Genomic DNA, 42,706 nt, shown 5'->3' on the forward strand with positions numbered 1-42,706 from the left:
GGCGTTGGACTTGTCGGCGTTGGACTTGTCGGCGTTGGACTTGTCGGCGTTGGACTTGTCGGCGTTGGACTTGTCGGCGTTGGACTTGTCGGAGTCGGAGTTGTCGGAGTCGGAGTTGTCGGAGTCGGAGTTGTCGGAGTCGGAGTTGGTGCTACATCGTTATCTAAAATTGTCAAATTCGCCGTACTTTGCGCTCCCACACTCGCACCGTTTGTGGGATTATTCAGACTAAGCGCAACAATCTCACTTTCCTCTACTAAGGTGTCATCGTTAATTGGAATCGTAAAAGTTTTGCTTGTTGCCCCGATCGCAAAGTTTAAGATTCCTGATGTTGCCGTGTAGTCACTGCCTGCATTAGCAGTCCCGTCGGAAGTGCTGTAGCTGATATCAGCCGCCACATTAGTATTGCTTGTCCGAGTCACGGTAATTGTCGCAAAACCCCCGCTTTCACCGATCTCGTAATTGGCAGCACTAAAATTAAAACTGCCTGGGTTGGGAATATTGACATTAAAGCTTCCCAAGTTGCTGGCTGCGACAAAGTTATTATTGATATCGCTAACTTGGCCCGATTCGATTGCGATCGCATAATCCCCATTGTCATCTAAATCCCAACTGCCATCGGGCGCGGTAATTTCATAGGTTGCGGTACGAAGAGTGCCGTTGCCAGTTGGGGTAAAGCTTACCAGTGTCGCTAATTGGTTAAATCCGTTGGGCCCAGTCACCCGGATGTCTGAATTATCCAAACTGCTGCTGTTGACAGCAAAGTTGTCGCTGTAGTCTACCGTAAAAGTTTTTGTAGTGCCGCCTGCGACGAGAATGTTGCCAGCGGCTAGATTGGAAGCAGCAGGCAGGATCGTATCGACGGTAATTGTTGCTGTCTCGCTGGCTGTACTGAAAGCTGCTAACCCCCCCATACTGCTGGGAGCAGAAATATCACCCGTCCCGCCGTTCGTGAAGGTAGTAGTGGTGCCAGAATTTGTTGTCGTTCCATCCCATGCCTGATAAGTGATATTGGCAGTGCCGTTGTAGCCAGCATTGGGAACAAAGCGGATGCTGGCATTGCCTGCTAGCAGTCTCGCTGCTGCTGTTGACGGGGTGCCGAATGCCGTCCAAGTCGCACCGCTATCAGTTGAATATTCCCAACTGCCGTTAGTCTTGTCTGTCGCCGTGACAGCAATTCCTTGAGTGTCGGCGGTGTCGGGATCTGTAACTGCATCTGCAATTAAAGCAGAAACTAAAGTGCCGGTGTTGCTGGCAGGAGGTACATCTACCTTAATGGGTGTTAGTATCGGCGTTAGGCTGTTGTTGAGTACAGGTGCGTTGTTGGCTGCAAACGCTGCGACTGCGGTGGGGAGCAAAAAGAAGGAGCCAAAATTGTTGTCGCTGACAAGAATAAGCGATCGCTTCCCAGTTGTTTGAGAAGGTCCAAATGTCATCCCTTCAAAATTGTTTAGCGGAAAGCCAGAAGTTTTTGGGAAATCAGCAATCAGAGTTTTTGATACCGGTGTAATGCCAGCAACACCAGAAGCAGTCAAGCCAATATTGCTTTGAATGTCAGTCGCACCCGTTAAAGAAATTTGATAAAGCTTCACATCGCCTTGCAGTGTAGCTGGGCTGAAAAAACGTTCGAGAACCAGCAGCGTATTATCATCAACTGCCAGCATTTCTGAAATGCCGTTGCGCGGATCGGTGTTGTAAAGAAATTCTCCGTCTGCGGTGTTTGTGGTTAAGTTATATCTTAAAATTCGCGATCGCGTGCCAATGGTAGCCGTTGTACCTGAAGCAGGGCCGTCTTGTTCGAGAGCATTTTCTGTTGCTGTAAACAGAAAACTTTGACTGGGAGTAATCGTCAGACTTTCAAAACCTTGATTGTTGCGGATGCCGCTGGCAGGATTTGCTGATACCTCGTATTTGGGAGAAGGAATAGCCAGTGCTAGGTTTTGAACTCCGGTTGCAATGTCGAATTTATTGATAAAAGGCTGGGTATTTGTCGAGAAATTTCCTTCAGAAGAGACGAAAACATTGCCACCGATGAAGCCAATGCCCTCTGTATCCGATGTATCTGGTGCAAAGGGAGGCGGACTGCCAATCTGTGTCACGCCTGCAAAAACCACTCCTCCTGTTGCCAAGCTACCCGAACTCACATTCGGTATAGTGACGGTGTAAAAGCGAGACGGATCGGGACTGCCACCAGTATTGCGGCCGTCGGAGATAGCGTAGTAAGTGTTGTTTCCCGCGTAGGTAAGGCCAGACAGTCCACCTACCTTGGTTCCTTCAAAATTTGTAGTGGCCGAAATTTGTTCTTCTCCCAAAAATTGCAGACCGAACACATATTCATAAGCGGCCATTGTGGCTGGCCCGATCGCCAACCCAGATGACACGGCTCCTGTTGTATAATCTAATTCCCAATCTCCGCCCATAGCCGAACTGCCGATCGGCGATCTAGAAGCAGCAATTTTTGCCTGGGTTAGCTGACTCAGTTGCTGCACAAAGTTAGCGCCCTTTTCCCCCGCCGCTACCTCGCACCCGTACAGCAAAATCTCTCCACTGTCTGCCAGCGATCGCCACCAACGCTGCAATTGGTTAGCATAAGTTTTTAAATTTGTCAAGTTTAGATCGATCGCGCCTAGCAGTAAACTCGCGGGGCGGCCGTGGGAGATAATATGAATGCTTTTAATATTGCTGCGACTTGCTAGTGCTGCCGTGATTTGTTCTACTCCATCCCGCGCCGCATCGAGGGTAATAACTTCTGTCCCCGCTGCGATGCCATTGTGGAGAGTTTGGCTGTCGGGAAGGGCAGAGTCGAGAAAGGCGATCGAACTAAAAACTGAACTGATAAAATTTGGCATAATACACCTTTGGTTAGATGACGGTAGGAAAATTAAGGCCTGTCTAGCTTAGCAAATTCAAAAATTAAATGTCATGAGTAAAATTAACAATCAAGACGAATACTAATTTCCCGTGAGCCTGCAACAGAAGCCTCTTGATAGGGGCGGGTTTAGCCAATAATTCCTTTAAAAAACCGACAATTCCAGTACACAACTCGCTTTTTTAGGGTTCGATCGCTAAAAGCTCTTCTGCTACCAATCCTTTCTGAATAGCAAGCACTGCTGCTTGAGTGCGATCGCGCACTTCTAACTTTTGCAAAATCGCGTGCACATGAACCCGCACAGTCCCCGGAGCAATGTACAATATTTGTGCAATTTCCTGATTGCTTTTCCCCCCCGCAACTAAAGCCAAGATTTCCTGTTCTCGCTTCGTCAGCGGATTTTCCAAAACTTCCCATTTTGACCCAACTTTCACAGGTTCAGGATTAGCAAAAACTGCCCGAATTTCCGCAGTTGCCGCCTTATCCCACCACGAAGCACCCGCTGCTATCGATCGAATTGCCAAAACCAAAGTTTCCGCCGCAATTCCCTTAAGGCAATAGCCCTGAGCTCCCGCTGCAATTAATCTTTCAATTAAGGATTTTTGAGAATGAGATGTTAAAATTAAAACCGGAATTGCTGGATGTCGATCTTTAATTTGGCGGCACGCTTCAATACCGCCAATTCCCGGCAAACCGACATCGAGAACTACCACATCTGGTAAGTATTCCTGAGTCAATTCTACTGCTGTTTCGCCATCTTCTGCCTCGGCAATTACTTGCAAGCAACTTTCTTGCTGCAACCTGGTTTGCAGCCCCAACCGAAACAGTTCGTCGTCTTCAACTAGGAGAATTCGTAATGGATAAGCTGGTTTCATTTCTGTGGGATAGCAGGGAGTCGGAATCCAAATAAAGCACCGTGTGGCAACTTATTTTCTGCCCAAATTATACCGCCGTGGGCGTCAATAATTTGGCGAGACAAGTATAACCCCAATCCCGATCCTTTGGCTTGCCGATCGCTGTGCCCTTGATAAAAACGCTCGAACAAGTGGGGCAGTTCATCGGCGGTAATTCCTAACCCGCTATCGATAACTTTCACCACCTGAAAACTCGAATAAGATTCCATGATTATTTCTACCTTGCCACCGCGAGGAGAATGGTTGATGCCGTTTGTTAGCAAATTAACAAAAACGCGCTGGAGTTGCACCGCATCGCCATTTACCCACAAAGAACGACGGAAATCTGACTCTCCGTAACTCATACTAATGTAAACCCGGCGCGCCGCCGACAAATGGATGAGTGTTGCGATTACTTCTTCTGCCAAAGCTACTAAATTTACCGGCGCAAGTTGCAGTTTTAAACCTTCGGCATCATTGCGGTAAACATCCAGCAGCGTTTCTACTAATTGTAGTGACATTTTGTGTGATCGCGCCATTGTTTCGAGAACTTTTTGCTGACTGGCGGTGACATTCCCAAATTTTGCTGACTGAAAAGCTTTAATTGTTTCTATAGCCCCCAGCATCGGCGTTTTCAAGTCGTGACTCAAAGTAGAGACAAAATCTTCTCGGATGCTTGCTAGCTGCTGCTGCGACTGCAACTCAGCTTTAGCGATCGCGATCGTCTCTTGGTACTGCTGGTTGCGATCGCTCAAATATCCCGTCACCCCTAAAGCCATGACTGCGATCGATCTATTTGCTACAGTTGCTAGGGCGATCGTTTCTCCAGGAGGAAAAAACAAATTTAACAGCGTCAAAGCTGCCGATACCAGTGTAATTTGCAACTTACCCAACCGACTCAAGCGCGAATTTGCCAGTAAAATCGGCCCTGTGTACAAATACCCAAACAGATACTCCGACGGTGTAGTAAATTCCAGCACTACAACGATCGCCAATAAAATTGCGATCGACCACCTGCCCCGCAAATACTTCTCTTGAATTGCCTGGTTGTCTGTGATTTTCAATAAGCTGTTTAACATCCTTTATCCATCCATTTTATATTTTATATTTACACTTTACTCTCTGCCTTATCCCTGCGGTTTTTATTCGCCAAAATTTTGTCTACTATGACGCAAAAACAAGCGTTTAGATAACATCTATATCTGCAAGCATAGATAGTGCAAAATATTTAAACATTTGTCTATCAGTGAAAATATATAGCAGCTAAGCATATAAGCATAACGGGTAAACGGCAACTTATACCTGCGGGCTGATTATCAAAAATCCTAACGGCAAGTATATTGATTGTTAAAAGCAGATTGCACTTTTAAGAAAGTATTGGCTCAGTTATGCTTGAAGGATTAATTCAAATCGTATTAACGCTAATCATTGTAGTAGCGATCGCCCCTATTTTTGGTAATTACATGGCGCGGGTGTACATGGGAGAAGCAACCATTCTCGACCCCGCTATTAAACCCCTAGAACAAATTATCTATAAAGCCAGCAATATCCGGTATGTAGATTCGATGACAGGTTGGCAATATGCGCGATCTTTACTCTACAGCAATGCAGCAATGGGCATATTTGTTTTCCTAATTTTCATGCTTCAAGGAGTGCTGCCTTTAAATGCCACCGGCTTAAGTACCCCAACCTGGGATACTGCGCTGCACACAACTATTTCATTCCTCACAAATACCGACCAACAGCATTACTCCAGCGAGACAACATTCAGTTATCTATCCCAGTTAACTCTGGGTTTTTTAATGTTTACCTCAGCCGCCACGGGTTTAGCAGTAGGCATTGCCTTTATTCGGGGCTTAACAGGTCGTCCATTGGGCAACTTTTACATCGATTTAATTCAATCAATTACCAGGATTCTGCTACCGATTTCTTTAATAATTGCCTTACTTTTGCTAATGTCTGGAGTGCCGGAAACCCTAGCAGGGCCGGCAGTTGCCCGTACCTTAGAAGGCGGCACGCAAGTAATAGCTCGCGGGCCAGTAGCTCACTTTGAAAGCATCAAACAACTGGGAGAAAATGGCGGCGGATTTTTTGCCATGAACTCGGCTCACCCCTTTGAAAATCCCAATCCTTTTACCAACCTGCTGGAAACACTAGCAATGGTTTCTATACCAGCAGCTATGATTCACACTTACGGTCGATTTGCCAATAACAAAAAGCAGGGATGGCTGATTTTTTGGATGGTGTTTGCCATCTATGTAATTTTGATTGGCATTGCAGCATTTGGCGAGTACAGCGGCAACCCTCAAATTAATAATTTACTGGGCGCGCAGCAGCCAAATTTAGAAGGCAAAGAAGTTAGGTTTGGTTGGGCAGAGACTGCACTGTGGGCGGTGACTACGACAGGCACAATGTGCGGCGCTGTCAACGGGATGCACGATTCTTTAATGCCTCCCGCTGGTTTTGCTACTCTGTTTAATTTGTTTCTGCAAATCGTTTGGGGCGGACAGGGAACGGGAACGGCTTACTTGTTTATTTACTCAATTTTGAGCGTGTTTCTCACGGGATTGATGGTGGGGAGAACGCCGGAATTTTTGGGACGCAAAATTGAGAAACGGGAAATTGTTTTAGCCAGCGTTGTTTTATTAATCCACCCGATCGCAGTTTTAATCCCCGGTGCAATTACCCTCGCATTTACCGACAGTTTGAGCGGCATCAGCAACCCCGGATTTCACGGCATTTCCCAGGTAATGTACGAATACGCTTCAGCGGCAGCTAACAACGGTTCCGGCTTAGAAGGATTGACCGACTCTCAACCCGCCCCGACAGGACTTTGGTGGAATTTAAGCACCTGTTTTAGCCTCCTGTTAGGGCGCTACATTCCAATTATTGCCCTGCTGCTTTTAGCTGACAGCATGACAAACAAACAACTGGTTCCCGAAACAACAGGCACTCTCAGAACCGATTCAGTTTTGTTCACTAGCGTAACCGCAGGAGTAATCTTAATTCTAGGCGCACTGACATTTTTCCCAGTTTTGGCATTAGGGCCAATTGCCGAAGGATATGAAATTAGCAGCGGCAAGTTTGAACCAGCATCAATAGCTGTACCCACAACACCAACTCCTCCCCCTCAGTAGCGAAAATCCTCAACCTCACTCTTCTCTTTCTCTGTGTTCTCTGTGTTCTCTGCGGTTCATTAAAATCCCCAATCGACATGACCTCATCCCCTACTCCCGATTCCCCAAAAAAACCTCCCAGAGGCTCTCGCGAGTCTCGCAAGCACACGCCGAAAGCAAATACTAAAGGCCTTTATCAAAGAGCTTTTAAAGAAGCTTTTGTCAAGCTAAACCCGCGGGTGATGCTAAAAAATCCGGTGATGTTTGTGGTGTGGATAGGCACAATTGTGACTGCACTTTTAACGATCGACCCCACGCTGTTCGGCCCGGTTTTAGGCAAAAATCAGGTAGTTTTTAACGGCTTAGTGACGTTAATTTTGTTCTTCACTTTGGTATTTGCTAATTTTGCCGAAGCGGTGGCCGAAGGGCGCGGCAAAGCCCAAGCAGATGCGCTGCGATCGACCAAAGCAGACACGACAGCCCGCAAACTCCTACCAGACGGTTCAATTCAAGAAGTTAGTTCGACATCCCTGAGACGCGGCGACCAAATTAAAGTGATCGCGGGCGATGTCATTCCTTCCGACGGCGAAGTGATTGCAGGCGTCGCCTCGGTAGATGAATCTGCGATCACTGGCGAATCCGCGCCGGTGCTCAAGGAACCGGGTTCGGACATCGCCAGTTCCGTCACCGGCGGTACGCGCATCCTTTCCGACGAATTGACGCTGCGGGTGATGGCTGACCCAGGTAAGGGGTTTTTGGACAGGATGATCGCGCTGGTGGAGGGGGCCGAAAGGTCGAAAACGCCCAACGAGATCGCGCTGACGGTTCTGCTGGCGGTGCTGACTCTGGTGTTTTTGATAGTGGTATCGACGATTCCGCCGATCGCAAGTTATGTGAAAACTCCCGTGGGCGTGGTGACGCTGATTTCGCTGCTGGTGGCGCTGATCCCGACGACGATCGGCGGTTTGCTGAGCGCGATCGGCATTGCGGGCATGGATCGCGTCGCTCAGTTTAACGTGATAGCGACCTCTGGACGCGCCGTGGAGGCTTGCGGCGACGTGAATACGCTGATTTTGGACAAAACGGGGACGATCACGCTGGGGAACCGTTTAGCTGAGGAGTTCATTCCGGTAAACGGTCACTCGCTGGAGGAGGTTGCGAGTGTAGCCCTTGCTGCTAGCCTGTTTGACGATACTCCAGAGGGAAAGTCGATCGTCCGTTTGGCTCAGAATTTGGGCGCACAGGTAAATTTCGATCGCACCAACGCCACGGGGCTTGATTTTTCCGCAAAAACGCGGATGTCTGGCACGGATTTGCCCGATGGGACGGAGGTTCGCAAGGGTGCGGTGGATGCGGTGAAGGGTTTTGTGCGATCGCGCGGTGGCAATTTTGGGCCGGATCTCGATGCAGCTTACGAGCGAGTTTCGCGCTTGGGAGGCACGCCCTTAGCTGTTTGTCAAGGCAGCGACACCTATGGCATTATCTATTTGAAAGATGTCATCAAACCGGGAATTCGCGATCGGTTTGACCAACTGCGAAAAATGGGCATCCGCACAATAATGCTCACCGGAGATAACCGAATTACAGCATCAGTAATTGCCGATGAAGCAGGCGTTGACGACTTCATTGCCGAAGCAACTCCCGAGGACAAAATCGATGTAATTCGCCAGCAACAAGCAGAAGGCAAATTAGTAGCAATGACGGGAGACGGAACCAACGACGCACCCGCACTAGCCCAGGCAAACGTAGGACTCGCGATGAATTCTGGAACCCAAGCCGCGAAAGAAGCCGCTAACATGGTGGACTTAGATTCCGACCCCACCAAACTAATTGACTTAGTTACAATTGGCAAACAATTGCTGATTACTCGCGGCGCGCTGACTACGTTTTCGCTAGCGAACGACATTGCCAAATATTTTGCAATTATTCCGGCAATATTTGCCCCTGTTGGCGCTTTAAACGTCATGGGTTTAGCCAGCGGTCAATCGGCAGTTTTGTCGGCATTAATTTACAATGCTCTGATTATTCCCGCTTTGATTCCACTAGCATTAACAGGTGTCAAGTTTCGACCTTTGAGCGCCAATAAACTGTTGCAGCGGAACATTTTAATCTACGGATTGGGAGGAGCCGTCGCACCGTTTATTGCTATCAAAATTATTGATATTTTGATAGCCGCCGTTGGGCTAGCATAAGAGAAGTTCGGCAACGGATCGGTCGAGGAATGTAACGGATGATTCTCGTTCCCCGGCTCTGCCGAGGAACGCAGATCCAGAGGCTCTGCCTCGATTTTTTCCAAAAAATCATCCAATAGAAAGACAGATATTTATTCCCAAAATAAGGAGAATTCATGAAACGGAATGATTTGCTGAATGATATTTTTCCCAGAGATTTCCAACAAATTATTGAGTTAGCACAAATGCTTTGGCAGCGCCACCCAATCCCGGTACAGCTATTTCTAGTAATGTGTTTCAATGCTATAATTGCCCCCGCTGTATACGCGGCGGCGGGCGAAGATTTGACCCGAAAAGCTGTCTGGGGTTTAAGTCTCCTGGGTTTGGTGATTATCGCCCTTTCTATTTACTTGTTTGTAGTCATCTTTCAGCCGGAAAGATTTTAGTCAATAATTAACCCTTAGCAAATAACCGAGCGAGGTAATTTATGAGAGAAATAATTAGAGCCATTCGCCTTACCCTGGTTTTGTGGGGAATTACAGCCATTATTTACCCTTTAATCTTGCTAGCAATCGGTCAAATTGCTTTTAATTCCCAGGCAAACGGCAGCTTATTAATTACTAAGCAGGGAGTTGTAGTCGGTTCCTCGTTAATTGGTCAACCTTTCCGATCAGATAAATATTTTTGGGGTCGTCCCAGCACCACCAATTACAGCAGTTTTGCGACAGAAAATTACGATCCGACAAAGGGAGAAAATGTTAGTCAAAGAACAGGCGTTTCTGGTGCTAGCAACCTGGCCCCCAGTAACTCGGAGTTGCTGAAACGAGGTAATGAGAAAGAGGGTTTTCAGGGAGTGCAAGTTGAATTAGATCGCCTCAACAAAGCTGGTATCAAACCGACTGCTGATTTAGTCTACACCTCTGGTTCTAGCCTCGATCCGCACATTAGCCTAGAGGCAGCTAGGGCGCAAATTCAGCGGATAGCAACGGTGCGATCGCTCAATCTCAATCAAGTAGAAATGTTGGTAGCCAAAAATACAGATGGCAGATTTCTCGGCATTTTCGGCGAACCGGGAGTTAACGTCCTCAAACTGAATTTGGCTCTCGACCGTTTACAATAGTTGACAGTCAGTAGTCAGTTGTCCGTAGTCATTAGTCATTAGTCATTAGTCATTAGTCATTAGTTATGAGTTATTTGTTATTTGTTATTAGTTATTTGTAGCAACAGACAACAGACAACAGACAACAGACAACAGACAACTGACAACTGCCAACTGACAACTGCCAACTGACAACTGCCAACTGACAACTGACAACCCACTACTCAGCTATGATTCACTCTAGCGAACTTACCAACAATCCAGACGCGGTTTACGCCCAGCCGAACCGCACTTACGATCGCACCCCCCGCCGGGGAAAGCACAAAATATTTATCGGCATGGCCCCCGGTGTCGGCAAAACTTTCCGAATGCTGGAAGAAGGACACACGCTCAAATCTGAAGGCATTGATGTGGTAATTGGACTGTTAGAAACTCACGGGCGGAAAGAGACAGCAGCTAAAGCCGAGGGACTAGAAATAGTTCCCAAAAAACAAATGCGGCGCGGCGAAAAAATACTCAACGAAATGGATACGGATGCTGTCATAGAACGCCGTCCTCAATTAGCATTAATAGACGAACTGGCTCATACCAACATTCCGGGTTCTCTGCGAGAAAAACGATATCAAGATGTCGAAGAAATTCTCAAGGCTGGGATTGATGTTTTTTCCACGCTCAACATTCAACACATAGAAAGCCTCAACGATTTAGTAGCTCGAATTACCGGAGTTGTAGTGCGAGAGCGAGTACCCGATCGCGTCCTCGAAGATGCTGACGAAATAGTCGTTGTCGATGTAACGCCGGAAACTTTAGAAGAAAGGTTGCTAGAAGGAAAAATTTATGCTCCCGAAAAAATTGAACAATCTTTAGAAAACTTTTTCCAGCGCCGTCATTTAATTGCTTTGCGAGAACTTGCCCTGCGAGAAGTAGCAGACAATGTTGAAGACGAGGCAGCAACTTTAAAAGGTCAATCTTGCAACATTCACGAACGAGTATTAGTGTGCATCTCGACTTATCCGAATTCCTTGCAACTGCTGCGGCGGGGCGCGAGGATTGCTAGCTACATGAATGCCCAATTTTATGCTGTGTTTGTCAACGATCCCGACCGATTTTTAACAAAAGCAGAAAGCTTGCACGTTGAAACTTGTGAGAAACTTTGTCAAGAATTTAACGGGCAATTTTTGCGGGTAAACGGCAATAATATAGCCAAAGCGATTTCGGAGGTAGCGAAACAGTATCGCATTACTCAAATTGTGATCGGCGAAAGCCAGCAATCCCGCTGGCATTTGCTGCTGCGGGGTTCTTTAACTCAACAGTTAGTGCGATCGCTCAAACACGTAGATTTGCATATCATTGCTACCGAAAAAAGTGGTCTTTCTAATTGATTATTAGTCCTCAGTCATTAGTCATTAGTCATTAGTTATTAGTTATTAGTCAGATGAATGCAATAAACAATTCCGAGCGATTGTAAGTCACGGAGTTTACTGGTTCCAAAGACAAAGCCCGCAGCCGCAGGCTAGAAGCATAAACAATTTGGTATAACAAATGCAACTTTCGGAGGATATGTGAATCTAGCGGGTGGTGGATGCCGCAGAAGCTTTTATCTGTCAGAATCGCACTTGGTAAACCTGATTAAAAGTGTGCTCTCTATGGTGGATAGTTACATTCTCAAATTGCTAGTTATTGGCATCCTCCTGCTGAGCGTCACCTTGGGTTCGGGATGGATCTCGCGAATGCCGGTGTCTTATGCCTTAATTTATCTAGTTGTCGGTATCGGATTGGGGCCCTACGGCGTCAAGCTGATTGAGTTGCGTCCCGAAGCTCAATTTTTAGAAAGACTCACAGAATTTGTAGTTATTGTTTCTCTGTTCAGTTGCGGCTTAAAAATGAATCGCCCGCTGCAACTTTGGGCTTGGAATTCCACAGTGCGGCTGATCGGTTTTTTAATGCCAATTTCGATTTTTGCTGTGGCTGCGATCGGTCATTGGTTTGTGAAATTAGATTGGGGCGCGGCGATTTTACTCGGAGCAATTCTCGCTCCCACCGATCCAGTTTTGGCCTCAGAAGTTCAGTTAGCTCATATAAAAGATCGCGATGAATTGCGCTTTGGTTTAACATCGGAAGGCGGTTTAAACGATGCTTTAGCTTTTCCCTTTGTTTATTTCGGCATTTATTCGCTAAAAGATAACAACTGGTCGAAGTGGTTTTCGCAGTGGGTAGCAGTTGACTTGATTTGGGCGATCGCCGCAGGTATCGTTATGGGAATTTTAGTAGCTAAAGCCGTCACCTGGATCGATCGCCGGCTCCAACACTATCGACCGGCCGATCAATTAATGGAAGATTTCATTGCTCTGTGCACAATTCTGCTCACCTATTCCCTCACAGAAGTAGTCAACGGCTACGGATTTCTCGCAGTTTTTGTAGCAGGAATTGTCGTGCAGCGGAGTTACCACAATCTAGAAAAGCCACTTTCCCAACTGCACTTTACCGAGCGCATAGAAAAGTTAATGGAAGTAGCAACTATTTTACTATTAGGTTCGCTTTTGCGCCTAGAGCCTATGTTGGCCTATGGAGGATACTCCCTCTTAGTAGCTGGATTGTTGATTTTTTTAATCCGGCCTGTGGGAGCTTGGATTAGTACGATCGGCAGTCCTTTGCATCCCGCCAACCGCTGGCTTTATGGCTGGTTCGGCATTCGTGGTGTCGGTTCTATCTATTATCTTACCTATGCTTTTGGTAAGGGTTTGGAAGGCGAAACAGGGGAAAGAATTGCCTGGATTACCTTTTCAACAATCATAATTTCTGTGGTTTTGCACGGTATTACTTCCACCCCGCTAATGAACTGGTACGAGCGCCGAATCAAACCTAAAGTACCGGATTTAATTTAATTAATTCACGCAAGTCATACAGATTGTATGCGATATTTGTAGGGACACGGCACTGCCGTGTCCTTACCTAATCTAGGAATTTCACGAAATACTCTAAACAGGTTTCACCCCAACTAATAAAGCGAGTTCCCGCCACTTCCAATAGCAGTCTACATCGTCAAAACCAATTTCTCTAAACCAGCGCAGTTGCGTTTCGACATCCAGCAATTTATTAGACGGATCATCGGGCGAATCGCTAATACCAATTGCCTCTCGAAATTTCTCGTGCAAAGCGGGAGTTGGTGACGCTACGTGCTCCAAATTGCAAAAAATGCCTCCCGGTTCCAAAAGCGCGAAAATCTCAGTGTAAAGCGAACGTTTGCGATCGTCTGCTACATGATGAATCGCAAAACTAGAAACAACCGCATCAAACTTGCCCGAATCCGGTAAGGATTCATCAAAATTGTGCTCGATTACCGTGACATTCTGGTCATCAGCAAAGCGAATTCTGGCTTTTTCCAGCATTGTCGGCGAAAAATCGATCGCCACACATTCAACATTTGGTCGATCGCACTTAAGCAGACCCAGCAACCGCCCGTCTCCCGTACCCACATCCAGAATTCGCTTAACATTTTTCGGCACTTCCTCCAACAAAACCGCTTCACCTTCAGTGCGGTGAGGAATTCCATCAGCTTTAGCAAGATACCACAAAGCGTGTTCCGCCGAAGTCCAAAGATTCACTTGACTCATAATTTTTTAATCCTCATAAACCTCGCCATTTTTGCGAGTAAAAATCCAACCATTATCGCTAGCTTTGGCAATTAGATCGTCATCGGGATATTCGGCACTATCTCCCGGAGTGCGATCGCCAATTTCCAGATAAACAACATCTGAATTCGTGCGGTTGACTAAATGGTGTCCGTCTGCATCACCCGCCGGAAAACCCGCCGCCATACCCGGTTTCAGCACTTGCTCTCCCGAATTTGTAATCACAGTAACTTCCCCTTCCAGAACATAGATTAACTCATCTTGACGGGTATGCCAGTGCCTGAGAGCAGAAGAACTTCCCGGTGCCAGCCTCACCAAATTTACCCCAAAATTCTGCAATCCGGCAGCATCGCCCAAGCGTTTTTTAACTCTCCCCAAAACAGCAGATTGAAATTGCTGAGGGTACTTGGAACCCGTTATTTCCGGCACATTTTTAGGATCGATAATCATATATTTTAACCCTGGACTCTATACTTACAAACTACTCAAATCCGATATTACTTTCTCGGAGATTCCAATAGCTATTAATGCAATACCGGATAATCCTGGTACTGCATCATCATAATCTACTTTTCGGCGATAGCTTCGCAAATACCTCAAATTTTCTGCTATTTTCTTGCGAGTGCGATCGGGACTGACAGCGAATTGTTCCTGAACGTATCTGTGAGCTTCTCCTGTCTTTGGAATAGAAAGTCCTTCGGTATCCCGTAAATAGTTTCGGGCTTGAATGAAAGCTGCATAGTAGGCTCTACTGATAGCAGCACGCACTTTAGCTTCTTCATTTGCGGGGGTAGTTGCTTTACCTACAAGTTCTCTAGCTAAATTAAGATATTCTAACCATTCAAAAGTCATCTGGATATTCTAAGATAGGACAGAGTGGCTGTCGTATTTTATCTGATAAATTTAACCACCACTCATCTTGAAACTGATTAAGTTTGTCAACAGCTTCCTCTGGGGTTACGTTCATGCAAATGGCTAATTCTAACATAGAATCCTCGACAGCTTCTGGGTCAGTCACGCATTCAATAAATAACTTAGCATCCGGGAAGTAATGGCAAATTTTGTCTGCTGCTTCCAGCAATACGGGAATCAAAAATTGATATTTTTCCAGAAACAGCAATATTTCTGTTTCTCCCCGGAAGCTGTACAATTTTTCCAAAGATTTAATATCAGCCAAAGAAACAGGATTTAGCTCGGTTAAGCTATCGTGCAGCAGCATAGAGGCTAGGCTTTCCGCATCAACTCGACGGCGTTTTGCTTCTGCCAAAAGCCTTTCGCTGTCTTCAGGAGACAGTTGGATTGTCAGGATTTGAGAATTGCTCGCGGTTTTCATGGAGATTGTATGACCTAACGATTTTTTTCCTGTTTCCATTGTCCCTTATTCTAAAGGTTTCAAAGTAGTAGGATTTTCCCGAGTCGGTTTAATAAAACGGCTGTTCGCCCGCACAAAACAATTACCCTTATCCGTGGAAATCGGCAGCCAAGGTTTGCCCTGAGAGTCAGCAATCATAATTTGATTTGCATTATTTCCCGTCACCGCTTCCAAGCGCTGTCCCCGCCGAAAAACAGTCACCACAGGCCACTGCGAAACATTGTGTTTATTTCTTTCAAACAACTCAGCAGGCGCATCCAAACCGTCTACAGAAATTGAGCGAAATCTCTGAGCCATCCGGCAATTCAACCCTTTAGAATCAGAGTCAACAACCAACCAATTTACCTGCCTGTTGCCCCGCTGTCTCGCAGGCGGCACCGGATAATCACCTTGCCTGTTAGCAACAGGTATTGCTGAGGCTAAATTAGCCCCCATTCCTAACATCCCAGCAACTGCGAGAAAGACAATTCTAATTTCTGCTTTCATTGCTACCCAAAATCCTTTAATTCGAGCTCATCATAATTTTATAGTAGCTGCCACCTCCCCTTCACTTTCGCATCCCACCTCCGGCAGTTCCCGCAAACCATTAAGAATGTGTTATAAATATTGAGATTCATTAAGAAATATTGCTCAAATGCTCGTTTCCCCCTCCGGCGTCAGCAAACTCAAAGAATCTTTAAAAGAAAAAGTATTCTTTGGGAATGAGCCAACCCCCGAACTCATAGCCATCTTACTGATTTACTTCGTCCAAGGCATTCTCGGACTAGCCCGCTTAGCCGTCAGCTTCTTTCTCAAAGACGAACTCGGCATGAGTCCGGCAGAAGTCTCGGCAATGCTGGGCGTCGTCGCCCTGCCTTGGATTATCAAACCCGTGTTCGGCTTCATGTCGGACGGTTTGCCAATATTCGGCTACCGCAGACGCCCTTACATCGTCCTCTCCGGGCTGCTGGGAACTGCAGCATGGGTGAGCCTCGCAACAATTGTACACACACCGCTTGCCACTACAGGGGCGATCGCCCTGAGTTCCCTCTCCCTCGCCGTCAGCGACGTAATCGCCGACTCCCTGGTAGTCGAAAGGGCCAGAAAAGAATCCGTTACCGACGCAGGTTCCCTGCAATCCTTGTCTTGGGGCGCTGCAGCCCTCGGCGGACTAATTACGGCCTACCTCAGCGGTTCCCTGCTGCAACACTTCAGCACTCATACTATCTTTTTAATCACCGCATCTTTCCCGCTAATTGTATCAGCAACAGCTTGGTTAATTGCCGAAGAAAAAACCAACAAAAGAACCGACTTTGAAACAGTCAAAGACCAATTAAAACAACTGCGGCAAGCTGTTACCCAAAAAACAATTTGGCTGCCCACCGCCTTTCTCTTCCTCTGGCAAGCCACCCCAAGCTCAGACTCCGCCTTCTTCTTTTTCACCACCAACGAATTAGGCTTTCAACCAGAATTTCTCGGCCGAGTGCGCCTCGTTACCAGCATTGCCGCCCTCGCCGGCGTCTGGCTGTTTCAGCGGTTCCTCAAAACAGTTCCATTTCGAGTAATTTTTGGCTGGTCAACCGTCATTGCGACTGCTTTGGGCATGACTACTTTATTATTAGTAACTCATGCCAACCGAGCTTTAGGAATTGACGATCAATGGTTCAGCATCGGAGACAGCCTGATCCTGACAGTAATCGGACAAATTGCTTATATGCCGGTGCTGGTACTTTCCGCGCGATTGTGTCCCCCCGGCGTCGAAGCAACTTTATTTGCGCTGCTGATGTCAATCACAAATTTAGCAGGACTTTTGTCCCACGAAGGCGGTGCACTTTTGACCCACTTGCTAGGAATTACCGATCGCAATTTTGATAACCTCTGGCTGCTAGTCATCATCACAAACCTGTCCACACTTCTGCCCCTACCGTTCTTAAATTGGCTGCCCGCCGAAAGCACAGAAAGCGGCGATCCAAACTCTCAAAAGTCTCTTCCCGTATTAGAACCAGAACCGGGCAGTTCCAAACCAGGCGGACAACATTTCATGCCCGAATACTTTCCCGACTTAGTACCCACAGTAAGGTCACAAAGGCGCACAGCAGATAGCAAATAAAGGAAGGCACACACGGATTTTGACACGGATACACGGATGAATTTAACTGTGTTTCCCAATTCTCCTAATTTCCTTCTCTCTGCGCCCTCTGTGTTCTCTGCGGTTAAAAAATTCGCTCCCGTAACACCAATGCAAAACTTACAAATTTCCGCACCTCAAACAGCCGCCCAAAACGTATCATACGATCGCACAGACTGGCAGCGCGGCTACGAATCCCAACCCAACGAATCCGATTACTGGATTGACAACATAGAAGGCGAAATTCCCGCCGGCTTGCAAGGCACATTCTTTCGCAACGGGCCCGGATTATTGGAAGTCAACGGCCAGCGCATCCACCACCCCTTTGACGGCGACGGCATGATTTGTGCGATCGCAATATCCGAAGGCCGCGCCCATTTCCGCAACCGATTCGTCCGCACAGAAGGCTATATCGCCGAACAAAAAGCCGGAAAAATCCTCCACCGAGGCGTTTTCGGCACACAGAAACCGGGGGGCCCGCTTGCCAACATCTTTGATGTCAAAATCAAAAACATTGCCAACACCAACATCATTTATTGGGGCGACAAACTGCTAGCACTTTGGGAAGCAGCAGAACCATACAGACTCGACCCACGCACCCTAGAAACACTCGGCTTAGATACCCTAGACGGCGTTTTACAACCCGGTGAAGCCTTCGCCGCCCACCCCAGAATTGAAAAAGGGAAAAATGGCAAAGGAGACAGATTAGTAAACTTTTCTGTCAAGCCCGGTTTGTCGAGTACCATCACTATTTACGAATTCGACGAAAGCGGCAAACTTTTGCAGCGTCACGCCCATGCAATACCGGGTTTTGCCTTCCTGCACGACATGGTAATTACCCCGAATTACTGCATATTCTTCCAAAATCCCGTCTCATTTAATCCTCTACCATTCGTGTTAGGATTTCGGAGTGCATCCCAGTGCATTAAATTTTCGCCAAACAAGCCAACGCAAGCAATTTTAATTCCCCGCAACGGCACTGACGAGGTGAAGATATTAGAAACCGAACCTTGTTTTGTCTTCCACCACTGCAACGCATGGGAAGAAGGAGACGAAGTTTTTGTAGATTCAGTTTGTTACGAATCATTTCCCACTGTAGAAGCAGACGGCGATTTTCGGGAGATTGATTTTGACAGCGTTCCAGCGGGCGAATTGTGGCGGTTTAAGTTGAATTTGCAAGACAAAACCGTACAGCATCAAGTTGTTGAAACTCGGTGCTGCGAGTTTCCCACTTTGCATCCCAATAATGTCGGACAACCTTACCGATATCTGTATATCGGTGCTGCTGATGCTCCCACTGGAAATGCTCCTTTGCAAGCTATCCTCAAAATGGATTTCGTGACTGGTGAAAGGCAAATTTGGAGTGCGGCGCCGCGCGGTTTTGCGGGGGAACCGGTGTTTGTTCCCCGTGGTTCAGGCGTCTCGCCTGAAGGTGCAACGGCTGAGGATGACGGCTGGCTGCTGCTTTTAATGTATGATGCAGCTAATCATCGATCGACCTTAGTGATTTTAGATGCTCGCGACATCACCAAAGGCCCTGTAGCGCGCTTGCATTTAAAACAGCACATTCCCTACGGTTTGCACGGCAGTTTTACACCAAATGTACTGCTTCCTATCGGTTCGTAGTTGCGCGTTGATTCGCCTGGTTCTTGCGCCGCTCGCCACAGCCCGCCGGGGGTTGAAAACCCCCGGCTCACAGCGAAAGTCCTCTCAAAGAGGACTAAAACCAACATTTATTATCGATCGGGTTTCTTCAGTCGGTTTTAACCGACTGTCTTCTATGAGCCAGGGGTTTAAACCCCTGGCGGACTGCGGAGACTGCGAGAAATACTAACAACAATTTAACACATAAAAATACCTAGTAAATGCAAACTGTCAACAAATTTCCTATCCAAAAACTACTTATTTTAATTTGCAGTATCGTCGTAATCTTGGCAATTATCTTATCTATTTACTCTCACAATGCTAACGCCCAAGAGCCTTATAATTTATCTCCCGAAAGCGCTGTAGCGTCCAAAGGCTTGGTTGAGGTTAAAATGACATTAATTGCCGTTGATCCCATTAAAAACGAATTAGAAGCCCGCTTGCAGTTTGAACTCAAAGGTATTTATAAAAAAGGGCCAACTTACCCGGCTCAAGACTTGTTAATGACAGTTAACGGCGCCAATGTACCGGATTCGGAAATTACCTTTAAAGAAGGCAAACCGATGATTGTCCCTGCATTGAAGTTTAACTTAGTCAAAGGAAAAATTAATAATTATCCGTTTGACAAGCACATTGCTAAAGTAGCTATTTCGATTGACCCGTTGCCTTCGATTGGGAAAAAGTTTGCTCCCTTTGAACTGAATCCCGTGCCGCTGCAATTTAATTTTCATGCCGACGTTCCCGGTTTCGACATCAGTTATAAGCCGATGGAAGAGAATTCATCTATCTTTATTTATATCGATGTTTCTGCAACTCGATCGCTGCCGGTGAAATTCTTTGCGTTAGTGATTATTGTCATCATGTGGGTGCTGTCAATTATGGCGCTTTTGCTAGCATTAAAAGTTATGAAATCTGGCAAGTTGCCGGAAGTGGGAATGCTGAGTTGGACTGCTGTGATGCTGTTTGCTTTTCCCGCTATTCGCAACGCTCAACCTGGGGTGCCACCAGTGGGAACTGCCAGCGATTTCCTTTCGTTTTTTTGGACGGAAATTATAGTTGTGGTGGCGTTGGTGATTATTGGTAGCTGTTGGTTGAAGCGGTATCATCCGCCGATTGAATGATTTTATATTTGAAGAATTTACCCCCTAGACTAATCAGGGGGCTGGTAGCTGGGATACTTTCAAGTAACAGCCAACAGTCAACACGTAACTAAATTCAAAGATTCAATTTGTGACTTCCAAATTCTCAATATCCTTTGCGGGTACGCCCAAACCGCGCAAGATAGTAAAAGCAATAATTCGATATCCCGATGGATTGGGGTGAACTCCATCGGCAGCTAACAAATTCAGAGTTTTGCCCGCGTGCTTTTGATACGTGCCGATAACTTCCCGACAAGGCCCATTCAAATCGATAAACAAGCACTGATTCTGCAAGGCAATTTCTCGCATCGCGGCAATATACTCTTGCAACCTGCGATTTTCTGGGCCGTCGAGATTTTCCCCTATCGGAGTAGGAGAAAGCAGTATAACTCGAATTCCTGCGGCTTTTGCCGCCAGCACCATTTGAGTTATTTTCTCCCGATATTCTGCCAGTGGCACTCCCGTGGGCAACTTGCCTTGCGGATAAAACTGACGGTTTTGGAAGTCAAAGAAAGCGTGCCAAACGTCGTTGACTCCGACATTAATCATTACTAAATCTGGTTTTTGGTCGATCGCATCTTTCTGGAAGCGCGCTTGCATATCAGTCGCCTTGTTACCGGAGATTCCGGCGTTGACGATTTCGATTTGGCGATCGGGATAAAGAGCACTCAGATAGCGTTCCAGCAGCCAAACGTAACCTCCGGGGTATTTCCCTGCCTCGGTGATGCTGTCGCCCACTGTCACAATTTTGCGCTTGCCGGCGAGCACGTTCTGGATTTCTGGTGGGGGCGTTGCTTGGGATACGGGTTCTTTAAACATGGGGATTAAGGAGTGAGGGATGTTGAAGGCGATAATAGCAGTAATTACTGTGATGGCAAGTCTAATTAAAACTTGCCTCAGCCGGGGTTTGGGACGGGGCGATTCCCTTCGGGATAGCTTCGCTTCACGCGCATTGGGAGACATTACGCAGATTCCTACTAAAACTCTAACTATTTATGTCTGCAATAATATTATCCATTTCAGGGGTTTTTGTCACTTATTTCAATAACTCAGTCCTGGACTAACAAAAACCTGGTTTGGACACCCAATCCGAAGTTATAAGCCTTAAGGCAGAAACCTGGTTGTTGACCGCGCCTGCGTAATTTGTATATGTGAAATTACTGAGGTTTTTGTCACCCTCATCTGTCGGTGTAATTGCCATCACAAAAAAAATCGCCAAATGTCACAGGATTTCTGCTAGTTACAGCACAACTTTAGAAGGTAATCCCAGTTTATAATAATATTGATTAGTTCAGGAAACAAGTTTTCATGCGAGGTTAAAGCAATGGTAGCCAATTCAAATTTTTTATATCCTCAAACTCGCTATTACGGTGAAGTAAAGCCAGAGAATTTAGTATTTAATGCGAATTTACAAGAGTTTTCTCAGCGAGTGGGTTACATCAGTTCCTTGACATCTAACGGTAAAATCTCTGTAGAACAGGCATTTACTCAGATACAAGCACTCTGGGAAGAGGTGGAAAACTCGAAAAAGCAGTTGGGAATCGGCGAAAATCCATTTTCCGCTTGAATAATTAGCGGTGGGCTTGGAACTTGAGTTACGCGCCATTGATGCCGATCGATTAATCGAGAGCTTAATATGAAAAAGTAGCTAGTAGCGATCGACCTTTTTGCCTATGAGTTCCGATTTAGTACCCCTCCTTCCCAAAGTATCCGTCGGCCGCCGCGCAGCAGCCTTCTGCATCGACGGAATCGCAGTTTGGCTGCCCAGTTTGCTTCTGGGCAATAATGCGATCGCCCAAACCATATTTTTTGTTTTGCTGTGGCTGATCCTGCGCGTAGCCATCGTCAGGAAAAACCAAGGTCAAAGTATTGGGCGCTGGGCTTTGGACATGAAAGTTGCCGATACCAGATTCCTACGGACTCCCGGAGTGCAAGAACTGTGCAAGCGCGAAGCATTGCTGGGCTTTTGCGCCGCCTTAGCCTTCGCAGGTATAGCTGGGCTCACCTCTACCAACGCCGCCGTCTTGCTGCTGATGCTGCCCCTGGCGATCGACTGTAGCGTTGCCCTCAACTCCGGCGAAAGGTTTCCCCAAGCTTTCCACGATCGCATCGGCGGGACGATGGTCGTCGGAACCCGCCGCGGCTACTCCCTCGACATCAAAGTTAGAAGATTGCTTGACCAAGTGCAGAGCAATGTGAGAAGATAATAAATTGTGTTTAAATTAGTCGAAATTTATTTAGAATTATGGCTAAAGGCGTCCGCATCATAATTACTCTAGAGTGTACTGAGTGCCGTACTAACGTAAGCAAACGCTCAAAAGGCGTGTCTCGGTACACCACCACCAAGAACCGTCGCAACACGACGGCGCGGCTGGAACTCAAAAAGTTCTGCCCCCATTGCAACAGCCACACTGCCCACAAAGAGATCAAGTAGATCAGTGGTCAGTTGTCAGTTGTCAGTTGTTATTGGTCAACAGTCAACAGTCAACAGTCAACAGTCAACAGTCAACAGTCAACAAAAAACAAACCATGACTTACTTTCGCCGGCGCGTTTCGCCCATCAAACCAGGAGACCCGATCGACTACAAAGATGTCGATTTGCTCAAAAAATACGTCACAGAACGCGGTAAAATCTTGCCCCGCCGGATTACCGGTTTGACTGCCAAACAGCAGCGAGACCTGACCAGAAGCATCAAAAGAGCAAGAATTGTAGCTTTGATGCCCTTCGTAAACCAAGAAGGTTAACAGGATTTGGGATTTTGGGTTTTAGATTTTGGACTGGGAATAAGACTTGCGCGAAAACAACGTCTTTCTGCCATTAAAAGTGCAGCAAGAATGCAGCGAAATAATCGTGAAATAGGGTTAAGAGTCGCCGCAGCGCAAGTCTTAATCACAAGTCAAAAGTTAAAAAAAAAGCAAGAAGAAAGAACAACTTTTGAGATTTTAACTTTCACAATTGACCAGAAAAATTGCCAATATCCAAAATCTAAAATCGCAAGCTCGAAACTCGATAAGTGGCTACTGTAAAAATCCAAAATCTCAAATATAAAGCTGGCAAGTGGAGAAGGGAACGTTAGTAGAATTTAGAGTGCACGGCGACCGCCGTCTGGCAGTTGCCGATCGCCCCGACGGCAAGAAAAACTGGGTGGTGGTAGACGAAAACGGTCAACCGCACAGCATACCGCCCAAACAAATCACCTACGAAGTAGTCGGAGAAACTTACAAACCCTCCGATATTCCCAAATTTCTCAAAGAAGTAGAAGCATACTCAGATCCGTCGAGTTTGGAAGTCGCTTGGGAACTTTTAGTCGGTGACGGAGAAACAGCAGATCCCGAATCCCTGGCAAAGCTGTTATTTTCTGAGAGTAGTGCGGCCCAGTGTTACGCGGCTTACTGTTTGTTATCAACAGACAAACTGTATTTTAAACAAAAGGGCGATCGCTACGAACCGCGATCGGCAGCCCAAGTAGCCGAAATCAAACACCAGCAAGAAGTAGAACAGCAGCGACACCAAGAATCCCAAGGATTTTGGGATCGAGTCAAACAGCGGCTGACAGGGGAAAAGGTAGATTGGGAACACAGCGATCGAACTCGCCTCGACGCCCTAGAACGCTTTGCCCTCCTCGGAGAAGAAGCAACGCACCGCACCCCAGCCTTAGAAACTTTAGCCAGCTTACAACGATCCGAAAACCCCGAAGCAGCATTTGGCCTCCTAGTCGAGCTCGGCCTCTGGAGTACCCACGAAAACCTGTTTTTGCGGCGCAGCCAAATTCCCCTACAATTCTCCGCAAAGGTATTAGAAGTGGCCCAACGCTGCCTAGAAAATCCCCCAACCGACTCGGACACAAATCGTGTCGATTTAACTCACCTCAAGGTTTACACGATCGACGACGAAAGCACCACCGAAATCGACGACGGCCTCAGCTTAGAATTCCTCGAAAACGGCCAGCAGCGGATCTGGATACACATCGCCGATCCCACCCGCTTGCTTTCCCCCGGAGACGAACTCGACCTCGAAGCCAGAAAGCGCACCACTACGGTTTACCTGCCCACGGGAATGATCCCCATGTTTCCCCCAGCTTTGGCAACCGGGCCGATGAGTTTAATTCAAGGCAAAGAGTGCAGCGCCCTCAGCTTCAGCGTCACCTTAGACGAACTCGGCGCGGCTCAAGATTACAGCATCCACATCAGCACCATAAAACCTACCTACCGCTTGACATACGATGACGTAGACGAAATGCTGGAGTTGGGAATCGAAGCAGAACCAGAAATAGCAGCGATCGCCTCTGCAGCAAAACTGCGCCAAAAATGGCGGGAAGCCCAAGGGGCAATCAGCATATTCATGCCAGAATCCGTCATCAAAGTCAACGGCGACGACATCAAAATCCACGTCATCGACGACTCCACCGCCCGGATGCTAGTAGCCGAAATGATGATTTTAGCCGGTGAACTAGCAGCCCGCTACGGTCAAGCTCACAGCCTACCCATACCCTACCGCTATCAGCCACAGCCCGAACTTCCTCCCGATGAAGAACTGCTGGCCGTGCCTGCAGGCCCCGCCCGCGCTTGCGCCGTGCGCCGGTGTATGCCCCGCAGCGAAATGGGCCTCACCCCCGGACGCCACGCCGGCTTGGGTTTGGAATTATACACTCAAGTTACTTCCCCGATCCGCCGCTATACCGACTTGCTGGCTCACTTCCAAATCAAAGCCCACCTGCGGGGCGAACCCCTACCTTTTTCGGCCCAAGAAATACAGGATATTGTCATGTGTCTCGGCACCGCAGTTAAAGAAGCATCCACCGTCGAACGCCAAACTAACCGCTATTGGGGATTGGAATATTTGCGGCGCAACCCCGATGAAGTTTGGGAAGCTTTAATGCTGCGCTGGCTGAGGGAAGACAGCAATCTCGGATTGATTTTATTGGAAGATTTGGGTTTAGAATTGGCAATGCGATTTGGTCGATCGGTCGCAATCGGCGATCGGCTAGAAGTCAAAGTCACCCACTGCGATCCGCGATCGGATGTCATTAACTTCCAAGAAATGATATTTGAAGCGGCACAATAGGATTTTAAACTTGAGATTTTAAATTTGGGATTTCCAAAATCTTAGTGACAGGAATTGTGCGTTTGTGGCTATAAACCAATATGCTTGGGTTAGTCATCTCAGAGGAATTTCATCTCAGGAATTTAGGGGAGTTTACTCTTCAACCCGCGCAGGCGGGTTTTGTTTCTGTAGGGGCGGTTTCAACCGCCGTCTTAACTAAAATCTAAAATCTCAAACCGCCAAATGCCCAATTCAATTAGCCAAGTTCAGCCGCCGCTGGAATTCATACCCCCAGCCTACAACCCGCTAGTGATGCAAGGTTGTAAGCAAATATTCCCCTGGTGGCTGCGATTTCGGACGAATATCAGCCACATTCAAGCCGAAAACGTCGAAACCCTCGCCGAACTATTCCACCAATTTCAAAATCAGAAAGTTCGCTTCTTGCTAGCCTTCCGCCACCCCAACTCAGACGATCCCTACTGTTTGGGACAACTAATTTGGAAACTCGTTCCCCAGGCGGCGCGGGCCAAAGGCATTCCCCTGCAATTCCCGGTACATTCCCACTTTATCTACGATCGCGGCATTCCCCTGTGGGCCGGTGCGGGAGTCGGCTGGCTGTATTCCCAACTCGGTGGCACTCCCATTGTTCGCGGTAAAATCGATCGCGTCGGATTGCGATCGGCCCGCAATTTATTTGCCAACAGCCAATTCCCGATCGCCGCCGCCCCAGAAGGCGCTACCAACGGTCACAATGAAATAGTTAGCCCCCTCGAACCGGGAATTGCTCAAATGGGTTTCTGGTGCGTTGAAGATTTGCTAAAAGCCGGACGCACTGAAAAAGTTTTAATTGTGCCGATCGGCATTCAATACCGCTATGTCAATCCACCTTGGCAACCCCTAGAAAAACTTTTAACTCAATTAGAAATTGATTGCGGACTGCCACCCTTAGAACGCACCGACCTCGCCAATTTACCGACCACAAATCCCGCTTCCGAAAACCAAAATCACAAATTCCAATATCTGCGCCTGATTCGACTGGGTAGCCATTTACTGTCAGTAATGGAAGAGTTTTACAGCCGTTTTTATCATAAAGAAATACATCCAGAAACCTCTATTTTAACATCATTATCGCTACCCAACAAAACGGGAAATGATTCTGGCAATGAAGTAATGATGGCTCGACTGAAAGCACTGTTAGACGTGGGTTTGCAAGTAGCAGAAGAATATTTTAACTTAAAGCCCAAAGGCAGTTTAATAGACCGCTGCCGCCGTCTTGAACAAGCAGGCTGGGAGTATATTTATCGAGAAGATATCAAAGATATTGCAGCACTTTCTCCCTTAGAAAGAGGATTAGCCGATCGCCTCGCTGAAGAAGCAAGTCTTCGGATGTGGCACATGAGACTTGTAGAAAGTTTCGTGTCCGTCACGGGCAGGTACGTCGAAGAACAACTGACAGCAGAACGTTTGGCAGAAACAACTTTACTGCTGTGGGACGTACTGGCTCGCATCAAAGGGGGAAATCCTTTCGGCCGCCCCAAGTTGGGCAAACAGCAAGTACAAATGACCGTGGGCGAACCGATATCAGTGAGCGATCGTTGGGATCGATATCAAACCAGCCGCAGGTTAGCAGTTGCCGAACTCACTCAAGACTTGCAATCAGCTTTAGAAGCAATGATTAAATCGTGAACAAACCTGACTGTCAACTGAGTACAGTTAGACCGCTGGCTTCTTTTTCCTTTTTTTTCTCATGCTTTTTATAGTGAGGTAGTTCCACCCCCACTTGCTAATATATTATCAGAGTATTTCCAGATTATCAAGGGATATACAGAAATAATTGTCGCTTTGGGTACCTACACCCGACGAGCCTTTCATCCCAAGGAGTAATTCCCAACGGGGTACTTCGCGCAGCGCTCAGATTAATCCCCTTTAAATATACCGAGGGACTTCCCGGCTGGTAGTTAATTACTCAGATAAACAAGAGCTTCTAGGGAAGAAGGAATATATATTTTTCTTCAATATTTTTTTTTGTCGTGAATTATAAACAGATTGTTATAGACTTTTGGAATAGGTCTCATGAACCGCAAACGCTCGATCGACAATGAACCAATAAAAATTACCAATGACTAACAAACCTATCGATTTGTCTACTAACTCAATTAAGGTAAAACTGCTAAATAATTTAGCGCAGGAATTGCTCACACCGCTCACTTCTGTCCTCGGCATGGCAAGCGTGTTGAAACAAGAAATTTATGGCCCATTAACGAGCAAGCAAAAAGAATATATTGACGTGATCCAAGACAGCAGCCGCTCTTTGCGATCGCTAGTTGAAGAAATTTTGGAACTGGCAGAACTAGATGATTCCGCTTTCACATTGAAGCGAACCGCAGTCGATATAGAAACTTTGTGCCAGCAGGTTGTGACCACCCTCTCCTCGGCGGCAAGTAGACGAGAGCAAGAAATTAATTTGTCGGTGGGGCCCGGATCGCGCATCTGGTTGGTAGATAAAGATAAGGTTCAGCAAATGCTGCACCACTTAATTTTTAGCATTATTCAATCTGCTGGGGCAGGCAGTGTGATTCGAGTCCACGTTTCTCGGAAAGAAGAGGGTATCAACATCGGAGTTTGGGTTTTTCATCCTTGGTTAGGGGAAAGTTTGCCCCATGCTAAACTCTACTCCGACTACTTGTTGAAGGTCGGAGCGGGTAGCGCTTCGCCCTCGAACTCCGAAACCGACTCCCCCGGACTCGAACCGCAACTCCCGACACAGGGTGTGCAGCGATTAACGCTGGCGTTTTCTGAGTTGGCGGCTTTGGTGGCCCAGAATGCCGAGGATAGCGCACCGGTGTTAGCTGGTTACGGGGCCAGGGAACGCTTGGGGCTGCTGCTTTGCTGTCAGTTGGTGGAAATTCAAGGCGGTCAACTCTCAATTCAAGGAACCCCGGAATCTGGATATCGCTACGTGCTCTGGCTGCCCTGCACAAATGCTACGGAATTGTTGGAAGGATGAAGTTAGTTGACTGTTGACAGTTGGCAGTTGGCAGTTGACAGTTGGCAGTTGGCAGTTGGCAGTTGTTAGAAATAACAATTACCTTTTTCCCAATGCCCAATGCCCGATGCCCAATGCCCGATGCCCAATGCCCGATGCCCGATGCCCAATGCCCGATTACTAAGTACAAATCTAAAATAGCAATGAATTCAGTTTGGCAACAATTAACTCTGGCAAATTTGCCGCTCTCTCAGTGGCAAAGTAGAAGTTATTTATTCAATTTGGCGATCGGCTCTTTACGCAGTTGGCGGCAGAGTAGCTGGCTGATGCAGTGGGCAGAACCCTTGGGTTTTGTTTTGCTGGCCTTGACTTTCGGTTTGGCGCCGTTTGTAAACAATGCCTTGGTGGGGGTGTTGATGGCGGCTAGCGCTGCATTTTGGGTGCTGCTGACTGTTTCGGACGATCGCGAGATCCCCTTCACGCCGATTCACTTGCTGGTACTGCTGTACTGGGGCATTGCCACCGTCGCAACGGCGATGTCGCCGGTGAAAGTCGCCGCTGCTACTGGTTGGAGCAAGCTAACGCTGTATTTGCTGTTTTTTGCGCTGATGGCTCGGATATTGCGAGATCCCCGTTGGCGATCGTGGTTAATTGCCGTATTTTTGAACGTCTCTTTAATTGTCAGTTTCTACGGCGTGCGGCAGTGGATTGACAAAGTGCCGCCCTTAGCTACTTGGAACGATCCGACTTCTACTCAAGCCAATGTCACGCGAGTTTACAGCTTTCTGGGAAATCCTAACTTGCTTGGTTCCTATTTACTGCCGGCCATTGCATTGAGCGCCGCCGCACTTTTTGTGTGGAAAGGATGGGGAACAAGAGTTTTAGCGCTGACGATGCTGGTGGTGAATTGCGCGTGTTTGCGCTACACGGACAGCCGGGGTGCTTGGATCGGTTTTGTGGCTCTACTGGTGGTATTTTTAGTGCTGCTGTGGTACTGGTACAGCCCTTTGATGCCTCGGTTCTGGCGAAATTGGGCGCTGCCGTTAGGGTTAGGAGGTTTGGCGGGAGCCTTAATTTTGGGAGTGGCTTTAGTGGAACCTCTGCGCGATCGAGTTTCGAGTATGTTTATCGGCCGAGGTGACAGCAGTAACAATTTTCGGATTAATGTTTGGACGGCGGTGATTGACATGATTCGCGATCGACCAATTCTCGGAATTGGGCCGGGAAACACTGCTTTTAATAAAGTTTATCCACTTTATATGAAGCCGAGATTCACTGCTTTAAGCGCTTATTCCGTGCTGCTGGAAATTGCGGTGGAAACCGGTTTTATCGGTTTAATGTGTTTCCTTTGGCTGATGACTGTCACCGTCAATCAAGGTTTGTTGCAGATAAAAAATCTGCGGGATGCACAATTTAACATCTCTAATTTAGACGAAGAATCCCGAAATCCAAAATCTAAAATCCAAAATCTAAAATCGACGAATCAGGGGTTTTGGTTGATTGGGGCGATCGCAACTTTAGCCGGCATGATGGCCCACGGTTTTGTCGATACAGTTTGGTACAGGCCCGAAGTTAATATGCTTTGGTGGTTGATGGTGGCGATTATTGCTAGTTTTTACAGCAACTCGCACCAACAGCAAGATTCAGCTTTGACGGAGGGAGAGTAGATAGAATTGCTGGCGGGGATTTTCTCCCCGCCCGGTGGCAGGGCGGTTTCATTCTCAGGGAAATCATCGTTTTGTAGGGGTAGTGCCAAGAATGCCTACCCCCTCCACGGATGATGAAATCGATGTTTCAAATATCGGGCATCTTCACGAGGGTTTGTCCCTAGGTCGAATGAAACAGCCCTGCGCCCGGTGTGGATTCCAGCAATAGCCGATACAGCAATGATTAAGAGTTATATCAGTGCAAAAAAAAGAATGCAGCTTTATGCAAGCTGCAAACCATTATCGCCATAAGTTATTTCCAATTCTTCAATTCTTAATCTCAAATCTCAAATGCTATAAGGTGCGGACGGCACACCCTGCATACTTACTACTACATACTACATACCTGTTGCTGTAAAGTGGTGATGGTACACTCTACAAAATTTATTGAAAATAACTCTTATTTTTCGCTCTCCGAAGGCATGATGAATCTGGGACACGGATATTTTCCACCATCTCTATCTCTGCACCGCCGCCAGGTCGATTGATTGAAGTCGAACGGCGTTTCGACTGATTCATTAACGGCAGGGTTAACAGTCGAAGGAGTTGGGAGTGCTGTTGAGGCTTGACTTAGCTCCAGTACCGTTATAATTGCCAGTATGGTTGATGAAAACAAAACTGTGCGTTTCATTTATTTGTTTTTTCCTCGTTTAATCGTTGACGTGCCATCCCTATCCATATATCCTCATCGAATTCTTGAGAATCCGCATACTTTAGACAAATTTTCCACTGCGGTAGCGCTGCCTTAGTATTTTTCATTTTTTCTAGGACTTGCGCTTTTAAGCAGTAAGTTGCTGGCCCTTCACTATCAAGTTTAATGGCTTCATCCAGATGCTGCAATGCCTCGGAATATCGACCCTGTTCTAGGCGAGCCCATCCCAAGTTTTTGAGTAAAGAATATTTTACTCGATCGTCCTCCGCTAATTTCAAACCTTGCCACAGGAAGTGAACCGCAGCCGGATAGTTTTTTTGATCGACTATATATAATCGAGCCAGATTGCTGTAAGCAGCAGGCAGACCGAGTTTTGCAGCTTGCAGATATTTTCCTCGGGCGCATTGTAAATCTTGCACCTCTTCGCAAAGCCATCCTAAATTGTAAAGAGCTGTTCGGCTTTTTGGATCTACAGCGAGCGCTAACTCATATGCTTTTTGAGTATCCGCCAATCTATTGGCTTTGTAGTTTTCAAATGCCATATTATTAAAAAAAGATGCCAGTTCCGGCCGCCCAATTTTCCAGCCGCCAAAGCCTACTGCTAGGATCAGCAAGAAGGCTCCCCACTTCGAGTTGTGATGGTTTTTTGCTGGCTCTTTCATGGCATTGAAAATGTTAGCTAATGGTGTCATTTTTAGCATTTTTTAACTTGAGAGTTGAGCAATATTTTTTTTGTCAGATTTAATTGCTACCCTAATGGCCTCATAATCTTACGAAATGACTCAGGTTTGAGCCCATTTCTCATAAGAGTTTGTCAGTCCACAGCCGAATGCTTGGGTAATGTTCCCACTACCCAGAGGTATTCGAGCATAGGTTAATCATTCATGAGGCTCCACAAGCCATCCGGATATTTTCAGGAAAAAAGAACCGGGAAGCAGGAAGAAGGTAGAACTGTTCGCCTTGTCTAAGTAATAATACTTAGTCAGCGGTCAGGCGATCGACAGTATTATAAAACTTCATTAAGTTTATAAGCAGTAGTAAGCAAGAATGATAATATGTAGTCAGGAGGTTAACAATGAAACTACCTGACTACGCTAAAGCAATAGGCATAAGTTACACAACTGCGTGGCGGTGGTGGAAGGCAAATAAACTACCACATCCGAGAGATGGAGGCTCTGAATGCAACTAACTCCAGAGACACATCATTAAATCGACGGAACACCGTTTCGCCCAGATTGACGAACTAGCCTTCAAATCCAAAAACCTCTACAATGCCGCCAATTACGTTATTCGTCAGAGCTTTATTTATGGATGGGGTTATGTCAACTACAACGAAATGAACCGCTTGATGAAGTCTCATGAAGCGTATAAAGCTTTACCTGCTAAAGTCAGTCAGCAAATATTGATGGTACTAGACAAGAATTGGAAATCGTTTTTTGAGGCATTCAATGCTTACAAAGCTGATTCTTCCAAGTTCACGGGTCGTCCAAAATTGCCGAAGTACAAAGATAAAGTTAAAGGGCGAAACCTGCTCGTTTACACCATTCAAGCGATTAGCCGCAAACAGTTGAAGAAAGGAATTATCAAGCTTTCCGGCACTGAACTTTCAATTAAAACCCAACTCAATCCCGACCAGATTTGTCAAGTTAGACTGGTTCCGAAATGTGATTCCTATGTAATTGAGGTAATTTATGATGAACCGGAGTCCACCCTTGGCAATGCCAACTCTGTAGCTAGTATTGATTTGGGGCTGGATAATTTAGTGGCGTTAACTTCAAATCAGCCGGGATTTATCCCTTTGTTGATTAACGGGCGACCATTAAAATCGATCAACCAGTTCTACAACAAACGTAAAGGAAAGTTGCAATCCCAGTTAAAAGGAGGTCGCAAAACTTCACCACGGATGAGCGCGCTTAACACGCTGTCGCAATCAAAAAGTTGATAATTACTTGCATCATACCAGTCATGTGATTATTGATATTTTGATGGCAAAGCAGATTGGGACGCTAGTAATTGGCAAGAATGCCCAGTGGAAAACTGAAATCGAGTTAGGGAATAAAACTAATCAAAACTTTCTTAGCATTCCTCATTCTCAGTTGATTGAAATGTTGGAATACAAAGCTCGGTTAGTGGGAATTACGGTGATTGTGCAGGAAGAATCCTACACGTCCAGAAGTAGCTTTCTGGGTTTAGACCCAATTCCGGTTTACGGGAAAACAGAAAAAGAGCCTGTATTTACTGGGAAACGGATCAAACGAGGTTTGTACAAAACATCAACTGGTCAGTTAATTAATTCCGATGTGAATGCTTCTTACAATATTCTCAGAAAAGCAATCCCAAATGCCTTCAGCTTTCTTGATAGGGAGCTGCGTAGTTGGGCCAATGCGGGTTAATCCGCTCAAAGTAAAAGTGAAAGGGGAGGGACTTGAAGCCTCCCATGTCTATAAATGACTATACTTTTACCAGCTATGAGGAGATAAGATATAGCATTTCTCAGTAACATGAGGTGTTCTTGGGCATAGGGCATAGCGCATTGGGCATTGGGCATAGGCATAGGACTCGCCCCCATACCTCACCACGCTTGAGAAGCGCTATAACTCTAATTATGTTTGTAGTGACCACGAAAGCCCTCAAAATTCTCAACGGGGGATATCAAACAATTTTATGATGGGTAATTAACCGAACTAGATTTAAAATAATCAATCACTAATCACCAATTACCAATCATTAATCACTCATGACTCCTGAGTAATAAACATCTCCATAAATTAACTTTCAACCTTCAAGTAGCAAAGATTTTAGTTGATTTTTCGGAGATGTTTGATGACTAATGACTAATGACTAATGACTAATGACTGTTGACTGTTGACTGGGGAATTGATGACTAATGACTAATGACTGTTGACTAATGACTAATGACTGTTGACTGTTGACTAATGACTAATGACTAATGACTAATGACTAATGACTACTGACTCATGACTAAAATTGTTTCATCGCTCTTTCCATATCCCGCTTGTCTTCGCGTTTCTTCAAATCTTCACGCTTGTCGTACAGTTTTTTCCCTTTACCCAAACCGATATCCAGTTTTACCCAGCCGCCTTTCAAATACATTTTTAACGGCACTAAAGTCAACCCTTTTTCTTCCACCTTGCCGATTAGTTTGCGAATTTCCTGCTTGTGCATCAGCAATTTACGGGTGCGGCGGGGTTCGTGATTAAAATAGTTGCTAGCACTTCTCCAAGGCGAAATGTGAACGTTGATCAACCACAGTTCCCCGTTCCGAACTAAGCCATATCCGTCGCGCAAATTGGCTTTTCCTTCCCGAATAGATTTGACTTCGGTTCCCTTCAACTCGATTCCCACTTGGTATGTCTCTATAATTTCATAGAGATGGCGCGCTTGTCGGTTATCGCTAACAATTTTGTATCCTGGGCTTTTTTCGCTCATTTTTACCTCCGCTAAAAATAATTATTATAACGCTAGCTTCTCTGTAGAGAAAATTGAAGCTTGACAAAACTTAAATAATCGGTCTGGACATTACCAATTTGACTGAGCTAAGATGTCACCAACGTGAATGTCAAGCGGTATCATGCAGCGCACCAATATCACTGATTCTGCAATTCCAGATTCTGTTACTCCTCATCCTGCGGTTTATTTGGTTTGGCTGGCTCCTTTTTTGCTGGCGCTTGCTTGGTTTTCGGCCAATATCTCGGCTGTTAAGTGGCTGTTATCCTCGTTTGTTGAGATACCCACACTGTACAAGATAGTAATTGGCTTTCTGATTGTAGCATTAGTAGTGCGATCGATTGGGAACTCGGATCGCCCGCCCGGATTTTCGCCCCATTTCGTTTTGAGGCGAGATCCGCTGCTATTGATGTTGGGTGCGGGTATTTGCTCGATCGCCCTTCAGTACATAATTGATATCAAACAACTTACTGTCCTGCTATTTATCCTCGGAACTTACGGGCTGTGCGGCTTATTGGTGGAGCAGAACTTTTGGCGAAAAAACTTGCCAGTTGCGGGCTTGCTGGCTTGTATTCTACCATTCAACAGTCAGTTTAATAGCGGATTAGGTTTGCCGGCGCGAGTGCTTACTGCTCAGGTAGTAGAACAGTTGCTCTCAATGCTGCACGTTGGGGCGATTTCTTCTTACGATATTATCGTTTTGGAAAACGGCATCGCTCATGTGGACGTGCCTTGTAGCGGCATTAAAACCCTCTTAGTGGGAACGCTCTTTTTGCTAGCTGCTACCTGGCAGGAAGGGCGTAAAATGAGCTTAAGATGGCTAGCAGTCGGCGCTGCTAATCTCTTAATCTTGGTGTGTGCTAACACTGCGCGGGTTGCCGTGTTAGTCCTGGTTTCAGAAGTTTTTCAACAGCCAAACATAGCACAAATTATGCACGTTCCTCTGGGAATTGTCGGTTTAGTATGTGCTTGTTTTGTGACGTGGTTAATGCTGCAACGAGTACCGAAATTTCAGCCAGAAAAAACCAGCGGTATTTCTGCAAAACCAAACTCAGAAATTATGCAAAATCACCCTTTAGCCAAACCAGGAATAATTGCAGCAGTCGCAGTTTTGGCAGTAATGGCTCAACTGTCTCACGTAGAAACGCCAAAAATGGCGATCGCACCTTTAACATTACCTGAATACATTAAATCCGAGTCGATTCCCCTCAATCCTAGCGAACAAAAATTCTTTGGCAACTATCCAGACACGCAAACACAAAAAATCAGATTTGTCGCCGGCAACTTGCGCGGTTCCATGCTCACAGTAGCGAGCACATCCTGGCAAACTTATCACGCCCCCGAGTTGTGTTTTGTAGCCAGCGGAATTCCCGTCAATGGCATAGAAAAAAAACAACTAACTCCTTCAGTAACAGCGCGCTGGCTGTCTCTCAAAAACAACCAATTATCAGCAGCATACTGGCTGCAATCTGCACAGCAAACTACCGATAACTTCATGTCCCGTATCGGCAGCGACCTCACCCACAAAAATCACAATTGGGTGCTAGTTTCCATTTTATTTGACAGTTCGTTACAAGCCGAAAATCAGGAAGTAAAAGAGTTGGCGAGTAATGTATACACTACCGTTAAAAAAAGCTTACAAGGAGAAATAAATGAAAATCAAACAGGTATTTGATGGAATTTTTAAAACAATTTTTTGGGTCTGGAATTTGACATTTTTATCGATTGTTTACTTGGGAATTTTGCCTATTATAGGAGGGCCATTAATTAAGGCGACAATCGATGGCATCATCCCGCTAGAGTTTTCTTTGACTATGGCAGCTACCATCGCAGTACCCACTGTATGTACAGTAATAGGAGCTAGGCGTTTTGGCAAGCAACCCCTACAGCTAATGCGTTGGTTTTACGGCGTAGAAGCACCGCTATTTTTGCTGTGTTTGCTCCGCTTGTTCCTGCTGCGAGAACTCACCCCAGCTAGTTCTCAAATCATCGCTACTATTGCTTTGTGCATAGCAGCATTTTCAGTGGAAATGCTGTACGGATATCTGGGTAAAAGAGAAAATGTTCAAAATATTTTCGATTCCCAGAATTCCCATAATAAACAGCCTCGTTTTTTCAGGTTGATCGGAGAAAAGCGAAGTGCGTGGCTGCAATTAGGATGTCACAGTTTAATGGTAGTAGTTGGCATTTGGGCGGCAACCTTGCTGATTTATTACGCTGTACCTGTGGCATTGTATACACTTTATGGATTCTTCTTTGTCGTCATTCAATTTTTCAAGTTTACATGGGTTTCACCATTTCTGGAGATGTTTAAATACGGGGACTGGGCCTCGGCTTTAATTTGGATACCGCTATCGTTTATATTGTTTGGTTTAACCTGTAGCTTGTTCGTTGTCATGCCTTCGCTGTACGGCTTTCTCTACATTCATTCCGGGCGGAAAATATGGCAGAGTTTTGCTGCACAATACGGGAAAAATAAAGCGCTAATCGGAAGTTTGGGAGTCATAGCAGCTTGGCTGGCTATTTTCTCGGCTTTGCAGCAGCAGCCACAAGTTGCAGTAATGAAAATGCTGGCGACTCCCCCCGCAAATGACACGGTTCGCCAAACTTTATTAGCCAAGTCTGATATGATTCGATCCGGCTTAGTTAACGCTTATTTGTCCCCTTACCGCTACCTCAGCACTGTGGGAGAAAATAACCACATTTATGAGATATACAAAAATATTTGGATTTTCCCTGACGGAGCGGCTCAAACCTTGCAGAACAGCTATAATTTTTTAATGTCGCCGTTTTTGTATCAAGGCTCTAGTGCGGATGTAGAAAAAGCGGAAAAACTCTACGGCGAATTCTTCGATACGGAACTGCAAAAAGGCGAGACAGAAGCAGTAAAACACGCGGTGCAGTCAACATCAAATCGCGAAGAAGCAAAAGCCGGTTTGCTGAATGTCAATCAAGAAAAAGTATGGCTGCAGTCGCAAGAAGTGACAGTCAAAGAAAACGGCGATTGGGCAGACGTTCAACTCTACGAAGTTTACAAAAATCAAACGCCGAACTTGCAAGAAGTATTCTACTACTTTTCCCTGCCGGAAAGCGCTGCAGTTACAGGAGTTTGGCTGGGAGATACTGGCGATTTAAACAAACGTTTTGTATTTACGGTATCGCCTAGAGGTGCCGCCCAGCAAGTCTACAATCAACAGGTAGTAGAAAGAGTCGATCCGGCTTTGCTAGAACAAATTGGCCCCAAACAATACCGTTTGCGGGCTTTTCCAATCCCGGCTAAACGAGAATTTACCCCAACTGAAGGGCCAACGGAAATGCACCTGTGGCTTACCTACAAAGTCATGCGCCAGCCCCAGGGTTGGGCGATGCCTGTTTTGGCTGAAAAACGCAACATTTTTTGGAACCAAAATACTCGCCGCACGATCGCCGGGAAAGAGGTAAAATACAGCGGGAAAGAAGCCAGAGAAACTTGGCTGCCCCCCTTTTTGCCCGCAGTCGCACAGCAACCGCTAACCGCGCAGCAGGCGATTCTACCGGGAGGAAATATCATTTCTGCTAAGCCGCTGGCTGATGCAAATTACTCGTTACCCCAAGGCAAGAAATTTGCAGTTATTCTCGATACTTCCCGCAGCATGGCGGTGGCAAGTAAGGAAGTAAAAGAGACTTTTGAATGGTTGAAAGCTAATGCAGCAGGCAAAAACGCTGTTGATTTGTATGTCGCTAGCGCTGCAGGAATGCCACCTAAGTTGGTGGAAGATGTACGCAATTTCGATGCGGCAAAGGTGACATTTTACGGTACAATCCAGCTCAAAGATATGCTGCAACAGTTTGCACAGTTGCGGGGCGATAAAAGTTACGATACTGTATTTTTGGTGAGCGATCGCCACAGTTACGAATTGTCGGACGATCGCAAACTTAAACTTTCCATCTCTTCACCCCTATGGACAGTGCATTTGGGAGGTTTGCCCCCCGGCTACGACGACGCAACTTTAAAGGCTATTCAAGATAGCGGTGGTGGAGTGGCTACAGATATGAAAGAGGCGATGCAGCGAGTAGCAACAACAGCAGCTTCGGGCGAATCTACAGTTAGCGTTGTTGACGGCTATGCTTGGAGTTATGCCAAAACCCCGCAGTCGAAAAAAATCGCCAAATCGGCGGCAGTTGTAGAGTCCAAAAATGCCGGAAATGAAGGCTTTAAACCGATAGCGGCGCGGCAGTTGATAACTGCACTTAGCAAGCAGAAAAGTTCCAGTCAATTAACGCAACTGGATGCGATGCACGCAGTAGCTAAAAATTTCAAAGTGGTGACTCCTTATTCTTCGATGATTGTGTTAGTTAATGACGCGCAAAGGGAGCAACTAAAAGCTGCAGAAGCTAAGAGCGATCGATTTGACAGAGAGGTAGAATCTGGTAAGGAGGAGTTGAGTAAGCCGAATAATCCTCTGAATGTTTCAGGGGTTCCTGAACCGGAAGAATGGCTACTGTTGACGGTAGGTGCGATCGGGCTTTTGGCGGTTTTCCTCCGTCAGCGGCGCGCGAAAATGGTAGGTTGAAAGATGGTTCGGCGGTTGAAACCGCTACTACACGAACAAAGTCTGCCTCCGCAGACTAAGAGAGTCATGAACCCCATGCCTAAAGGCAGGGGCTTGTAGACTGTCCGACTAACGCAAGCGGGATACAAGCCAGAACACGACCAGCCTCAGACGCAACGAGCGTCTACGTTTTCAAGGTCACGATACCTACAAATGCGTCGCTAGTTTGTAGCCCTATCGTTGGTTGTTAAACATCTGTAATGGGTTAAGGAAGTGCAGCCAACATGACAAGCCTTGAAAACATTGGCGAAGCGAACGTTACGAGCAATCAGAGGAGACGCAACAATGTCTAACTTTGTTTTTGTAATTGATACCAATCGCAAACCGCTATCACCCTGTAAACCAGGAATGGCAAGGTCATTGCTGAAAGCTGGAAAAGCAGCGGTATTTCTCCGCTATCCGTTTACGATTGTTTTGAAAAAAGCAGTTGAGACGAATCCTGAACCGCTAGAACTGAAATTAGATCCGGGATCGAAAGTCACGGGGGTTGCAATCAAACAGGACAACAAGATTATCTTCGGAGCCGAACTGCAACACCGGGGCCAGCAAATTAAAGATGCACTTCTCTCTCGCCGTCAACTTAGGCGAGGAAGACGCAATCGCAAAACTCGATACCGTAAGGCGCGATTCCTCAATCGCACTCGCCCCGATGGTTGGCTCGCTCCATCGGGGCAACACCGAGTCGAAACAATACTTACATGGGGGAGCAAATTGATTCGACTCGCTCCCGTTGCCAGCATTGTTCAAGAGTTAGTGCGGTTTGATTCTCAACTCATGCAAAACCCTGAAATCTCAGGCGTTATGTATCAGCAGGGAGAATTGCAGGGTTACGAAGTCCGGCAGTATCTCTTGGAAAAATGGCATCGGCAGTGCGCTTATTGCTCGGCTGAAAATGTACCTTTTGAGGTTGAGCACATTCAGCCCAAGTCAAGAGGTGGCTCTGACAGGGTTTCCAATTTGACACTGGCTTGTCACGATTGCAATCAAAAGAAAGGCAATCAGGATGTTCGAGCATTCCTGGCCGCTAAACCCGACCTGTTAAACCGCATCCTCAAACAAGCAAAGCTACCACTCAAAGATGCAGCAGCGGTCAACTCAACCCGATGGGCATTATTTAATGCACTTAAAGAAACGGGATTGCCCGTCACTACTGGCACGGGCGGACAAACTAAGTTCAATCGCCATCGGTTAGGGTTGGCTAAATCGCACTGGCTTGATGCTGCGTGTGTGGGCAGCGTTGACACGCTCAAAGTATTGACTTCAAAGCCTTTGTTGATTGTGGCAAAAGGTCAGGGGACACGACAGATGTGCGGCACAAACCAGTACGGATTTCCCATTCGGCACAAGTCCAGAGTGCAAATTCACAAAGGGTTTCAGACTGGCGATATTGTCAGCGCAACCGTTACCGCAGGGAAGAAAGTCGGCTCTTATACAGGGCGGCTTCTATGCCGTGATCGACGGCAGTTTTGATATTGTAACGAAGGCTGGGAGAGTAACAGGTATTAGCCACAAGTATTGCAAAGCAATCCACAAAAAAGATGGCTATAGCTATGGGTTTTAAAAATATTTCAAGGCGACGGTCGTCGCTGCCGCTTTCCTCCCCATGTCTAAAGCCAGGGGCTTCTCGCTCGTTTTTCGGTGAGGGGGTATTTAAGCCGGACTTGATATCAAATACTAATCTACAGTCGTCTTGAGACGACTTGAGCTATGAGACAGGAGTTGAAACCCCTGTCGGACTGTCGGACTTAACGAATAACGAATAACTAATCTATTTCTACAAAAACGCGATCGCCCTCAATCTTTACCGGATAAGATTCCAGGGAATCGCCTAGTGCATTCAAACATTTACCCGTATCTAACTTGTACTGATATTTGTGAAATGGACAGGTAATGATACCGTTATTTACCTTACCCATGTCGATCGGATATTCTAAATGAGTGCAAGCATTACGGTAACAAGTGACATTCATGCCTTGACGATTCAAAATCACTGAATTTTCGTCAACTTTTACCTTCAACACACCCCCTTCGGGAACTTGATTTAGCGCTGTTATCTCTACCCACATATAATCTTTCTCGGTTTAAATAAATTATTGCAAACTAATGGGCGATCGTCCGAAAGGCATAGTGAACAACGAACGATCGCTGTCTAATTCTAACGCCAACAGCTTGTAAAGTCTGAATAGACTGTACAAGCTGTTGGCGGTAATTCACGCCCGCAAAGAATGTTATATCACCCCTACAGCCGCAGGTAACGCATGAGAATGCTCATAACTTCACCGGGCTTTTGGGCAGGTTGCAGCGGGCTCCACTCGCTGACAGAGGCAAAACCCAAACAGTAAAGGATGTGAATGATGCTGATACTTTTAATTCAGACAATCCCCGACAATCGGCGAAAATCTTCAGATAGCACACTCATCAGATACGTCTGAGAGTATGGTGGTATCCCACAAAGCTTTAAGGAAAATCCCTAAAGCGCTACTCAAACTGGGTGTTTTCTAACCACAGTTGGGGGCTTGAAAAATTTTAGAGCCACCTAACTTTTATGGCTCTCACCGTATTTTGCACAAATTTTGGAGGTGTATTCTTCACTGGTTTTGACCAACCTCGAACCGCAAGGATTACAGAGATGCTCTCAAGCCAAAGCTTGAGAGAAGTGAGAGAAAGTCCAAGTCATCATTACTGATGGTTTTATGCAGGCTACTTCAGTCTACACCAATTGTCGTGAGTATTACCTACAAGTCTAGGAAAATATCATCCTAGCAATTGCTCCTCACCGCTTTGGGAGAACCTATCAGCAGGATTTTGACGGGTTCTCGATCGGGTGGCGGAGGCTCTGCTACAGGTACTGTCGCTGTAGCACTATCGGTTGCTGGGGGATTGGCAAGGAAGTTTTTCGACATAAGCGTTTTTTGTGTTCGCAGTGAACGATAATGTTGCCTATAAGCAACATTATCATTCTATCCTCAATGTTGCCTAGAAGCAACATTTACGAAGAGATCGCCCTCTGAGACAATCTGAGGCATGGCAAAAGCAGGCAAAGCACTCAAGCAGGTGCTGGAAACTTATAACATCAGTCAAAATCGCTTGGCTGTGACAATGGGCGTAGCACGTTCCAACATTCATCGTTGGGTCAATGAAAGTAGAGATCCCGTAGCAGAGGCAGTGTTGGACATTCGGAAAGCACTATGGCAAATTAACCCCGATGCCGCAGGGGAGTTCATTCGTTTGTATTTAGATGATTTGGAGGAAAAACTCGAAGAGTAATAATGTCCACAATCTTTACTTAGCTGCGAGCTTCTGAGAACATAGAAGCCATGAGTAAGGCAGGAAAGGCGCTGAAGCAGGTTTTAGAAACCTATGGCATCAGCCAAAATCAATTGGCAGCGACTATGGGCATTGGACGATCGAGCATTAACCGTTGGGTTAACGAGAATAGAGATCCGGCATCTGAAGCGGTTCTAGAGATTCGCAAGGGATTACAGCAAATTAATCCCGATGCAGCAGGGGATTTTATTCGTTTGTATTTAGATGATTTGGAGGAAAAACTCGAAGAGTAATAATATGGGCGATCGGGCGATCGCCTCCCGTGCCAGTTATGCTTGAGATAGACTCAACAAATAGCTGACAATATACAATCTTTCTCGCTTTAAATAAATCCTCACAAACTAATTGGCGATCGCCCTTGAATGCAGCGCAACCATCTGTGGGGCGCTCTCCACACCTGAGAACCTAACTGTTTTCCTCGCCATTTCCCAGGTACAACCTGACGAATTCATCAGCCGCCTCCCGATTGAATGTCTGCAATGCTTGCTTAATCGCAAATACCGCCTCAGCAGATGGGTCTCGTTCTTCGCTCACCCAACGGCTAACGTTTGAGCGATCGATTTCCATCTTGGCCGCCAATTGATATTGACTGATATCGTATGCCTCTAATATTTTTTTGAGGGCTTTTCCTGCTCTTCCCATGCTCCCGATTGTGTCAGAGAGTCATGCTCCTGTAAACGTTGCTGATTGTCACCAATTGCGGTAAACTTTGTAGATTAAGTGCGATCGTTTTTTCCCTCTCAATTTAATTGTATGGCTCGTCAAATAGCTGGCAAAAGTATAGTCATTTATAGACATGGGAGGCTTCAAGCCCCTCCCCTTTCACTTTTACTTTGAGCGGATTAACCCGCATTGGCCCAACTACGCAGCTCCCTATCAAGAAAGCTGA

At 46.4% G+C, this 42,706-nt stretch carries 37 protein-coding genes and 2 pseudogenes; 24 read left to right on the top strand and 15 right to left on the bottom strand.

The window, feature by feature from the left end; genetic code table 11:
• The 3 genes from QT990_RS25085 to QT990_RS25095 form a co-directional block, all read right to left on the bottom strand.
• A partial coding sequence (locus QT990_RS25085) for an esterase-like activity of phytase family protein (protein ID WP_333465888.1) occupies positions 1 to 2,849 on the bottom strand: 2,849 nt, incomplete at its 3' end.
• A 202-nt stretch (positions 2,850 to 3,051) separates the two neighbouring features.
• Positions 3,052 to 3,744, bottom strand: a complete 693-nt coding sequence (locus QT990_RS25090; RefSeq protein ID WP_333144963.1) for a response regulator transcription factor — start codon at positions 3,742 to 3,744, stop codon at positions 3,052 to 3,054.
• Entirely contained in the window at positions 3,741 to 4,841 is a 1,101-nt protein-coding gene (locus QT990_RS25095) for a HAMP domain-containing sensor histidine kinase (RefSeq protein WP_333144962.1), read from the bottom strand. The genes QT990_RS25090 and QT990_RS25095 overlap by 4 nt, the downstream gene beginning before the upstream one ends.
• A gap of 309 nt (positions 4,842 to 5,150) precedes the next feature.
• Here QT990_RS25095 and kdpA point away from each other — a divergent pair, with 309 nt between their 5' ends.
• The 6 genes from kdpA (at position 5,151) to QT990_RS25125 (ending at position 13,033) form a co-directional block, all read left to right on the top strand.
• Complete coding sequence (kdpA, locus tag QT990_RS25100) at positions 5,151 to 6,899, top strand: potassium-transporting ATPase subunit KdpA (RefSeq protein WP_333144961.1); 1,749 nt, start codon at positions 5,151 to 5,153, stop codon at positions 6,897 to 6,899.
• Positions 6,900 to 6,976: 77 nt separating this feature from the next.
• On the top strand, positions 6,977 to 9,070 hold the full coding sequence (kdpB, locus tag QT990_RS25105; protein WP_333144960.1) for a potassium-transporting ATPase subunit KdpB: 2,094 nt from the start codon (positions 6,977 to 6,979) through the stop codon (positions 9,068 to 9,070).
• A 155-nt stretch (positions 9,071 to 9,225) separates the two neighbouring features.
• Positions 9,226 to 9,495, top strand: coding sequence for a K(+)-transporting ATPase subunit F (gene kdpF / locus QT990_RS25110; RefSeq protein WP_333144959.1), 270 nt, complete (start codon positions 9,226 to 9,228; stop codon positions 9,493 to 9,495).
• A gap of 41 nt (positions 9,496 to 9,536) precedes the next feature.
• The gene (gene kdpC / locus QT990_RS25115; RefSeq protein ID WP_333144958.1) at positions 9,537 to 10,169 is read left to right on the top strand and encodes a K(+)-transporting ATPase subunit C; all 633 of its coding nucleotides are present in this window, start codon (positions 9,537 to 9,539) and stop codon (positions 10,167 to 10,169) included.
• A 209-nt stretch (positions 10,170 to 10,378) separates the two neighbouring features.
• Entirely contained in the window at positions 10,379 to 11,530 is a 1,152-nt protein-coding gene (locus QT990_RS25120; protein WP_333144956.1) for a universal stress protein, read from the top strand.
• Positions 11,531 to 11,794: 264 nt separating this feature from the next.
• Entirely contained in the window at positions 11,795 to 13,033 is a 1,239-nt protein-coding gene (locus tag QT990_RS25125; RefSeq protein ID WP_333144954.1) for a sodium:proton antiporter, read from the top strand.
• A gap of 93 nt (positions 13,034 to 13,126) precedes the next feature.
• On the opposite strand, the gene QT990_RS25130 is transcribed toward QT990_RS25125, so the two are convergent.
• The 5 genes from QT990_RS25130 to QT990_RS25150 are packed head-to-tail and all read right to left on the bottom strand — an operon-like array spanning position 13,127 to position 15,638.
• Positions 13,127 to 13,762, bottom strand: a complete 636-nt coding sequence (locus tag QT990_RS25130) for a class I SAM-dependent methyltransferase (protein ID WP_333144953.1) — start codon at positions 13,760 to 13,762, stop codon at positions 13,127 to 13,129.
• A gap of 6 nt (positions 13,763 to 13,768) precedes the next feature.
• A complete protein-coding gene (locus QT990_RS25135) occupies positions 13,769 to 14,230 on the bottom strand; it encodes a cupin domain-containing protein (RefSeq protein ID WP_333144952.1) in 462 nt (153 codons plus the stop codon).
• A gap of 24 nt (positions 14,231 to 14,254) precedes the next feature.
• Positions 14,255 to 14,632 (bottom strand): HEPN domain-containing protein, encoded by a 378-nt coding sequence (locus QT990_RS25140; RefSeq protein WP_333144951.1) that lies wholly within the window; start codon positions 14,630 to 14,632, stop codon positions 14,255 to 14,257.
• Entirely contained in the window at positions 14,622 to 15,152 is a 531-nt protein-coding gene (locus QT990_RS25145) for a hypothetical protein (protein WP_333144950.1), read from the bottom strand. Before QT990_RS25145 ends, QT990_RS25140 begins: the two co-directional genes overlap by 11 nt.
• A gap of 6 nt (positions 15,153 to 15,158) precedes the next feature.
• Positions 15,159 to 15,638, bottom strand: coding sequence for a hypothetical protein (locus QT990_RS25150; protein WP_333144949.1), 480 nt, complete (start codon positions 15,636 to 15,638; stop codon positions 15,159 to 15,161).
• 148 nt (positions 15,639 to 15,786) lie between these two features.
• Between QT990_RS25150 and QT990_RS25155 the strand changes: the two genes are divergently transcribed.
• The 3 genes from QT990_RS25155 (at position 15,787) to QT990_RS25165 (ending at position 20,024) form a co-directional block, all read left to right on the top strand.
• Positions 15,787 to 17,241 carry a folate/biopterin family MFS transporter gene (locus QT990_RS25155; protein WP_333144947.1) on the top strand — a complete coding sequence of 485 codons (1,455 nt, stop codon included), beginning with the start codon at positions 15,787 to 15,789 and terminating at the stop codon, positions 17,239 to 17,241.
• A 129-nt stretch (positions 17,242 to 17,370) separates the two neighbouring features.
• Positions 17,371 to 18,885: a carotenoid oxygenase family protein gene (locus QT990_RS25160; protein WP_333144946.1), complete on the top strand. Its 1,515-nt coding sequence runs from the start codon at positions 17,371 to 17,373 to the stop codon at positions 18,883 to 18,885.
• Positions 18,886 to 19,124: 239 nt separating this feature from the next.
• Complete coding sequence (locus QT990_RS25165) at positions 19,125 to 20,024, top strand: DUF4436 family protein (RefSeq protein WP_333144945.1); 900 nt, start codon at positions 19,125 to 19,127, stop codon at positions 20,022 to 20,024.
• A 102-nt stretch (positions 20,025 to 20,126) separates the two neighbouring features.
• Here the strand turns inward: QT990_RS25165 and QT990_RS25170 are convergent, their stop codons facing one another.
• Positions 20,127 to 21,005, bottom strand: a complete 879-nt coding sequence (locus QT990_RS25170; RefSeq protein WP_333144944.1) for an SGNH/GDSL hydrolase family protein — start codon at positions 21,003 to 21,005, stop codon at positions 20,127 to 20,129.
• A 361-nt stretch (positions 21,006 to 21,366) separates the two neighbouring features.
• Here QT990_RS25170 and QT990_RS25175 point away from each other — a divergent pair, with 361 nt between their 5' ends.
• The 9 genes from QT990_RS25175 to QT990_RS25215 all read left to right on the top strand — a co-directional run bounded on the left by QT990_RS25175 (position 21,367) and on the right by QT990_RS25215 (position 29,739).
• The gene (locus QT990_RS25175) at positions 21,367 to 21,609 is read left to right on the top strand and encodes a DUF7219 family protein (RefSeq protein WP_333144943.1); all 243 of its coding nucleotides are present in this window, start codon (positions 21,367 to 21,369) and stop codon (positions 21,607 to 21,609) included.
• 106 nt (positions 21,610 to 21,715) lie between these two features.
• Positions 21,716 to 22,249, top strand: a complete 534-nt coding sequence (locus QT990_RS25180) for an RDD family protein (RefSeq protein ID WP_333144942.1) — start codon at positions 21,716 to 21,718, stop codon at positions 22,247 to 22,249.
• A 38-nt stretch (positions 22,250 to 22,287) separates the two neighbouring features.
• Positions 22,288 to 22,476: a 50S ribosomal protein L33 gene (gene rpmG / locus QT990_RS25185; RefSeq protein WP_006631376.1), complete on the top strand. Its 189-nt coding sequence runs from the start codon at positions 22,288 to 22,290 to the stop codon at positions 22,474 to 22,476.
• Positions 22,477 to 22,571: 95 nt separating this feature from the next.
• Positions 22,572 to 22,787 (top strand): 30S ribosomal protein S18, encoded by a 216-nt coding sequence (gene rpsR, locus QT990_RS25190; RefSeq protein WP_006631377.1) that lies wholly within the window; start codon positions 22,572 to 22,574, stop codon positions 22,785 to 22,787.
• A 6-nt stretch (positions 22,788 to 22,793) separates the two neighbouring features.
• On the top strand, positions 22,794 to 23,069 hold the full coding sequence (locus tag QT990_RS25195) for a hypothetical protein (protein ID WP_333308029.1): 276 nt from the start codon (positions 22,794 to 22,796) through the stop codon (positions 23,067 to 23,069).
• Positions 23,070 to 23,100: 31 nt separating this feature from the next.
• Positions 23,101 to 25,107, top strand: coding sequence for a ribonuclease R family protein (locus QT990_RS25200; RefSeq protein WP_333465889.1), 2,007 nt, complete (start codon positions 23,101 to 23,103; stop codon positions 25,105 to 25,107).
• 222 nt (positions 25,108 to 25,329) lie between these two features.
• The gene (locus QT990_RS25205; RefSeq protein ID WP_333411911.1) at positions 25,330 to 26,772 is read left to right on the top strand and encodes a 1-acyl-sn-glycerol-3-phosphate acyltransferase; all 1,443 of its coding nucleotides are present in this window, start codon (positions 25,330 to 25,332) and stop codon (positions 26,770 to 26,772) included.
• Positions 26,773 to 27,205: 433 nt separating this feature from the next.
• On the top strand, positions 27,206 to 28,093 hold the full coding sequence (locus QT990_RS25210) for a histidine kinase dimerization/phospho-acceptor domain-containing protein (protein ID WP_333465890.1): 888 nt from the start codon (positions 27,206 to 27,208) through the stop codon (positions 28,091 to 28,093).
• A gap of 182 nt (positions 28,094 to 28,275) precedes the next feature.
• Positions 28,276 to 29,739: an IctB family putative bicarbonate transporter gene (locus QT990_RS25215; protein ID WP_333411913.1), complete on the top strand. Its 1,464-nt coding sequence runs from the start codon at positions 28,276 to 28,278 to the stop codon at positions 29,737 to 29,739.
• A 439-nt stretch (positions 29,740 to 30,178) separates the two neighbouring features.
• Here QT990_RS25215 and QT990_RS25220 read toward each other — a convergent pair whose 3' ends face one another.
• Both QT990_RS25220 and QT990_RS25225 read right to left on the bottom strand, forming a co-directional pair.
• On the bottom strand, positions 30,179 to 30,409 hold the full coding sequence (locus QT990_RS25220) for an Osc7112_2153 family protein (protein ID WP_333144938.1): 231 nt from the start codon (positions 30,407 to 30,409) through the stop codon (positions 30,179 to 30,181).
• Entirely contained in the window at positions 30,406 to 31,122 is a 717-nt protein-coding gene (locus QT990_RS25225) for a tetratricopeptide repeat protein (protein WP_333300962.1), read from the bottom strand. Before QT990_RS25225 ends, QT990_RS25220 begins: the two co-directional genes overlap by 4 nt.
• Before the next feature lie 487 nt (positions 31,123 to 31,609).
• On the opposite strand from QT990_RS25225, the pseudogene QT990_RS25230 reads away from it, so the two are divergent.
• Positions 31,610 to 32,881, top strand: a pseudogene (locus tag QT990_RS25230) (RNA-guided endonuclease InsQ/TnpB family protein).
• A gap of 531 nt (positions 32,882 to 33,412) precedes the next feature.
• Here the strand turns inward: QT990_RS25230 and smpB are convergent.
• A complete protein-coding gene (smpB, locus tag QT990_RS25235; protein WP_006631384.1) occupies positions 33,413 to 33,880 on the bottom strand; it encodes an SsrA-binding protein SmpB in 468 nt (155 codons plus the stop codon).
• Positions 33,881 to 34,007: 127 nt separating this feature from the next.
• On the opposite strand from smpB, the gene xrtO reads away from it, so the two are divergent.
• The 3 genes and pseudogenes from xrtO to iscB all read left to right on the top strand — a co-directional run bounded on the left by xrtO (position 34,008) and on the right by iscB (position 40,051).
• On the top strand, positions 34,008 to 35,573 hold the full coding sequence (gene xrtO, locus QT990_RS25240) for an exosortase O (protein WP_333301151.1): 1,566 nt from the start codon (positions 34,008 to 34,010) through the stop codon (positions 35,571 to 35,573).
• Positions 35,551 to 38,451, top strand: coding sequence for a TIGR02921 family PEP-CTERM protein (locus tag QT990_RS25245; protein ID WP_333144656.1), 2,901 nt, complete (start codon positions 35,551 to 35,553; stop codon positions 38,449 to 38,451). Before xrtO ends, QT990_RS25245 begins: the two co-directional genes overlap by 23 nt.
• A gap of 324 nt (positions 38,452 to 38,775) precedes the next feature.
• Positions 38,776 to 40,051: pseudogene (gene iscB / locus QT990_RS25250) on the top strand (RNA-guided endonuclease IscB).
• Between the two features lie 202 nt (positions 40,052 to 40,253).
• Here iscB and QT990_RS25255 read toward each other — a convergent pair.
• Both QT990_RS25255 and QT990_RS25260 read right to left on the bottom strand, forming a co-directional pair.
• Entirely contained in the window at positions 40,254 to 40,556 is a 303-nt protein-coding gene (locus QT990_RS25255; protein ID WP_333144655.1) for a Rieske (2Fe-2S) protein, read from the bottom strand.
• 693 nt (positions 40,557 to 41,249) lie between these two features.
• The gene (locus QT990_RS25260; RefSeq protein WP_333144654.1) at positions 41,250 to 41,393 is read right to left on the bottom strand and encodes a hypothetical protein; all 144 of its coding nucleotides are present in this window, start codon (positions 41,391 to 41,393) and stop codon (positions 41,250 to 41,252) included.
• Positions 41,394 to 41,514: 121 nt separating this feature from the next.
• Between QT990_RS25260 and QT990_RS25265 the strand changes: the two genes are divergently transcribed.
• On the top strand, positions 41,515 to 41,757 hold the full coding sequence (locus tag QT990_RS25265; protein WP_333144653.1) for a helix-turn-helix transcriptional regulator: 243 nt from the start codon (positions 41,515 to 41,517) through the stop codon (positions 41,755 to 41,757).
• A 50-nt stretch (positions 41,758 to 41,807) separates the two neighbouring features.
• Positions 41,808 to 42,050 carry a helix-turn-helix domain-containing protein gene (locus QT990_RS25270; RefSeq protein ID WP_015175929.1) on the top strand — a complete coding sequence of 81 codons (243 nt, stop codon included), beginning with the start codon at positions 41,808 to 41,810 and terminating at the stop codon, positions 42,048 to 42,050.
• Positions 42,051 to 42,222: 172 nt separating this feature from the next.
• On the opposite strand, the gene QT990_RS25275 is transcribed toward QT990_RS25270, so the two are convergent.
• A complete protein-coding gene (locus tag QT990_RS25275; protein ID WP_333144652.1) occupies positions 42,223 to 42,459 on the bottom strand; it encodes a helix-turn-helix transcriptional regulator in 237 nt (78 codons plus the stop codon).
• Positions 42,460 to 42,706 lie beyond the last annotated feature (247 nt).

The sequence above is a fragment of the Microcoleus sp. T3_B1 genome, assembly GCF_036700445.1.
Taxonomy (GTDB): Bacteria; Cyanobacteriota; Cyanobacteriia; order Cyanobacteriales; family Microcoleaceae; genus Microcoleus.

Bases quoted from the DNA above. Each gene is read 5' to 3' on its own strand.
- xrtO (WP_333301151.1), top strand. From the start codon at position 34,008: ATGTCAAGCGGTATCATGCAGCGCACCAATATCACTGATTCTGCAATT.
- QT990_RS25135 (WP_333144952.1), bottom strand. From the start codon at position 14,230: ATGATTATCGATCCTAAAAATGTGCCGGAAATAACGGGTTCCAAGTAC.
- QT990_RS25220 (WP_333144938.1), bottom strand. From the start codon at position 30,409: ATGAAACGCACAGTTTTGTTTTCATCAACCATACTGGCAATTATAACG.
- QT990_RS25275 (WP_333144652.1), bottom strand. From the start codon at position 42,459: ATGGGAAGAGCAGGAAAAGCCCTCAAAAAAATATTAGAGGCATACGAT.
- QT990_RS25245 (WP_333144656.1), top strand. From the start codon at position 35,551: ATGAAAATCAAACAGGTATTTGATGGAATTTTTAAAACAATTTTTTGG.
- QT990_RS25150 (WP_333144949.1), bottom strand. From the start codon at position 15,638: ATGAAAGCAGAAATTAGAATTGTCTTTCTCGCAGTTGCTGGGATGTTA.
- QT990_RS25170 (WP_333144944.1), bottom strand. From the start codon at position 21,005: ATGTCTCCCAATGCGCGTGAAGCGAAGCTATCCCGAAGGGAATCGCCC.
- QT990_RS25225 (WP_333300962.1), bottom strand. From the start codon at position 31,122: ATGACACCATTAGCTAACATTTTCAATGCCATGAAAGAGCCAGCAAAA.
- QT990_RS25255 (WP_333144655.1), bottom strand. From the start codon at position 40,556: ATGTGGGTAGAGATAACAGCGCTAAATCAAGTTCCCGAAGGGGGTGTG.
- QT990_RS25155 (WP_333144947.1), top strand. From the start codon at position 15,787: ATGCTCGTTTCCCCCTCCGGCGTCAGCAAACTCAAAGAATCTTTAAAA.
- QT990_RS25210 (WP_333465890.1), top strand. From the start codon at position 27,206: ATGACTAACAAACCTATCGATTTGTCTACTAACTCAATTAAGGTAAAA.
- QT990_RS25205 (WP_333411911.1), top strand. From the start codon at position 25,330: ATGCCCAATTCAATTAGCCAAGTTCAGCCGCCGCTGGAATTCATACCC.
- QT990_RS25090 (WP_333144963.1), bottom strand. From the start codon at position 3,744: ATGAAACCAGCTTATCCATTACGAATTCTCCTAGTTGAAGACGACGAA.
- kdpF (WP_333144959.1), top strand. From the start codon at position 9,226: ATGAAACGGAATGATTTGCTGAATGATATTTTTCCCAGAGATTTCCAA.
- QT990_RS25130 (WP_333144953.1), bottom strand. From the start codon at position 13,762: ATGAGTCAAGTGAATCTTTGGACTTCGGCGGAACACGCTTTGTGGTAT.
- kdpC (WP_333144958.1), top strand. From the start codon at position 9,537: ATGAGAGAAATAATTAGAGCCATTCGCCTTACCCTGGTTTTGTGGGGA.
- QT990_RS25260 (WP_333144654.1), bottom strand. From the start codon at position 41,393: ATGTCGAAAAACTTCCTTGCCAATCCCCCAGCAACCGATAGTGCTACA.
- QT990_RS25125 (WP_333144954.1), top strand. From the start codon at position 11,795: ATGGTGGATAGTTACATTCTCAAATTGCTAGTTATTGGCATCCTCCTG.
- QT990_RS25265 (WP_333144653.1), top strand. From the start codon at position 41,515: ATGGCAAAAGCAGGCAAAGCACTCAAGCAGGTGCTGGAAACTTATAAC.
- rpsR (WP_006631377.1), top strand. From the start codon at position 22,572: ATGACTTACTTTCGCCGGCGCGTTTCGCCCATCAAACCAGGAGACCCG.
- QT990_RS25180 (WP_333144942.1), top strand. From the start codon at position 21,716: ATGAGTTCCGATTTAGTACCCCTCCTTCCCAAAGTATCCGTCGGCCGC.
- QT990_RS25140 (WP_333144951.1), bottom strand. From the start codon at position 14,632: ATGACTTTTGAATGGTTAGAATATCTTAATTTAGCTAGAGAACTTGTA.
- kdpB (WP_333144960.1), top strand. From the start codon at position 6,977: ATGACCTCATCCCCTACTCCCGATTCCCCAAAAAAACCTCCCAGAGGC.
- QT990_RS25175 (WP_333144943.1), top strand. From the start codon at position 21,367: ATGGTAGCCAATTCAAATTTTTTATATCCTCAAACTCGCTATTACGGT.
- rpmG (WP_006631376.1), top strand. From the start codon at position 22,288: ATGGCTAAAGGCGTCCGCATCATAATTACTCTAGAGTGTACTGAGTGC.
- QT990_RS25160 (WP_333144946.1), top strand. From the start codon at position 17,371: ATGCAAAACTTACAAATTTCCGCACCTCAAACAGCCGCCCAAAACGTA.
- QT990_RS25145 (WP_333144950.1), bottom strand. From the start codon at position 15,152: ATGGAAACAGGAAAAAAATCGTTAGGTCATACAATCTCCATGAAAACC.
- QT990_RS25095 (WP_333144962.1), bottom strand. From the start codon at position 4,841: ATGTTAAACAGCTTATTGAAAATCACAGACAACCAGGCAATTCAAGAG.
- QT990_RS25165 (WP_333144945.1), top strand. From the start codon at position 19,125: ATGCAAACTGTCAACAAATTTCCTATCCAAAAACTACTTATTTTAATT.
- QT990_RS25120 (WP_333144956.1), top strand. From the start codon at position 10,379: ATGATTCACTCTAGCGAACTTACCAACAATCCAGACGCGGTTTACGCC.
- QT990_RS25270 (WP_015175929.1), top strand. From the start codon at position 41,808: ATGAGTAAGGCAGGAAAGGCGCTGAAGCAGGTTTTAGAAACCTATGGC.
- smpB (WP_006631384.1), bottom strand. From the start codon at position 33,880: ATGAGCGAAAAAAGCCCAGGATACAAAATTGTTAGCGATAACCGACAA.
- QT990_RS25215 (WP_333411913.1), top strand. From the start codon at position 28,276: ATGAATTCAGTTTGGCAACAATTAACTCTGGCAAATTTGCCGCTCTCT.
- kdpA (WP_333144961.1), top strand. From the start codon at position 5,151: ATGCTTGAAGGATTAATTCAAATCGTATTAACGCTAATCATTGTAGTA.